The 56,929-nt window shown below is 58.4% G+C and carries 57 protein-coding genes and 2 pseudogenes (1 of these 59 cut by a window edge); 14 read left to right on the top strand and 45 right to left on the bottom strand.

Annotation, left to right across the window (positions count from 1 at the left end):
- Window positions 1-95 (top strand): annotated as a pseudogene (locus AUK77_RS12100) (IS1595 family transposase); the annotation flags it as partial.
- A 24-nt stretch (window positions 96-119) separates the two neighbouring features.
- Here the strand turns inward: AUK77_RS12100 and recJ are convergent.
- Both recJ and AUK77_RS12110 read right to left on the bottom strand, forming a co-directional pair.
- Window positions 120-1,832, bottom strand: coding sequence for a single-stranded-DNA-specific exonuclease RecJ (gene recJ / locus AUK77_RS12105; RefSeq protein ID WP_296130055.1), 1,713 nt, complete (start codon window positions 1,830-1,832; stop codon window positions 120-122).
- Window positions 1,833-1,987: 155 nt separating this feature from the next.
- On the bottom strand, window positions 1,988-2,527 hold the full coding sequence (locus tag AUK77_RS12110) for a YaeQ family protein (RefSeq protein ID WP_296130056.1): 540 nt from the start codon (window positions 2,525-2,527) through the stop codon (window positions 1,988-1,990).
- Between the two features lie 365 nt (window positions 2,528-2,892).
- Here AUK77_RS12110 and AUK77_RS12115 point away from each other — a divergent pair, with 365 nt between their 5' ends.
- Together AUK77_RS12115 and AUK77_RS12120 are read left to right on the top strand one after the other, a co-directional pair.
- Complete coding sequence (locus tag AUK77_RS12115) at window positions 2,893-4,092, top strand: CaiB/BaiF CoA-transferase family protein (protein ID WP_296130059.1); 1,200 nt, start codon at window positions 2,893-2,895, stop codon at window positions 4,090-4,092.
- A gap of 3 nt (window positions 4,093-4,095) precedes the next feature.
- A complete protein-coding gene (locus AUK77_RS12120; protein WP_296130062.1) occupies window positions 4,096-4,734 on the top strand; it encodes a 2'-5' RNA ligase family protein in 639 nt (212 codons plus the stop codon).
- Between the two features lie 61 nt (window positions 4,735-4,795).
- Here the strand turns inward: AUK77_RS12120 and thrC are convergent, their stop codons facing one another.
- The 4 genes from thrC to xerD form a co-directional block, all read right to left on the bottom strand.
- Window positions 4,796-6,220 (bottom strand): threonine synthase, encoded by a 1,425-nt coding sequence (gene thrC, locus AUK77_RS12125; protein WP_296130064.1) that lies wholly within the window; start codon window positions 6,218-6,220, stop codon window positions 4,796-4,798.
- A gap of 64 nt (window positions 6,221-6,284) precedes the next feature.
- Window positions 6,285-7,589, bottom strand: a complete 1,305-nt coding sequence (locus tag AUK77_RS12130; RefSeq protein ID WP_296130066.1) for a homoserine dehydrogenase — start codon at window positions 7,587-7,589, stop codon at window positions 6,285-6,287.
- Between the two features lie 112 nt (window positions 7,590-7,701).
- Window positions 7,702-8,427, bottom strand: coding sequence for a thioredoxin fold domain-containing protein (locus AUK77_RS12135; protein ID WP_296130067.1), 726 nt, complete (start codon window positions 8,425-8,427; stop codon window positions 7,702-7,704).
- 92 nt (window positions 8,428-8,519) lie between these two features.
- Window positions 8,520-9,416 carry a site-specific tyrosine recombinase XerD gene (xerD, locus tag AUK77_RS12140; RefSeq protein WP_296130069.1) on the bottom strand — a complete coding sequence of 299 codons (897 nt, stop codon included), beginning with the start codon at window positions 9,414-9,416 and terminating at the stop codon, window positions 8,520-8,522.
- 208 nt (window positions 9,417-9,624) lie between these two features.
- Between xerD and AUK77_RS12145 the strand changes: the two genes are divergently transcribed.
- Window positions 9,625-10,299 carry a hypothetical protein gene (locus tag AUK77_RS12145; protein ID WP_296130073.1) on the top strand — a complete coding sequence of 225 codons (675 nt, stop codon included), beginning with the start codon at window positions 9,625-9,627 and terminating at the stop codon, window positions 10,297-10,299.
- Between the two features lie 67 nt (window positions 10,300-10,366).
- On the opposite strand, the gene rplS is transcribed toward AUK77_RS12145, so the two are convergent.
- From rplS to ffh, 5 genes are all read right to left on the bottom strand, one after another.
- Window positions 10,367-10,717 (bottom strand): 50S ribosomal protein L19, encoded by a 351-nt coding sequence (gene rplS, locus AUK77_RS12150; protein ID WP_108486694.1) that lies wholly within the window; start codon window positions 10,715-10,717, stop codon window positions 10,367-10,369.
- Window positions 10,718-10,757: 40 nt separating this feature from the next.
- A complete protein-coding gene (gene trmD / locus AUK77_RS12155; protein WP_296130075.1) occupies window positions 10,758-11,510 on the bottom strand; it encodes a tRNA (guanosine(37)-N1)-methyltransferase TrmD in 753 nt (250 codons plus the stop codon).
- Window positions 11,511-11,515: 5 nt separating this feature from the next.
- On the bottom strand, window positions 11,516-12,052 hold the full coding sequence (gene rimM / locus AUK77_RS12160; protein ID WP_296130076.1) for a ribosome maturation factor RimM: 537 nt from the start codon (window positions 12,050-12,052) through the stop codon (window positions 11,516-11,518).
- A 5-nt stretch (window positions 12,053-12,057) separates the two neighbouring features.
- Window positions 12,058-12,309: a 30S ribosomal protein S16 gene (gene rpsP / locus AUK77_RS12165; protein WP_090239277.1), complete on the bottom strand. Its 252-nt coding sequence runs from the start codon at window positions 12,307-12,309 to the stop codon at window positions 12,058-12,060.
- A 251-nt stretch (window positions 12,310-12,560) separates the two neighbouring features.
- Window positions 12,561-13,934, bottom strand: a complete 1,374-nt coding sequence (ffh, locus tag AUK77_RS12170; protein ID WP_296130078.1) for a signal recognition particle protein — start codon at window positions 13,932-13,934, stop codon at window positions 12,561-12,563.
- Window positions 13,935-14,090: 156 nt separating this feature from the next.
- Between ffh and ccsA the strand changes: the two genes are divergently transcribed.
- Window positions 14,091-14,891, top strand: a complete 801-nt coding sequence (gene ccsA, locus AUK77_RS12175) for a cytochrome c biogenesis protein CcsA (RefSeq protein WP_296130081.1) — start codon at window positions 14,091-14,093, stop codon at window positions 14,889-14,891.
- A 16-nt stretch (window positions 14,892-14,907) separates the two neighbouring features.
- Window positions 14,908-16,199 (top strand): annotated as a pseudogene (locus AUK77_RS12180) (HlyC/CorC family transporter).
- Here AUK77_RS12180 and AUK77_RS12185 read toward each other — a convergent pair.
- Genes AUK77_RS12185 through AUK77_RS12205 form a run of 5 tightly spaced genes read right to left on the bottom strand, consistent with a single transcriptional unit; the run spans window position 16,171 to window position 19,452 of the window.
- Entirely contained in the window at window positions 16,171-16,875 is a 705-nt protein-coding gene (locus AUK77_RS12185) for an SGNH/GDSL hydrolase family protein (RefSeq protein ID WP_296130083.1), read from the bottom strand. The pseudogene AUK77_RS12180 and the gene AUK77_RS12185 overlap by 29 nt on opposite strands.
- A 32-nt stretch (window positions 16,876-16,907) precedes the next feature.
- Complete coding sequence (gene purT / locus AUK77_RS12190; protein ID WP_296130086.1) at window positions 16,908-18,089, bottom strand: formate-dependent phosphoribosylglycinamide formyltransferase; 1,182 nt, start codon at window positions 18,087-18,089, stop codon at window positions 16,908-16,910.
- 26 nt (window positions 18,090-18,115) lie between these two features.
- A complete protein-coding gene (locus AUK77_RS12195; protein WP_296130088.1) occupies window positions 18,116-18,304 on the bottom strand; it encodes a DUF1289 domain-containing protein in 189 nt (62 codons plus the stop codon).
- Window positions 18,304-18,828: a gamma carbonic anhydrase family protein gene (locus AUK77_RS12200; protein WP_296130091.1), complete on the bottom strand. Its 525-nt coding sequence runs from the start codon at window positions 18,826-18,828 to the stop codon at window positions 18,304-18,306. The genes AUK77_RS12195 and AUK77_RS12200 overlap by 1 nt, the downstream gene beginning before the upstream one ends.
- A gap of 18 nt (window positions 18,829-18,846) precedes the next feature.
- Complete coding sequence (locus AUK77_RS12205; RefSeq protein WP_296130094.1) at window positions 18,847-19,452, bottom strand: CoA pyrophosphatase; 606 nt, start codon at window positions 19,450-19,452, stop codon at window positions 18,847-18,849.
- A gap of 171 nt (window positions 19,453-19,623) precedes the next feature.
- Between AUK77_RS12205 and AUK77_RS12210 the strand changes: the two genes are divergently transcribed.
- Entirely contained in the window at window positions 19,624-20,181 is a 558-nt protein-coding gene (locus tag AUK77_RS12210) for an NUDIX hydrolase (RefSeq protein ID WP_296130096.1), read from the top strand.
- Window positions 20,182-20,196: 15 nt separating this feature from the next.
- Complete coding sequence (locus AUK77_RS12215) at window positions 20,197-20,700, top strand: L,D-transpeptidase family protein (protein WP_296130099.1); 504 nt, start codon at window positions 20,197-20,199, stop codon at window positions 20,698-20,700.
- Between the two features lie 51 nt (window positions 20,701-20,751).
- On the opposite strand, the gene AUK77_RS12220 is transcribed toward AUK77_RS12215, so the two are convergent.
- The 3 genes from AUK77_RS12220 to purL all read right to left on the bottom strand — a co-directional run bounded on the left by AUK77_RS12220 (window position 20,752) and on the right by purL (window position 25,448).
- Window positions 20,752-21,069: a YqfO family protein gene (locus AUK77_RS12220; RefSeq protein ID WP_296130102.1), complete on the bottom strand. Its 318-nt coding sequence runs from the start codon at window positions 21,067-21,069 to the stop codon at window positions 20,752-20,754.
- Window positions 21,070-21,215: 146 nt separating this feature from the next.
- Complete coding sequence (locus AUK77_RS12225) at window positions 21,216-21,482, bottom strand: CDGSH iron-sulfur domain-containing protein (RefSeq protein ID WP_363079389.1); 267 nt, start codon at window positions 21,480-21,482, stop codon at window positions 21,216-21,218.
- Between the two features lie 69 nt (window positions 21,483-21,551).
- Window positions 21,552-25,448: a phosphoribosylformylglycinamidine synthase gene (gene purL, locus AUK77_RS12230; protein WP_296130104.1), complete on the bottom strand. Its 3,897-nt coding sequence runs from the start codon at window positions 25,446-25,448 to the stop codon at window positions 21,552-21,554.
- A gap of 222 nt (window positions 25,449-25,670) precedes the next feature.
- Between purL and mltF the strand changes: the two genes are divergently transcribed.
- Window positions 25,671-27,131: a membrane-bound lytic murein transglycosylase MltF gene (gene mltF / locus AUK77_RS12235; protein WP_296130107.1), complete on the top strand. Its 1,461-nt coding sequence runs from the start codon at window positions 25,671-25,673 to the stop codon at window positions 27,129-27,131.
- 140 nt (window positions 27,132-27,271) lie between these two features.
- On the opposite strand, the gene tadA is transcribed toward mltF, so the two are convergent.
- The 5 genes from tadA to AUK77_RS12260 all read right to left on the bottom strand — a co-directional run bounded on the left by tadA (window position 27,272) and on the right by AUK77_RS12260 (window position 33,122).
- Window positions 27,272-27,754, bottom strand: a complete 483-nt coding sequence (tadA, locus tag AUK77_RS12240) for a tRNA adenosine(34) deaminase TadA (protein WP_296130112.1) — start codon at window positions 27,752-27,754, stop codon at window positions 27,272-27,274.
- Window positions 27,755-27,756: 2 nt separating this feature from the next.
- A complete protein-coding gene (locus tag AUK77_RS12245; protein ID WP_296130115.1) occupies window positions 27,757-29,127 on the bottom strand; it encodes a multicopper oxidase family protein in 1,371 nt (456 codons plus the stop codon).
- Window positions 29,128-29,312: 185 nt separating this feature from the next.
- Window positions 29,313-30,893, bottom strand: coding sequence for a glutamine-hydrolyzing GMP synthase (gene guaA, locus AUK77_RS12250; protein ID WP_296130118.1), 1,581 nt, complete (start codon window positions 30,891-30,893; stop codon window positions 29,313-29,315).
- 90 nt (window positions 30,894-30,983) lie between these two features.
- The gene (gene guaB / locus AUK77_RS12255; protein ID WP_296130121.1) at window positions 30,984-32,453 is read right to left on the bottom strand and encodes an IMP dehydrogenase; all 1,470 of its coding nucleotides are present in this window, start codon (window positions 32,451-32,453) and stop codon (window positions 30,984-30,986) included.
- Window positions 32,454-32,570: 117 nt separating this feature from the next.
- Window positions 32,571-33,122: a sugar ABC transporter ATPase gene (locus AUK77_RS12260; RefSeq protein WP_296130123.1), complete on the bottom strand. Its 552-nt coding sequence runs from the start codon at window positions 33,120-33,122 to the stop codon at window positions 32,571-32,573.
- 106 nt (window positions 33,123-33,228) lie between these two features.
- On the opposite strand from AUK77_RS12260, the gene xseA reads away from it, so the two are divergent.
- From xseA to leuA, 4 genes are all read left to right on the top strand, one after another.
- On the top strand, window positions 33,229-34,608 hold the full coding sequence (gene xseA, locus AUK77_RS12265; protein ID WP_296130126.1) for an exodeoxyribonuclease VII large subunit: 1,380 nt from the start codon (window positions 33,229-33,231) through the stop codon (window positions 34,606-34,608).
- A gap of 18 nt (window positions 34,609-34,626) precedes the next feature.
- Window positions 34,627-35,451, top strand: coding sequence for a peptidoglycan DD-metalloendopeptidase family protein (locus AUK77_RS12270; RefSeq protein WP_296130129.1), 825 nt, complete (start codon window positions 34,627-34,629; stop codon window positions 35,449-35,451).
- A 16-nt stretch (window positions 35,452-35,467) separates the two neighbouring features.
- Window positions 35,468-36,010 carry a hydrolase gene (locus AUK77_RS12275; RefSeq protein WP_296130130.1) on the top strand — a complete coding sequence of 181 codons (543 nt, stop codon included), beginning with the start codon at window positions 35,468-35,470 and terminating at the stop codon, window positions 36,008-36,010.
- Window positions 36,011-36,359: 349 nt separating this feature from the next.
- On the top strand, window positions 36,360-38,030 hold the full coding sequence (gene leuA / locus AUK77_RS12280; protein ID WP_296130133.1) for a 2-isopropylmalate synthase: 1,671 nt from the start codon (window positions 36,360-36,362) through the stop codon (window positions 38,028-38,030).
- 110 nt (window positions 38,031-38,140) lie between these two features.
- Here the strand turns inward: leuA and AUK77_RS12285 are convergent, their stop codons facing one another.
- From AUK77_RS12285 to trmJ, 21 genes are all read right to left on the bottom strand, one after another.
- Entirely contained in the window at window positions 38,141-38,932 is a 792-nt protein-coding gene (locus AUK77_RS12285) for an amidohydrolase (protein WP_296130136.1), read from the bottom strand.
- Entirely contained in the window at window positions 38,920-40,068 is a 1,149-nt protein-coding gene (locus AUK77_RS12290) for a pyridoxal phosphate-dependent aminotransferase (RefSeq protein ID WP_296130138.1), read from the bottom strand. Before AUK77_RS12290 ends, AUK77_RS12285 begins: the two co-directional genes overlap by 13 nt.
- 105 nt (window positions 40,069-40,173) lie before the next feature.
- A complete protein-coding gene (der, locus tag AUK77_RS12295; RefSeq protein WP_296130139.1) occupies window positions 40,174-41,646 on the bottom strand; it encodes a ribosome biogenesis GTPase Der in 1,473 nt (490 codons plus the stop codon).
- A gap of 127 nt (window positions 41,647-41,773) precedes the next feature.
- Complete coding sequence (bamB, locus tag AUK77_RS12300; RefSeq protein WP_296130196.1) at window positions 41,774-42,925, bottom strand: outer membrane protein assembly factor BamB; 1,152 nt, start codon at window positions 42,923-42,925, stop codon at window positions 41,774-41,776.
- Window positions 42,918-43,499 carry a tetratricopeptide repeat protein gene (locus AUK77_RS12305; RefSeq protein ID WP_296130198.1) on the bottom strand — a complete coding sequence of 194 codons (582 nt, stop codon included), beginning with the start codon at window positions 43,497-43,499 and terminating at the stop codon, window positions 42,918-42,920. The genes bamB and AUK77_RS12305 overlap by 8 nt, the downstream gene beginning before the upstream one ends.
- Before the next feature lie 100 nt (window positions 43,500-43,599).
- A complete protein-coding gene (hisS, locus tag AUK77_RS12310) occupies window positions 43,600-44,889 on the bottom strand; it encodes a histidine--tRNA ligase (protein WP_296130141.1) in 1,290 nt (429 codons plus the stop codon).
- Between the two features lie 19 nt (window positions 44,890-44,908).
- On the bottom strand, window positions 44,909-46,018 hold the full coding sequence (ispG, locus tag AUK77_RS12315) for a flavodoxin-dependent (E)-4-hydroxy-3-methylbut-2-enyl-diphosphate synthase (RefSeq protein ID WP_296130142.1): 1,110 nt from the start codon (window positions 46,016-46,018) through the stop codon (window positions 44,909-44,911).
- A gap of 1 nt (window position 46,019) precedes the next feature.
- Entirely contained in the window at window positions 46,020-47,018 is a 999-nt protein-coding gene (locus AUK77_RS12320) for a RodZ family helix-turn-helix domain-containing protein (RefSeq protein ID WP_296130144.1), read from the bottom strand.
- Window positions 47,018-47,776 (bottom strand): type IV pilus biogenesis/stability protein PilW, encoded by a 759-nt coding sequence (gene pilW, locus AUK77_RS12325; RefSeq protein WP_296130146.1) that lies wholly within the window; start codon window positions 47,774-47,776, stop codon window positions 47,018-47,020. Before pilW ends, AUK77_RS12320 begins: the two co-directional genes overlap by 1 nt.
- Window positions 47,777-47,789: 13 nt before the next feature.
- Window positions 47,790-48,938 carry a 23S rRNA (adenine(2503)-C(2))-methyltransferase RlmN gene (gene rlmN / locus AUK77_RS12330; RefSeq protein ID WP_296130148.1) on the bottom strand — a complete coding sequence of 383 codons (1,149 nt, stop codon included), beginning with the start codon at window positions 48,936-48,938 and terminating at the stop codon, window positions 47,790-47,792.
- Window positions 48,939-48,961: 23 nt separating this feature from the next.
- Window positions 48,962-49,393: a nucleoside-diphosphate kinase gene (gene ndk / locus AUK77_RS12335; RefSeq protein WP_296130150.1), complete on the bottom strand. Its 432-nt coding sequence runs from the start codon at window positions 49,391-49,393 to the stop codon at window positions 48,962-48,964.
- Between the two features lie 94 nt (window positions 49,394-49,487).
- Window positions 49,488-49,688: a Fe-S cluster assembly protein IscX gene (gene iscX / locus AUK77_RS12340; RefSeq protein ID WP_296130154.1), complete on the bottom strand. Its 201-nt coding sequence runs from the start codon at window positions 49,686-49,688 to the stop codon at window positions 49,488-49,490.
- 14 nt (window positions 49,689-49,702) lie between these two features.
- Window positions 49,703-50,044, bottom strand: a complete 342-nt coding sequence (fdx, locus tag AUK77_RS12345; RefSeq protein WP_296130159.1) for an ISC system 2Fe-2S type ferredoxin — start codon at window positions 50,042-50,044, stop codon at window positions 49,703-49,705.
- Window positions 50,045-50,046: 2 nt separating this feature from the next.
- Entirely contained in the window at window positions 50,047-51,912 is a 1,866-nt protein-coding gene (gene hscA, locus AUK77_RS12350; protein WP_296130162.1) for a Fe-S protein assembly chaperone HscA, read from the bottom strand.
- A 47-nt stretch (window positions 51,913-51,959) separates the two neighbouring features.
- Window positions 51,960-52,481 (bottom strand): co-chaperone HscB, encoded by a 522-nt coding sequence (hscB, locus tag AUK77_RS12355; protein WP_296130165.1) that lies wholly within the window; start codon window positions 52,479-52,481, stop codon window positions 51,960-51,962.
- A 7-nt stretch (window positions 52,482-52,488) separates the two neighbouring features.
- Window positions 52,489-52,812 carry an iron-sulfur cluster assembly protein IscA gene (gene iscA, locus AUK77_RS12360; RefSeq protein ID WP_296130167.1) on the bottom strand — a complete coding sequence of 108 codons (324 nt, stop codon included), beginning with the start codon at window positions 52,810-52,812 and terminating at the stop codon, window positions 52,489-52,491.
- Between the two features lie 10 nt (window positions 52,813-52,822).
- Entirely contained in the window at window positions 52,823-53,209 is a 387-nt protein-coding gene (gene iscU / locus AUK77_RS12365; protein ID WP_040261926.1) for a Fe-S cluster assembly scaffold IscU, read from the bottom strand.
- A gap of 47 nt (window positions 53,210-53,256) precedes the next feature.
- Window positions 53,257-54,471 (bottom strand): IscS subfamily cysteine desulfurase, encoded by a 1,215-nt coding sequence (locus AUK77_RS12370; RefSeq protein ID WP_296130168.1) that lies wholly within the window; start codon window positions 54,469-54,471, stop codon window positions 53,257-53,259.
- Window positions 54,472-54,520: 49 nt separating this feature from the next.
- Window positions 54,521-55,015, bottom strand: a complete 495-nt coding sequence (gene iscR / locus AUK77_RS12375; RefSeq protein ID WP_296130171.1) for a Fe-S cluster assembly transcriptional regulator IscR — start codon at window positions 55,013-55,015, stop codon at window positions 54,521-54,523.
- Window positions 55,016-55,154: 139 nt separating this feature from the next.
- Window positions 55,155-55,931: a serine O-acetyltransferase gene (gene cysE, locus AUK77_RS12380; protein ID WP_296130174.1), complete on the bottom strand. Its 777-nt coding sequence runs from the start codon at window positions 55,929-55,931 to the stop codon at window positions 55,155-55,157.
- Entirely contained in the window at window positions 55,924-56,697 is a 774-nt protein-coding gene (trmJ, locus tag AUK77_RS12385; RefSeq protein ID WP_296130175.1) for a tRNA (cytosine(32)/uridine(32)-2'-O)-methyltransferase TrmJ, read from the bottom strand. Before trmJ ends, cysE begins: the two co-directional genes overlap by 8 nt.
- A gap of 142 nt (window positions 56,698-56,839) precedes the next feature.
- Between trmJ and suhB the strand changes: the two genes are divergently transcribed.
- Window positions 56,840-56,929, top strand: the 5' portion of a protein-coding gene (gene suhB / locus AUK77_RS12390) for an inositol-phosphate phosphatase (protein ID WP_296130176.1). 726 nt of this gene lie beyond the right edge of the window; only the first 90 of its 816 coding nucleotides appear in the window; its start codon is at window positions 56,840-56,842; its stop codon lies beyond the right edge, outside the window.

A 56,929-nucleotide genomic window follows, 5' to 3' on the forward strand; every position in this document is an offset into this window, starting at 1 on the left:
CGCCTGCTTGAGCGCTACAAAGCGCAGCTCAACCCATTGATCTGCCTGAGTGAATCGCTGGGTTATACGAGCGGCAACAGTTAACTCAGACATAGCCTAAGTGAATGGCACTTCCGGCGCTAGCGCGGCTGAATATGTGCAATCAGCAACTGTAGACTTTCCTGCCCACGGTATTCATTGACGTCCAGCTTGTAGGCCAGCTCGACCCAGCGCACGGTCGGGTTCGGCCAGACTTCGCGATCCACACCAAAGGCGATGCCATCGAGTTGCACGCTGCCGCATTCGCTTTTCAACACAACCTTGAGGTGGCGCTCGCCGACTACACGCTGCTGCACCAACTGGAACACGCCATGGAACAGCGGCTCCGGGAAGTGCTGCCCCCACGGCCCGGCATTGCGCAATTCCTTGGCCAGCGGCAAGTGGAACTCTTCAATCGAGAGTGCTCCATCGGAGAGCAAACGACCGGTGAGATCGTCCTCGCAGAGCTGGCGACGCACTTCGGCATCGAAAGCAGCAGCAAAGTCGGCGAAATTGGCTTCGGGCAACGACAAGCCCGCAGCCATGGCATGCCCACCGAACTTGCTGATCAGCTGCGGGTGTTTGGCGGCTACAGCATCCAGCGCATCACGGATATGAAAACCCGGCACCGAACGCGCCGAACCTTTCAGCACACCATCGCCCGCATCGGCAAAGGCAATCGTCGGGCGGTGATAACGCTCTTTCATCCGTGAGGCGAGAATGCCGATGACGCCCTGGTGCCAGTCGGGCTCGAACAGGCACAGGCCGAACGGCATATCTTCTAGCGGCAAGTCCTTGAGCTGGGCCAACGCCTCACGCTGCATGCCTTGCTCAATGGCCTTGCGGTCCTGATTGAGCTGATCCAACTGCACGGCCATGTCACGTGCCAGGGCTTCGTCTTCACACAGCAGGCATTCGATGCCCAGCGCCATGTCATCCAACCGCCCGGCCGCATTCAACCGTGGGCCGAGGATAAAGCCCAGGTCGGTGGAGGTGATACGCCGATGATCGCGCCCGGCCACTTCCAGAATCGCGCGCAAACCCGCTCGCGCCCGCCCGGCACGAATGCGCGCCAAACCCTGATGAACCAGAATGCGGTTGTTGGCATCCAACGGCACTACGTCGGCCACGCTGCCCAGCGCGACCAAATCCAGCAGTTCACCGAGGTTCGGCTCCGGGCGCTGCGCGCTAAACCAGCCGATGTCACGCAGCCGTGCGCGCAACGCCAGTAGCACATAAAACATCACACCCACCCCGGCCAATGCCTTGCTGGGGAACTCGCAGCCCGGCTGGTTAGGGTTGACGATGGCATCCGCTGCAGGCAACTCGGCTCCGGGCAGGTGGTGGTCGGTGACCAGCACAGTCAAACCCGCCGCCTTGGCCGCCGCCACACCCTCGACACTGGAAATGCCGTTATCCACGGTGATCAACAACTGCGGCGCACGCTCAAGCGCCACCGCGACAATTTCCGGGGTCAGGCCGTAGCCATATTCGAAGCGATTGGGCACCAGGTAATCGACGTGCGCCGCACCCAGCATGCGCAGACCGAGCACCCCAACTGTGCTGGCGGTGGCACCGTCGGCATCGAAGTCGCCCACGATCAGCATGCGCTGGCCTTGCTGAAGCCCCAGCACCAGCAAATCGACCGCCGCGTCCATACCCTTGAGCTGCTGATACGGAATCAACCGCGCCAGGCCTTTATCCAACTCAGCGGCGGATTGCACACCACGGGCGGCATACAGGCGGGTCAACAGCGGCGGCAAAGCGCCCAGATCAGGCAGGGTGGCGGGTAGCGGACGGGCTTCGATACGCATGGGCATTCTTTTTCGTGTAGGGCGGACGCGAAGCGTCACCGGCTGTATTCCCACGCTGTAGCGTTGGAACAATCATCACGCCACTTGTGTAGGAGCCAGCTTGCCGGCGATCATGATCGATCACAGCGCCAGCAAGCTGGCTCCTACAGGACGGCTTATCGTTCGCCGATCAGCCACTCGATCGGCAGCTCATGCTGGCCGCGCTCATCGGTGACGAACAGCTCGCCGTCGCTGATCATCACGCTCCAGTTCAGCGAACGCGGCATGTCCAGCGCCAGATTGGCCAAGGCGTCTTGGTCGAGAGCCACAACATTGATGTTCTTTAGGCTGCGCACCGGATCAAGCGCTTTGGTCTGCCACACGCGCAGGTTGCCATAGGCCACCAGGCTGAATTTCTCGGTACGCCGCGAACACCAGGTGATGCGGTCACTGTCCGGCTGGCCGACTTCAATCCAATGCAGCACACGGTCATCCAGGCTCTTTTCCCACAGCGCTGGCTCATCCACATCCGACAGACCACGACCGAACGCCAGGTGCTCGTGATAGAACAAGGCATAGGCCACCAGCCGCGCGGCCAGCCGCTCTTCGGTTTCCGACGGGTGCTTGGCCACGGTGAAACGCAGGTTTTCATAGACACTGCGGTCCATGTCGGTGAGGTTTAGCTCGATTTTGTAGGTGGTAGACGGCAGGGCCATGGACGGGGCTTCTTGACTGGTCGAATAAGCCGGCAAGTCTACCCGATGCCGCCCGCTCACGTTAGAGTCGCAGACTAGGGTCTGTTGCCGTTTCGTCGCGAGCCGCGTTGCCGCGCAAAATCTCGCCAGGCTAGGCGGAGGATGCAGGTAATGGTTATTCCCTTGCCAAGTCCTCCAACACCGCATGGCGAGATTTTCCGCGCAACCCGAAGGGCCGGGCCTGTTTTAGCGCGATACTGCGTTTCTCGACACTCATTTGGAACAGCCAAACTTCGTGTCTCGTGCCTTGCCTCGCGCTAAAACAGGCTCCGGCGCGACCGCGAACGAAATGGCAACAGACCCTAAGCCTGATGGATGGAAACCCGATGCAGCTGCCCAACAAACCCCTCACCGGCCTGAAAGTGATCGAACTCGGCACGCTGATCGCCGGCCCCTTTGCCTCGCGCATTTGTGCCGAGTTTGGTGCCGAGGTGATCAAGGTCGAGTCGCCCGACGGCGGCGACCCACTGCGCAAGTGGCGCAAGCTCTATGAAGGCACGTCGCTGTGGTGGTTTGTGCAGGCACGCAACAAGCAGTCGATCAGCCTTAACCTCAAGCATGAGGCCGGGCGCGAGGTGTTGAAAAAGCTGCTTGGCGAAGCGGACATTCTGATTGAGAACTTCCGTCCCGGCGTGCTGGAAAAGCTCGGTTTGGGCTGGGACGTGCTGCACGCACTCAACCCGAAGCTGGTGATGGTGCGCCTGTCTGGCTTTGGCCAAACCGGGCCGATGAAGGATCAACCCGGTTTCGGCGCCGTGGGCGAATCCATGGGTGGACTGCGTTACATCACCGGTTTCGAGGATCGCCCGCCGGTACGCACCGGCATCAGTATTGGCGATTCGATTGCCGCGCTGTGGGGCGTGATTGGCGCGCTGATGGCGCTGCGCCATCGCGAGGTCAACGGCGGCAGCGGCCAAGTGGTGGACGTGGCGCTGTATGAAGCGATCTTCGCGATGATGGAGTCCATGGTGCCGGAGTTCGATGTGTTCGGTTTTATCCGCGAGCGCACCGGCAACATCATGCCCGGCATCACGCCCTCCTCCATCCACACCAGCGCCGACGGCAAACACATCCAGATCGGCGCCAACGGCGACGCGATCTTCAAACGCTTTATGCAGGCCATCGACCGCTCTGACCTGGCCGACGACGTGACCTTGGCCAGCAATGACGGCCGCGATGCGCGACGCGATGAAATTTATGGCGTTATCGACCGCTGGGTTGGCTCGCTACCATTGGAGCAGGTGCTGGCAACGCTGAACCAAGCCGAGGTGCCGGCCAGCCGAATCTTCAGCGCCGAAGACATGTTCCACGACCCGCAATTCCTTGCGCGCGAAATGCTCTTGTCGGCCACGCTGCCAGATGGCAAAGCCTTCAAGATGCCCGGCATCGTACCCAAGCTCAGCGACACACCGGGCGCAGTGGACTCAGTCGGCCCGGCACTTGGCGAGCACAACCAACGCATCCTGCTCGCACTTGGCTACAGCGAGGCGCAAATTGCCGAGCTGAAAAGCCTTGGCGCTATTTGAGCCGTGCTGATTTCCAATCCACTCACCAGCCCAGCCCACAGCCTGGCCTGTGAGCTGCGCGACTACCCTGAGTGGCATCGGGGGCGCAACCGTTACGCCGTGTGGGCGCTGCCTGTGCAATGCCCCACTCTGCTGGCGCACATTGACCGCGTGCAGCAACAGTTGAGCGACGTGTTGCACCCACCCGGACGCCGCCAAGCGCACATCACGCTCTTCGTTTGCGGTTTTATCAGCGGCAACGCGCGTCTTGATGACGACTTCAGCAAGCAACACCTGCAGCAGCAACTCAAGGCTATGGGCCGTCAATCACGGCAGCCATTGGATCTGCTGATTGGTCAGCCCGACAGCTTTGCCAGCGCCGCTTTTCTGCCGGCCCACGACCCCTCCGGGCAGTTGCACAACTGGCGCACACGGCTGAGCGAGCAAAGCACCGAAGTACGACAAAGCCCCTATCACGCGCACATCACCCTCGGCCTTTATCGGCGAAGTGTGGATGCCGCTTTGCTCCGCGCGCGCCTGGCTGAACTGGCTGAAGAGGCACCACGTCAGCTGCGGGTAAAAAGCCTGCAGCTCTGCCACTACCGCGCACGCCAACTGTTTAGCCCACTGCGGGTGCGCCACAGCCTGCAACTCGGGGGCTAACAGCCACCCATAAAAAAACCGGCCTCTTGCGGGGGCCGGTTTTTTTCAACAGCAGCAGCCGTTACAGCGGCTTGCCACGGTTACCGTGCTGCGCCACAAAGGCTTGAACAGTTTTCAGGTCGTTGGCCAGCACCGTGCAACGCTCTTCACGCTCGAACAGATCGGCCAAATGCGCTGGTAATGCTGGCGCTTGACCAACACCTGCCTTCTCCACAGCTTCGGGGAACTTGACCGGATGCGCCGTGCCCAGAATCACCATAGGTGTCGCCAAGCTGCGACGGCACTCACGGGCGGCGCGCACGCCAATCGCCGTGTGCGGATCGAGCAACTCGCCACATTCGTTAAAGACGTCGGTGATGGTTTCGCACGTCTGCGCATCATCCACTGCCAGCGAATCAAACAGTTTGCGCGCTTCAGCCCAACGACCTTCCTCGACGCTAAAGCCGCCACCCTGTTTGAAGTTAGCCATCAATTCAGCAATGGCCGCGCCGTTACGACCGTGCAGATCAAACAGCAGGCGCTCGAAGTTCGACGACACCATGATGTCCATGGACGGCGACAACGTCGGATGCAGGGTTTCCTTAACGTACTGATTGCCGCTCATAAAGCGGTGCAGGATGTCGTTGCGGTTGGTGGCGACGATCAGCTGGCTGATCGGCAAGCCCATGTTGCGCGCCAGGTAGCCGGCGAAGATGTCACCGAAGTTGCCGGTTGGCACCGAGAACGCGATAGAACGCGCCGGGCCGCCGAGCTGCAGAGCCGCGTGAAAGTAGTAAACGATCTGGGCCATGATCCGCGCCCAGTTGATCGAGTTGACTGCCACCAAGCGAGTGCCCTTGAGGAAGCCCTGGTCAGCGAAGCTGTCCTTGACCATTTCCTGGCAGTCATCAAAGTTGCCTTCGATGGCGATATTGTGAATATTGTCGCCGAGGATGGTGGTCATCTGCCGGCGCTGCACCTCGGACACACGGTTGTGTGGGTGCATGATGAAAATATCGACATTCTCACAGGCCTTGCAGCCTTCGATCGCCGCCGAACCGGTATCACCGGAAGTCGCACCCATGATCACCACGCGCTCGTTGCGCTTGGCCAGCACGTAATCGAGCAGACGACCGAGCAGTTGCAGGGCGAAGTCTTTGAAAGCCAGGGTCGGGCCGTGGAACAGTTCCAGCACCCACTCGTTACCGCTCAGCTGACGCAGCGGTGCGACGGCGCTATGGGCGAATACACCCTGCTCCGAGGTCGAGTAGGTTTCTTCAAGAATCTTCTTAAAATCCGCATCCGGAATACTGCCGGTGACGAACGGGCGCATCACGCGGAAGGCCAGTTCGTGATACGGCAGGCCAGCCCAAGAGGCGATTTCTTCCTGAGTAAAGCGCGGCAGGTTTTCCGGGACATACAGGCCGCCATCGCTGGCCAGGCCGGCGAGCAGCACATCTTCGAAATTCAGGGCCGGTGCCTGGCCACGGGTACTGATATAGCGCATAGGGGCAAACCTTCGGTTAAATCTTCAAGAGCCGCCGCAGCTTAGCCACGGCGCCCGAAATGGATTAGTTCAGCTGCTCGACGCGGATACGCACAACGCTGCCGACCACATCGGTCAAGGCTTCAAGGGCGCTGATGGCCTCGTTGATTTGCGCTTCACGCACACGATGGGTAACCAGGATCATCGGCACCAGGCCGTCTTGCTCCTCGGCTTCCTTCTGCATGATCGACTCGATGTTGATGCCACGCGCCGACAGGATGCTCGCCACCTGAGCCAGCACGCCCGGATGGTCCTTGGCCTGAATGCGCAGGTAATAGGCGCTCTCACAGGCTTCGATCGGCAGAATCGGGTGATCAGAAAGCGCGTCGGGCTGGAAGGCCAAATGCGGCACACGGTTGGTCGGATCCGCGGTCAGCGCACGCACCACGTCAACCACGTCGGCGATGACTGAAGAGGCGGTTGGCTCCATGCCTGCGCCAGCGCCGTAGAACAGGGTGCTGCCGGCAGCGTCACCGTTAACCATAACCGCGTTCATCACACCGTTCACGTTGGCGATCAGGCGGTCGGCTGGAATCAGCGTCGGGTGTACACGCAGTTCGATACCGGCTTCAGTGCGACGGGCAACACCGAGGTGCTTGATGCGATAGCCCAAGGCTTCTGCATAGTTCACGTCAGCGGTGGTCAGTTTGGTGATGCCTTCGGTGTAGGCCTTGTCGAACTGCAGAGGAATACCAAAGGCGATGGACGCCAAGATGGTCAGCTTATGAGCAGCATCAATGCCCTCGACATCGAAGGTCGGATCGGCTTCGGCATAACCCAGCGCCTGCGCCTCGGCCAGCACGTCTTCGAAGGTGCGACCCTTCTCGCGCATTTCGCTGAGGATAAAGTTACCGGTGCCGTTGATGATGCCGGCCAGCCAGTTGATGCGGTTGGCCGCCAGGCCCTCACGAATCGCCTTGATCACTGGAATGCCGCCGGCAACAGCCGCTTCAAAGGCGACGATCACACCCTTCTCGCGCGCTTTGGCGAAGATTTCATTGCCGTGCACGGCAATCAGCGCCTTGTTGGCGGTGACCACGTGCTTGCCGTTTTCGATGGCTTTGAGCACCAGGTCCTTGGCTAGGGTGTAACCACCGATCAGCTCGATAACGATATCGATCTCAGGGTTGTTCACCAGCTCGAAAACGTCGCTGGTCAGGCTAATACCGGTCGTATCGTACTGCGGCTTAGGCGAGCGAATGGCAATCTGGGCAACTTCAATACCACGCCCTGCGCGCCGGGTAATTTCCTCGGCATTTCGCTTGAGTACATTCAATGTACCGCCACCAACGGTACCCAGCCCACAGATGCCTACTTTCACCGGTTTCACACTGAACTCCCCATCTGCACTGCGTAAAACGGCCGGAGCAAGCCCCGGCCGTAGAAAAAGAGCCGCACCATACGAAGCGGCTGTTTATTAGTCAATCAGGTGCCGCTTCAGATCACTTGGATTCCAGGGCAATTTTCGCCAACTGCGGGGCTGGCTGGTAACCCGGAATGATCTTACCGTTGGCCAACACGATAGCGGGCGTGCCACTCACACCAATCATTTGGCCCAGCGCATATTGCTTGGCCACCGGATTTTCACACGCAACATCCGCGACAGGCTGGCTGGTTTTGGCGCGATCCATGGCATTCAAAGGATCCTTGGCGCACCACACGTTTGCCAACTCTTTGGCTGCGGCGCTCTCCAAGCCCTGGCGAGGAAACGCCAGGTAGCGCACCTCTACACCCAAGCGATTAAGCTCGGGGACTTCGCTGTGCAATTTCTGGCAGTAACCGCAGTCGGTATCGGTAAAAACAGTGATATGGGTTTTTGGCTGCTTGGGCGCAAACACCACCATCTCAGAGACTGGAATGGCCGCCATCAGTTTGGCCACACCCTGGGTTTCCGCCGCTTCGGTCAGGTTCACCGGCTTACCGTCTTTGACCTGAAACAAATAACCCTGCAGGAGAAACTGGCCATCTTCACTGGCATACAGCTGGCGACCGCCCTGCAGCTGCACCTGATACAAACCATTCATCGGGCTTTCAGCAATCGCTTCAATCGGCAGCTCAGGATCAATCGCTTTGAGGGTGTTGCGAATAGCCTGATCGGGATCGGCAGCCACACCAACAGTGCTAGCCAGACCAAGGGCCAATGCAACGACAACGCGGTTCAAACGCATACAAACTCCTGCTGAAAGACGCTCAAGCGAATAATCGCCACAGCCTACCATAGAAGGCCTATTGACCGACCACGGCAGGCCAGGCGGCGCTCTCAGCCGCGTGGATGGTGCTGGGCATGCAACTCCTGCAACCGAGCTTGGGCAATGTGGGTATAAATCTGCGTGGTCGATAAATCGCTATGCCCCAACAACATCTGCACTACGCGCAAATCTGCACCATGGTTAAGCAGGTGGGTGGCGAATGCATGGCGCAGGGTATGCGGCGACAGACTTTTGCTGACACCCGCGACCTGTGCGTGATGCTTGATGCGATACCAAAACGTCTGCCGCGTCATCTGCTCGCCGCGCAGACTGGGAAAGACCACATCACTGGGCCGACCATCAAGCAAGAATGGTCGCGCCTCTTTGCTGTAGCGCTCAATCCAGGCAATCGCCTCCTCACCCAAGGGCACCAAGCGCTCCTTGCTACCTTTGCCAAACACGCGCAACACGCCTTGACGCAAATTGACCTGTTCAAGGGTCAACGCGATCAGCTCACTGACGCGTAAACCACTGGCATAGAGCACCTCCAGCATCGCCCGGTCACGCAAGCCGATGGGGTCATCCAAATCGGGCGCTCCCAGCAACGCCTCCACATCAGCCTCGGACAATGATTTAGGCAAAGGCCGCCCCAACTGTGGCAACTCAACCTGCAACGTCGGATCACGGTTGATTAACTGGTCACGCAAAAGAAAGCGATAAAACCCGCGCAACCCCGAGAGCAAACGCGCGGTGGAGCGCGCCTTGTAACCCTGATTTAAACGCCATGCCAGATGATCAAGAATCAACTCGCGCCCAACATCGGCGAGTTGCACATCAATCGCCTGCAGCCAGCCGTTGAACAACGCCAAGTCGCTGCGATAGGCCGACTGGGTATGGGCAGACAAGCCTTTTTCCAGCCATAGCGACTCAACAAAACGATCAATCAGTGGATGGTCGACAGCGGGCATTAAGTGACCTCGGTTATTCAAGTGCCTAGTGTCTACGAGACAAGCCGCTCAGGACAGCATCGTCATCGCGCGACAAATCGTGGACTGGTCGACCGGCGGTTGTCATATGCAGCAAAAAGCCAGCGTCACCCTATCTTTGGGCGGGTGACAGATGTTTATTTGCAGACCATGATTGCATGAAGCCACTAGTGAACCACGGGTCATCGCGATGTCCAGCCAACAGCATTCACGCATTGGTCAGATCCTGATCAACAAGGGACTGATCACCCGCAGCCAATTGGATGCGGCGATTCAACTGCAGCTGACCAACCATAAGCGCCTAGGCGAAACCCTGATCGAGCAGGGCTGGATTACTGAGCGGCAGTTGAAAAAAGCGCTCAGCAAACAGACCAATTTGCGCCTGGCTGCCACGCTTGTGGCTGCATTGATGATGCCCTTTCAGCCTTCACTGGCGAACACTCGCCTTGAGCTAGAAACTGTCACCAGTCAGAACATTGACCCGATAGGCATGCAAGAGCTGTCTGAAGTCGAGCTAAGGGACGTTTCAGCCCAGGGTCTTGAAGTCAGCTTGCCTGGCTTGTTCCTTCAGGCCGAAAACGGTAACGGCATCGACACCGTTAAACAGTTATCCCGATTACTGTTGCCTGTGCTCGATAGCCTCCAGGCGGAAACATCGCTGCATGACGTGCACTACGACACCAGCAAACTGACTTCGATTATCAACCCCGACGGCTCGGTGAACGTTCGCCTGCCCAGCTCAATTGGTGAGCTGCGCTTCGACAACATTCGTGTCGCCGGGGCTGCACCCGGACAAAGCTTTGGCAGCCTGAGTCTGCACGACATTGATCTCTCCCAGGCTTCCTTGAAAATCAGCATGCGCTGATTATTTTCCACACTGCCAGAACGAAAAAAGCAGCCCGAAGGCTGCTTTTTTATGGAAAGACCGAGACTTAGCCCAGTTTTTCCTTGATGCGAGCTGCCTTACCAGACAGGTCACGCAGGTAGTACAGCTTGGCTTTACGCACGTCACCGCGACGCTTAACAGCCAGGCTGTCAACCAGCGGGCTGTAGGTCTGGAAAGTACGCTCAACGCCAACACCGTTGGAGATCTTACGAACAGTGAAAGCACTGTTCAGACCACGGTTACGTTTGGCGATTACAACGCCTTCGAATGCCTGCAGACGCTGGCGGTCGCCTTCTTTCACTTTAACCTGGACAACAACAGTGTCACCTGGCGCGAAAGTCGGGATTTCTTTGCCCATCTGCTCAGCTTCAAGCTGCTGAATAATCTTGTTGGTCATGCTGCGCTCCTAAGACAGGCCTTAGCCGGTCATCGATACATTAACTATCGTCCCGCTGGCGGACGTATTCCTCCAGCAGCTTTTTCTCTTCTCCAGAAAGCGAGCGGCTTTCCAGAAGATCGGCACGTCGTTCGTAGGTCCGCGCAAGGGACTGCTGCAAACGCCAGCGCCGGATGTGTTCGTGGTTGCCACTTAGCAACACGTCGGGAACACGTTTATCCGCATACACCTCCGGACGGGTGTAGTGCGGGCAGTCGAGTAAACCATCCGTAAAGGAGTCTTCCTCGGCCGAATCTGCATGACCCAATGCACCAGGCAATAGGCGCGTTACCGCGTCGATCAGCACCATGGCCGGCAGCTCACCGCCAGACAGGACGTAATCCCCAATCGACCATTCTTCATCGACATGCGCCTCAATAAAGCGCTCATCAATGCCTTCGTAGCGACCGGCGATGAGGATTAAAGCCTCAACATTTACCAGTTCGCGTACTGCTGACTGAGTCAGCTGGCGACCCTGCGGCGAGAGGTAAATCACCTTCGCTTTTTCACCTGCGGCGTGCTTGGCATCGAGCAAAGCGTCCTCAAGTGGCTTGATCTTCATCACCATGCCGGGGCCACCACCAAAAGGCCGATCGTCCACAGTGTGGTGGCGGTCAGTGGTGTAGCTTCGCGGATTCCAACAGGTCAGTTGCAACAAGCCCTGTTTCACCGCGCGACTGGTAATGCCGTATTCGCTGATGGCGGTAAACATTTCCGGGAACAGCGTAATAACTTCAACACGCAGATTTGACATCAGGCTTAGAAGTCCGCATCCCAGTCAACCCGCATTTCGCCAGCACTCAGGTCAATCGACAGCACGCATTGCTCTGTATAGGGCAACAAGCGCTCACGACCATCCAGGCTGTCGGTGCAAGGTTTAACCACCATCACATCGTTGGCACCGGTTTCTAACAAGTGATCAATCTTGCCGAGCAATTGCCCTGCCTGATCAATAACTTTGAGACCTTCTAACTGGTACCAGTAGTACTCACCGGCTGTTAATTCAGGGAACAGGTTACGCGGCACACAGATCTCATAACCAGAAAGAAGTCGCGCTTCTTCACGATCATCAAGACCCCTGAGCTTCGCGACCAGGAATTTATCACTCCCGCGTCCGCTGACCAGCTCGACCTGTTTGACACTGCCCTCACGCCTAAGCGTCCAGGACTTGTACTCCAACAGGTTTGCAACAGGATCAGTAAAGGAATAAACCTTCACCTCACCGCGAACGCCATGTACGGAATAGATCTTGCCGACAACGATCAAATCATCGGTAGAAGCAGGCGTCGCGTTCATACTGATCAGGCCGCAGCCTTAGCAGCGTCCTTCAACAGCTGGGCAACACGATCAGACGGCTGCGCGCCGACGCTCAGCCAATGGGCCAGGCGATCTTGCTTCACAGACAGACGAACTTCCTGACCACGAGCAATCGGGTTGAAGAAACCGATCTCTTCTTTGTGCGAACCGTCGCGTGGGTTACGGCTGTCGGTCACGTTGATTTTGTAGAACGGGCGCTTTTTGGAGCCGCCAAGGGCAAGACGAATCGTTAGCATGTGAACATAGTTCCTGTAGTCGGTGCTGCAAATCTAAATGCACGGCGGGCATGGGTGCCCGAAAGGCCGCATATTCTAAGGAATATCCGGATTTTTGCAAATGGCTTTTTCAGGCGCATAGGGCTGTGCGGTCAAGATTTGCCAAAGGCCGCCTTGTAAAGCGACCAATCAGCTCCCGCAAAAGGCGGGCTTACTGAACATCCCCGCTTTTGCGCGGGGCCTGCGCCGACATCGTTGCCGGCGCAAAATCCTTACATTTTAGGCAAGCCGCCCGGCATCATTCCGCCCATGCCACGCATCATCTTGGCCATACCGCCCTTGGAGGTGAATTTCTTCATCATCTTCTGCATCTGCTTGTGCTGCTTGATCAAGCGACCAATATCCTGCACTTGAGTACCGGAGCCCATGGCAATGCGGCGCTTGCGCGAGCCACTGATCACGTCTGGATCGCGGCGTTCCTGAGGCGTCATCGAGTTGATGATCGCTTCCATCTGCTTGAACTGCTTCTCGGCCGCGCCCTGGGCATTGCCCATTTGCGCTAGATTGACACCACCCATCTGCGGCAGTTTATCCATCAGGCCGCCAAGGCCGCCCATGTTCTTCATCTGCTGCAGCTGATCGCGGAAGTCTTCGAGATCGAAGCCCTTGCCCTTCTTCAGCTTCTTGGTGAGCTTCTCGGCCTTCTCGCGATCCAGGGTCTGCTCGGCCTGCTCGATCAGACTGAGTACGTCGCCCATACCGAGAATGCGCGAAGCAATCCGATCAGGGTGGAACGGCTCCAGCGCCTCAGTCTTTTCACCCATACCGATAAACTTGATGGGCTTACCGGTAATTTGACGCACGGACAACGCCGCACCACCACGGGCATCACCGTCGACCTTGGTCAACACAACACCCGTCAGCGGCAACGCATCATTAAAGGCTTTGGCGGTATTGGCGGCGTCCTGACCGGTCATGGCGTCAACCACAAACAGGGTTTCCACCGGCTTGATCGCCGCATGCAGCGCCTGAATCTCCGCCATCATTTCGGCATCGATGGCCAAACGACCGGCGGTATCGACAATCACGACATCAATAAACTTGAGTTTGGCTTCCTTTATAGCCGCTTCGGCAATGGCCACCGGCTTCTGACTGATATCAGAGGGGAAGAACACCACGCCAATGTCATTGGCCAGGGTTTCCAGCTGTTTAATTGCAGCCGGACGGTAAACGTCAGCCGAGACCACCATCACGGTCTTCTTCTTGCGTTCTTTAAGGAAGCGCGCCAGCTTGCCTACCGTCGTGGTCTTACCCGCACCTTGTAAGCCCGCCATCAGCACCACGGCTGGCGGCACTGCATTCAGCGCCAAGTCTTCGTTGGCCGCCCCCATCAGGTCTTCGAGTTCGGCACGCACGATCTTCACGAAGGCCTGACCCGGCGTCAGGCTTTTCGAGACTTCGGTACCGACCGCGCGATCCTTGACCTTATTTACGAAGTCCTTGACCACCGGCAAAGCAACGTCAGCCTCCAGCAAGGCCATGCGCACTTCGCGCAAGGTGTCCTTGATATTGTCTTCGCTTAACTTGGCTTTACCAGTGACGTTACGCAGGGTCTGCGAAAGGCGATCTGTCAGATTTTCGAACATGCACGTTCCTTTCAGGCTCATACGAGCCGAGGGTGGGCTTGCAACAAGTCGCCGATTATAGCGAAGACCGCCAGGCTCCGACACCGCCAGACGCTTTCGTGGCAAACGCTTTCTATGCCACACTGCGCGTCTTTCGGGTTTGCCTGACAAGGATTTATGCAGCCTCTGCTACCCACCCTCATCGCCGCCTGCCTGTATGCAGCAGCCGCTTCTTACCAAGGCCTTCGCCTGCGTCAACGGAGCGCGCTGAACAAGCGCCTTCTGATTGCGCTGGGTGTCTTTGCCCTGCTATTCCACGCCTGCAGTTTGTTTATGCAGATGTATAACCCGGCCGGCCTATCGCTGGACTTTTTCAATGCAGCGAGCCTGATTGCGGCCTCGGTGATTTTGCTGACGCTGCTCGCCTGCGCACGCATCCCGGTTGAAAACCTGCTGATCTTGCTCTTCCCGCTAGGCTTCCTGACTGTTTTGCTTGCGCAGTTTATGCCCAGCGGCACGACGCGACCGATCAATGAAGCGCCCGGCATTCTGGCGCACATTCTGCTGTCGATTACCGCCTACGGCATGCTAACCATCGCCGTATTTCAGTCGCTGTTGTTGTTGCTGCAAGACCATCAACTCAAGCACAAGCACCCAACAGGCCTGATACGCAACTTCCCGCCACTGCAAACCATGGAAAGCCTACTATTTGGTTTTCTCTGGGCCGGCTGGGCGCTGCTGTCACTTTCGCTGTTATCAGGCGCGCTGTTTATCAATGATTTGTTTGCTCAACACCTGGCACACAAGACCTTCTTGTCGTTTTTTGCCTGGGTCGTTTTTGCTGTTCTATTGTGGGGACGGCATCAACTTGGTTGGCGCGGCCACAAAGCCATTCGCTGGACCTTGGCGGGCTTCTGCCTGCTGATGCTGGCCTACTTCGGCAGCAAGCTAGTTCGCGAATTCATCCTGCACATCTAACGCCCAAGGCGATTGCGTGAACAACATACACCCCGGCTTTCTCTTCGGCTTGCTGATTTTTCTGCTGCTTTGCTCCGCCTTCTTTTCAAGTTCAGAGACAGGCATTCTCAGCCTTAATCGATACCGCCTGAAGCACATGGCCAAAGAAGGGCACCGTGGCGCCAAGCGTGTGACCGCATTGCTGAGCCGCCCAGACAGGCTGCTGGGCACGATTTTGATCGGCAACAACTTCGTCAACATCCTCGCTTCATCTATCGCCACAGTCTTGGCACTCCAGCTGTGGGGAGAGGCCGGTATTGCCATTGCAACAATCGGGCTGACTCTTGTGTTGCTGATCGTGGGCGAAATTACGCCTAAAACACTCGCAGCGCTCCACCCGGAACGCGTGGCTTATCCTGTCAGCCTTCCGCTCCAATTTCTGCTCAAACTGTTTTATCCGCTGGTTGTCCTGCTTGGCTGGATCAGCAATGGCCTGCTCAGACTTTTCGGCGTTGACCCGACGAGTAAACGCAATGACAGCCTGACCACCGAAGAACTGCGCAGCGTCGTGCGTGAATCCGGCCACGAATTGCCGAAAAACCGTCAGAACATGCTGCTCGGCATCCTTGACCTTGAGCGCGTGACGGTCGACGACATCATGATCCCGCGCAATGAGGTCACGGGCATCAACCTGGAAGATGACATCGAAACCATCATCAACCAGCTCACCCACACCACGCACACTCGCCTGCCGGTCTTTCGCACCGATATCAATCAGATCGAAGGCATCGTGCACATGCGCCAGATTGCTCGATTGCTCGATTGCTGACGCAGAACGAGCTGAGCAAAGAAGTGATACTGGCGGCCTGCAGCGAACCGTACTTTGTGCCTGAAGGCACGCCCCTGTCGACGCAACTGCTGAATTTCCAAAAGCAGAAACGCCGCATTGGTATCGTGGTTGATGAGTACGGCGATGTGATCGGCATCGTAACGCTGGAAGACATTCTCGAAGAAATCGTCGGTGACTTCAGCAACCAGAACCTGATGCACAACACCGACATTCAACCGCAGGCCGATGGATCACACATCATTGATGGCGCGGCGTACATCCGCGAGATCAACAAAGCACTGGACTGGCACCTGCCAAGCGATGGCCCTAAAACCGTTAACGGCCTGATCACCGAAGCCCTGGAAAGCATCCCTGACAGCGCCGTGTGCCTGCAATTCGGCCCCTACCGCCTGGAAATCCTCCAGGCCTCAGAAAATCGGGTCAAGAGCGTACGCATCTGGCTGACTGACGCTACGACTCAGGGCTCACCAGAGGCATAAGACTGAGCGCCAATCCTTCGGCCCACACCCGGTAACCCAGTGCGGACGGGTGGTAGCCGTCACGGGCCAAATAGTCGGCCGAAAACTCCAATGTCACGGCATGGCGCTCCGCGCCGACCTGCTGCACCAACTGACGCAATCGCCGATCCAATAAAGCCGCCCGCATTCCCAGCAACTGCCGCAACAACCAGGGCAGGGCCGCAAAGTGCTGCAGCGGCGGCACTGCGCTGAACACCACCCGCGCACCTTTTGCTTTGAACGCCCGCGCCATGGCGACGAGCGCTGCCTGCCAACGCGCCAGTGACGTCAGATGCGTGGTGTCATTCACCCCGAACACCAACACGACCAGGTCGAACGGCTGCTCAAGCACGCTTGGTAGAAGCCGGTCTTTGGCCTGCGTCGCGGTGATGCCGTTTTCGCCACAGGCCAGCCACACAACCGGACGTTTCAAGTGGGCGGTCAGCGCCTCAGCCAACTGCGCAGCCAACGCCAGCTGCAGTTGATCCACGCCCACACCGACAACCGGCGACTCACCGAGCACCAGCAGGCGCAACGGTTGCCCGGACAAAGACTCACCAGCAACGCCGCGCGGCTCACCCGCTGCCGGGGCTAAACGCAAGGCGTTACGCCGGGTGTGAAGCGCGAGCGGCAAGGCAATCGGCGATAAAACCGCCAACCCTAACCACCATGCGCAAGACCGCCAAGCACTCACAGCTCGACGTTGACCGCCTGCGCGGCACGACTGGCCTTGGCCCGCGCCGCCGACAATGACTCGTCGCGCGCCAACGCTACACCCATGCGGCGCTGACCACTGACCTCGGGCTTACCAAACAAGCGCAGCGCAGTATCTGGCTCCGCCAGCACAGCCGCCAAGTTACCGAAGCTGACCTGCTGCGACTCGCCCTCCACCAACACCACAGCAGAAGCCGACGGGCCCAATTGGCGGATGGCCGGAATCGGCAAACCGAGAATGGCGCGCGCGTGCAGGGCGAATTCAGACAAGTCCTGAGAAATCAGCGTTACCAGACCGGTGTCATGCGGGCGCGGCGATATTTCGCAGAACCACACCTGATCACCTTTAACGAAAAGTTCCACACCAAACAGCCCGCGACCGCCCAGCGAGCCCGTCACTGCCAAGGCGATGCGCTCGGCTTCAGCCTGAGCCTTGGCGCTCATTGGCTGCGGCTGCCAGGACTCCTGATAATCACCCTTAACCTGGCGGTGACCTACAGGCGCACAGAAGGTGGTGCCGCCACTGTGGCGCACGGTCAGCAGCGCGATTTCATAGTCAAAATCGATAAAGCCTTCGACGATGACGCGCCCTTTACCCGCACGGCCGCCGGCCTGGGCGTAATCCCAGGCAGCTTGCAGATCATCCAGGCTTTTCAGCACGGACTGGCCTTTGCCGGACGAACTCATGATGGGCTTGATCAGGCAGGGGAAACCGATCGTTTCAACCGCAGCACGACACTCATCAAAGGAGTCGGCAAACTGATAAGGCGAGGTCGGCAGACCCAGCTCTTCAGCGGCCAGACGACGAATACCTTCGCGGTTCATGGTCAATTGAGCCGCGCGAGCGCTGGGGATGACGGTAAAGCCTTCATTCTCTAGCTCGACCAGCGTGGCCGTGGCGATAGCTTCGATTTCCGGCACGATGTAATGCGGCTGTTCCAGTTCGATCACCGCGCGCAGTGCGTCGCCATCGAGCATGTTGATCACGTGACTGCGGTGCGCCACCTGCATGGCTGGCGCATTGGCGTAGCGATCCACGGCTATCACTTCCACACCAAGGCGCTGCAGTTCGATCACCACCTCCTTGCCCAGTTCACCTGAGCCGCACAGCAGCACACGGGTCGCACTCGGCGACAAAGGGGTTCCGATACGCGGCATGGATAATCCTCAGAAGGGTTAAAAAGTTAGAGCAGAATGCCCTTGGCTTGAGCTCGTTCGTGGCACAACACCAGCACCGTGCGGCGTTCGTTGTTGTCCATCAGGCCCCAGCGGGTTATCTCGGCGACCGTGCGCTGGCAGCCAATACAGATATCTTCATCATCGAGTGCGCAGACATGCACGCAGGGTGATGCAACAGGACGTTCGCTACTCATTAATCATTCTGCTCGGCTAGATCGCGGGCATAGCGCTGGGCGTTGTGTACGTAATGGGCGGCGCTGGCTTCGAGCATTTTCTTTTGCACGTCGGTCAGTTCGCGCACCACTTTGCCGGGCGAACCCATCACCAGCGAACCATCGGGAATTTCCTTACCTTCGCCAATCAAACTGTTGGCACCGATGATGCAATTTTTGCCGATCTTCGCACCGTTGAGAATCACCGCATTAATGCCGATCAAGCTGTAATCACCCACCGTACAGCCATGCAACATGGCGTTATGGCCGATGGTCACGCCCTTGCCGATATTCAGCGGGAAACCCATGTCGGTGTGCATCACCGTGCCGTCTTGTACGTTGCTGTTCTCACCAATATGAATCAGCTCGTTATCGCCACGCAGCACAGCGTTGAACCACACACTCGCCCCCGACTCCAGTTTCACTTTGCCCACCAGCGTGGCATTTGGGGCAACCCAGCTTTGTGCATGGGCTTCGACGCTGGACGAACCCAGACGGTATTTCATGGATGCTGCCTCACAGGCTCAGGAGAGTTTGATGAAGTGTTCGGGCGGCAGGCTCATGTCGATGTGCACATCGTCGAACACTAGGTTGACCAATTCAACCAGCATGATCGCCGTCAGCCCCCAAATTTTATATTCGCCGTAGCGGTAACTCGGCACGTACCAACTGCGCCCCAGGTAATCGATGCGGTGCGTGGTCTCACGCAGATCATCACGAAAGAACGCCAGCGGCACAGCAAACACAGCGGCAATTTCGCCGTCGTTGGGCTTGTACTCGACAAAGTCCGGAACCACACCGACATAAGGCGTAACCGAAATACCGTGCCGGGAGACCAGCGTAGTCAGCGGCCCGATCACCTCAACCAGCCCTGGCGGCAGGCCAATTTCTTCTTCGGCTTCGCGCAGGGCTGTGGCCACCAGATCGACATCTTCCGGATCACGCCGACCACCCGGAAACGCCACCTCACCACTGTGCGTCGACAAGCCGCTAGCACGCAGAGTCAAGACCACCTCTGGCTCGTCGGTGCGAGTGATCGGCACCAGCACCGCCGCTTGCGGATAGTGCTCATCGATCATCAACGGTTGCGGGCTGTAGCCGCGCATGCGAAGGAGTAACTCGTCCAGCATGGGGGATCTCGTTCTCTTGTTCTGCGCTTGATAATGGCATGAAAGCAGCGCACGCCCCAAGCCCTGCACCCGCCACAGACCCTATTCAGGCGCTCGATAATCCACCTGCCAACAGGCTTGCCGAGCTGGCGTGGTAACGCCAAGATAGCTGACACGCAGCGAGGTTCTGACATGAAGTTCTGTAGCACCTGTGGCGGCTCAATTCAGCACATCATCCCCCTGGGGGATAACCGCCTGCGGCATGTCTGCGCACAGTGCCAGACCGTGCATTATCAAAACCCAAGAATCATTGCCGGCTGCCTGCCCGTGTGGGGCGAGCAGGTACTGATGTGTCGTCGCGCCATTGAGCCGCGCCATGGTTTCTGGACTCTGCCAGCAGGCTTTATGGAAAACGGCGAAACCCTGGAACAAGCCGCCGCCCGCGAAACACATGAGGAAGCCTGCGCCCGTGTGCGCAGCCTGAGCCTCTATACCCTGTTTGATCTGCCGCACATCAATCAGGTGTACATGCTGTTTCGTGCCGAATTGGTCGATCTCGACTTTGCCCCCGGTGAAGAAAGCCTTGATGTGCAGTTATTTCACGAACAGGACATACCTTGGTCAGAGCTGGCTTTCCCGACCATAGGCCGTACCCTAGAATGCTACTTCGCCGATCGCCGCGAGCAGCATTTCCCGGTGCGCAACGAGCCAGTGGAAGCCTTGCTCGCCCATTACAAGAAAACCCTCTGATCCATAGGAACTATGATGCGCTGGTTGTTCGCCCTGCTTTGCCTGACTACCGCGCTCAGCGGCCATGCCAACACCACGCCCAGCCTGTACGGCAAAACCATCGACAAGGTGTTAGTGGTCAAATCCGAGCGCAAACTGCACCTGATCAGCCGAGGCGACACGCTCAAATCCTACCGCGTATCCCTGGGTAAACAGCCGGATGGTGCCAAACAGCGCGAGGGCGACTTGCGCACACCAGAGGGCTTCTATTGGATTGACTGGCGCAAGACCAGTGACAAGTTCAACTTGTCCATGCACATCTCCTACCCCAACGCTCGCGACCAGGCCCAAGCACGCGCCAAAGGCGTGCCGGCTGGCGGCATGATCATGATTCACGGCACGCCGCTGGATGAAGAATACCCCGAGTGGTTCTTCCACACCCTGGACTGGACCGAAGGCTGCATCGCACTGAAGAACACCGACATGCGCGAGGTCTGGAGCCTGGTCAAAGACGGTACCCTGATCGAGATAAGGCCCTAACGCGGCACACAAAAAAAGGCACCTCACGGTGCCTTTTGTATTTCCATCGATTTAAAACTGCAAATCAGACAGCCGCCACACATCAAAGGCCGGGGTTTCATAAGGGTGATGTTTGCGCATGGCTTTGACAGCGTCGTGGATCAACTCGTCAGCGACCACCATTTCAACCTTCCACTCGGCCACCTGCTCAATTTGGCCAGACTGACCAATAAACGGCTGACTGCCCTCCAACGGCCGGTATTGCCCCTGCCCCAATACTTGCCAACAGCAGTGATCATACTGGCCTACACGTCCACCGCCGGCACTGAAAACGGCTGCTTTGACCGCGTCGACGTGTGTTTCAGGCACATAAAAGCAAAACTTATACATCGAAGTCTCCGCCGCAAAGACTGACTAATAGGGCTGGGTGCAATGCTACACAATAATGGCACTTTGCCCCAAGACAGGTTCGCGCGCTTCATCACACTTGAGCGTTGAGACCTTAAACACCCTGACCGGTTCCCAAACGATTACGGCTAAAGGCCACGCCAAAAACGCAACCAGCGCGCCTTAAGACTCATCACTGGTGGGCTATGGCTGCCATCGCAATAGGGTAGACGCTGCGACTGGCCGCAGCGACAAAGCAGCAGAAATTGCTCGCGGGCAACATGTAATTCAAGCTGCTCAGGGCATGCAGAGGCGCAATCGGGAAGCTGGGACGAACGCCCGCAGCGGCACAGCAATAAGGTAGCGCCAGGCTTAACCTGGCGCACCTCAGGCAGAACAGGATGTTGTGTCGTCACACGCTCCCCCTTCCTTATTGCCCCTCTCCCAGCGGAGAGGGTAACCGGAGGAGCGCCTGGCAGCCGCTCTTAGTCCGCCCACACACGAGCGTTACGGAACATGCGCATCCAGCCTGCGTCTTCCTGCCAGTCTTCAGGCTTCCAGGAGTTCTGCACGGCGCGGAAGACCCGCTCCGGGTGCGGCATCATGATGGTCACGCGGCCATCACGGCTGGTCAGACCGGTAATCCCGCGCGGCGAACCGTTGGGATTGGCCGGGTAACTTTCCGTGACCTTGCCGTGGTTGTCGATAAAGCGCATGGCAACGGAACCGGACAGATCGGCCTCCAGCAGCGCCTCCTCATTTTCGAACTCGGCGTGCCCTTCACCATGAGCGATGGCGATTGGCATGCGCGAACCCGCCATGCCTTGCAGGAAGATCGAAGCCGACTCCTGCACCTGCACCATGGCCACGCGCGCCTCAAACTGCTCGGAACGGTTGCGCACAAAATGCGGCCAGAACTCGGTGCCGGGAATCAGCTCGTGCAAGTTGCTCATCATCTGGCAGCCGTTGCACACGCCGAGGGCGAAGCTGTCTTTACGCTCGAAGAAAGCCTGGAAGCCATCACGGGCACGGGCGTTAAACAGGATGGATTTGGCCCAGCCTTCGCCGGCGCCCAGCACGTCACCGTAGGAGAAGCCGCCGCAGGCGACCAGACCCTTGAATTCGTCCAGGCTAACGCGGCCACTGAGGATGTCGCTCATGTGCACGTCGATGGCGCTGAAGCCAGCGCGATCAAAGGCCGCAGCCATTTCCACCTGGCCGTTGACGCCCTGCTCACGCAGCACGGCGATCTGCGGACGTACACCCTTACGGATATACGGCGCGCTGATGTCCTGATTGACGTCGAAGCTAAGCTTGGCCGACAAGCCTGGGTTTTCCTCATCGAGGATGGTGTCGAACTCCTGCTCGGCGCACTGCACGTTGTCGCGCAAGCGCTGGATCTGATAGCTGGTTTGCGCCCACTCGCGCTGCAGCAAACTACGCTGGCCAGCAAACACCGGCTGACCGTTAAAGCTGATCGCCACCTCGTCGCTGTTGACCGGCTGACCGATCACCGCCACGCAGTCGCCCAGACCAGCGGCGCTGAACTGCGACAGCACGTCTGGGGTGGCGTCCTGATGCACCTGAATCACGGCGCCCAGCTCTTCGTTGAACAGCACAGCGGCCAGTTCAGCGCTGTTATCCGCCAACGCATCGAGGAACAGATTAAGGCCGCAATGGCCGGCGAAGGCCATTTCCAGCGTCGTCACCAGCAAACCGCCGTCAGAACGGTCGTGGTAAGCCAGGATGTGACCGTCAGCATTCAAGCCCTGGATCACCGCGAAGAAGGCCTTGAGGTCTTCAGCGTCATCCACATCCGGCGCCTGGGTGCCGAGCTTGCCGTACACCTGACTCAAAATCGAAGCGCCCATGCGGTTCTGACCACGGCCCAGATCGATCAGGATCAGGTCCGTTTCGCCCTTATCCATACGCAGTTGCGGGGTCAGGGTCTTGCGAATATCGCTAACTGGGGCAAAGCCGGTCACCACCAACGACAGCGGCGAGGTCACGCTTTTATCCGTGCCCGCGTCCGTCCACTGGGTTTTCATCGACATCGAGTCTTTGCCCACCGGAATGGTGATGCCCAGCTCGGGGCACAGCTCCATACCGACCGCTTTCACGGTGTCGTACAGGCGTGCGTCTTCACCGGGGTGGCCGGCAGCGGCCATCCAGTTGGCCGACAGTTTGATGTCGGAGATTTTCTCGATGTGCGAGGCGGCCAGGTTGGTCAATGTCTCGCCAATCGCCATGCGCCCGGAGGCTGCTGCGTCGAGCAGGGCCAACGGCGTGCGCTCACCCATGGCCATGGCTTCGCCGGTGTACACATCAAAGCTGGTGGCGGTCACAGCGCAGTCGGCCACAGGCACTTGCCACGGGCCAACCATCTGATCACGCGCCACCAGGCCGGTAATGGTACGGTCGCCGATGGTGATCAAAAAGCTCTTGCTAGCCACGGCCGGGTGATGCAGCACGCGGGTTACGGCTTCGTCGATGGCCAGGCTGCTGGCATCGAAATCATCGCCCAGCTCGGCCTCACGGGTCACCGAACGGTGCATGCGCGGCGGTTTGCCCAGCAGCACTTCCAATGGCATGTCCACCGGAGTGTTGGCGAAATAGCTGTCAGTCACCGTCAGATGGGGTTCTTCGGTGGCTTCACCTACCACGGCAAACGGGCAACGCTCGCGCTCGCAGATCGCTTTGAACCGCTCGAAATCGACGGCGCTGACCGCCAGCACGTAACGTTCCTGCGACTCGTTGCTCCAGATTTCGTGCGGGGCCATGCCCGGCTCGTCGTTGGGCACGTTGCGCAGCTCGAAACGACCACCACGACCACCGTCGTTGACAAGCTCTGGGAAGGCGTTGGAAATACCGCCCGCGCCGACGTCATGGATAAAGGCGATGGGGTTGTCGTCGCCCAACTGCCAGCAACGGTCGATCACTTCCTGGCAACGGCGCTCCATTTCCGGGTTCTCGCGCTGCACCGAGGCAAAGTCCAGATCAGCGGAGCTGGCACCGGTGGCGACCGACGAAGCGGCACCGCCGCCTAGGCCGATCAGCATGGCCGGGCCGCCGAGCACGATCAGCTTGGCCCCTACGGTGATCTCAGCCTTCTGCACATGGTCTGCACGAATGTTGCCCATGCCGCCGGCCAACATGATCGGTTTGTGATAACCGCGCACTTCTTCACCGCGCGGCGTCTGAATCGCCTGCTCGAAGGTGCGGAAGTAGCCGGTCAGGGCCGGACGACCAAATTCGTTGTTAAACGCCGCGCCGCCCAGCGGGCCTTCGAGCATGATGTCCAGTGGCGTAACAATGCGCTCGGGCTTGCCATACGGCACTTCCCAAGGCTGCTCGAAACCCGGGATGTTCAGGTTGGATACGGTGAAACCGGTCAGGCCCGCTTTCGGCTTGGCGCCACGGCCGGTGGCACCTTCATCGCGAATCTCGCCACCGGAACCGGTAGACGCGCCGGAAAACGGCGAAATGGCGGTCGGGTGGTTGTGCGTTTCCACCTTCATCAGAATGTGCACCGGCTCCTGCACCGCGCCGTACTGGCGGGTTTTGGCGTCCGGGAAGAAACGCCCGGCTGTGTGCCCGACGATCACCGAAGCGTTGTCCTTATAAGCGGACAACACGCCTTCGCTGTGCATTTGATAGGTATTTTTGATCATGCCGAACAGGGATTTATCCTGACTTTCGCCGTCGATATCCCAGCTGGCATTGAAAATCTTGTGGCGGCAATGCTCGGAGTTGGCCTGGGCGAACATCATCAATTCGATGTCGTGGGGGTTACGCCCCAAACCGTTGAAACTGGTCACCAGATAGTCGATTTCGTCTTCAGCAAGGGCCAGACCCAGCTCAACGTTGGCCTTCTCCAGCGCTGCGCGACCGCCACCGAGGATGTCCACTGCCGTCAGCGGCTTGGGCTGGGCATGGCTGAACAGTGCCGCCGCGCCTTCCATGTTATCCAGCACCAACTGCGTCATGCGGTCGTGCAGCAACTCAGCAACAGCCTGCGCATCAGCTGCATTGAGCTGACCACTGACGTAGAACGCCAAGCCACGCTCGATGCGCTGAATCTTCGCCAAGCCGCAGTTGCGGGCAATATCGCTGGCCTTGCTCGACCAGGGTGAGATGGTGCCAAAACGCGGAATGGTCAGAAACAGGCGACCGTTTGGCTCCTGCACCGGCACACTCGGGCCGTATTTGAGCAAACGGGCCAACACCTGCTCTTCATCGGCATTCAGAACACCGGTAACTTCGGCAAAATGCGCGAACTCGGCGTAGACGCCGGTGACCGCTGGCACCTTGCTGGTCAGTTGTTCAAGCAATTTGCCGTGACGGAAAGCAGAAAGAGCGGGAGCGCCGCGCAGGATCAACATCGGGGACAGCCTCTGGGAAGGGGTGTACTTTGAGGCCGCGTATTCTAGCCTAAAGCGACGCCAACAGCACCCGTGAAGGCCAGCGCCGATAAAGGCGCCTGACACACCCCAGCGCTCCAGCAAAACCCCGACCGCTCGCTGCTCCAGACAAACCCTTCGCTAGCAGAGACAGCGCAGGCTGTCGATATATGGTGCGCATCCGGCTTTGCGTATACTGCGCCGATGTTTGCCCAATCTGTGCTCCGTACGCGCTGCGCCTGCTGGCTGTCGGTGATCGGAATCCTCTTGCTGCTCGTCGGCTGTGCTGAAGAACCCAGCACGCTTGAACGCGTTCAGTCGGAGGGTACGCTGCGGGTGATTACCCGCAACAGCCCGGCCACCTACTTCCAGGACCGCAACGGCGAAACCGGCTTCGAATATGAGCTGGTGAAACGTTTCGCCGATGATTTGGGTGTTGAGCTGCAGATCGAAACTGCCGACAACCTCGACGAACTGTTTGCCAGCCTAAGCAAACCCGACGGCCCGCACCTGGCCGCTGCTGGTCTTGTAGAAAGTGACGGACGGCAGCAACACGCACGCTTCTCTTCGCCTTACCTGCAAGTCACCCCCCAGGTGATATACCGCAACGGCCAACAACGCCCAACCCGCCCAGAAGACCTCATCGGCAAACGCCTGCTGGTGCTCAAAGGCAGCAGTCACGCCGAACAACTGGCCACCCTCAAACTGCAATTACCCGAGCTGGCATACGAAGAGTCGTCTGCCGTTGAAGTGGTCGACTTGCTGCGCATGGTTGATGAGGGGCAAATCGACCTGACGCTGATCGACTCCAACGAACTGGCGATGAATCAGGTGTATTTCCCCAATGTGCGCGTGGCCTTTGATTTCGGCGATGCACAAAACCTGGCCTGGGCCACCGCCCCCGGCGAAGACCTCAGCCTGTTGAACGAGATGGATGCCTTTATCCAGCGCGCCCAGGCTAATGGCAGCCTGCAACGCCTGAAAGACCGCTATTACGGCCACGTCGATGTGCTTGGTTACGTGGGCGCGTACACCTTCGCCAAGCACCTGCAACAACGCCTGCCGCGCTACGAAAAACACTTCCGTGAATCGGCTCAGACCCATCAGGTTGACTGGCGACTGCTGGCCGCCATTGGTTATCAGGAATCACTCTGGCAACCCACCGCCACCTCGAAAACCGGCGTGCGCGGCCTGATGATGCTGACCCTGCGCACTGCACAGGCCATGGGCGTATCGGATCGACTCAACCCCAAGCAGAGTATTGAAGGCGGCGCCAAATACATTGTGCATGTGAAAAAGCAGCTGCCTGAAAGCATCCAAGAGCCGGACCGCACCTGGTTTGCCCTGGCTGCCTACAACGTCGGCGGCGGCCACCTGGAAGATGCGCGCAAGCTCACCGAAGCCGAAGGCCTGGACCCTAACAAGTGGCTGGATGTGCAGAAAATACTGCCACGCCTGGCGCAAAAGCAGTGGTACAGCAAAACCCGCTACGGATATGCCCGCGGCGGCGAACCGGTGCATTTTGTGCGCAACATTCGCCGCTATTACGACATTCTGACCTGGGTGACTCAGCCACAGTTGGAAGGCTCGCAGATTGCGGACAGCAACCTGCATGTACCCGGAGTGAATAAAACGCCGCCACCGGAAGAACTGTCGCCGCTGTAGCCCAGCCTGCCGCTCTATGTGAAAGGGGCTTTAGCCGCGACTGACTTTAAGGGCGCAGAAGCCTCGCGGCTCAAGCCCCTCCCACAGCCAACTCCCGCGCGCTCAGCATGCATCCAGACTGAATGAAGCGGGGAAGATCTCTAGCGCGCTGCGCGGCGCAGCTTGAAGAACTCGCTAAGCACCGCACCGCACTCCTCGGCCAGCACGCCGCCTTCAACCAACACGCGATGGTTGAGAAAGGCCTGATTGAAAAACTCACCACGACTGGCCACAACGCCCGCCTTCGGCTCACTGGCGCCGTAAACAACCCGCTGCACGCGTGAATGGACAATCAGGCCTGCGCACATGCTGCATGGCTCAAGGGTGACGTACAGGGTACTGCCCGGCAGACGGTAATTACTGACGGCTTGCGCGGCCGCGCGAATAGCCACCATCTCGGCATGGGCGCTGGGGTCGTGGGTGGTGATTGGGCAGTTGAAACCGCGCCCGACAATCTGGCCATCCTGCACCAGCACCGCGCCAACCGGCACCTCACCCAAAGCTGCACCTTCAGTGGCCAGGTTTAGTGCCTCGCGCATAAAGTGCTGATCTTGGCTGCGATCAATAATCAGGGGGTGACGCACGCTTAAACGACCTCGATTGATGCCATCAGACCGGTTTCCATATGGTCGATCACATGACAATGGAACATCCACAGACCGGGATTATCCGCGACCAAGGCCACACGGGCACGTTCATTTTTACCGAGCAGATAAGTGTCGGTGAAATACGGAATGATAGTTTTACGATCGGATGCCAGCACCTTGAACGTCATACCGTGCAAGTGAATGGGATGCTGATACTGACTGAGGTTACGCAGCTCAAAGATATAACTCTTGCCCAACTGCAACCGCGCAATCGGCCGGTCGGCACAGGTTTTATCATTGATATCCCAAGCCTGGCCGTTGATCTGCCAGAAACTGTGCGCCGCGCCTTGCTCAAGCCCCACCGACACCGCACCGGCCCACTCAAAGTTGAACGTAAGACTTTGCGCATTGGCCAAATCCGGCTCGGCTACAGGATTAGCCGGCAAGGCGGCCGGCCACTCCCCCACAGGATCGGCGCTGGCCGTTGCACGCAAGGTAGCCAAGCGCAACGGCCCATTGCGCAATGAAAGCTCCGTACCCGCCACCGGTACTTGCAAGCCCAGCTCGATGCGCATGCCCGGCCCCAGCCAGTATTCCTTGTCCAACGGGCGTGGCTCGACTGGGTTGCCGTCCAGCGCATAAATGCGCGCGTCCGCACCCGGCAGGTTAAGGCGATAGGTCAGGGTGTTATCCAGATTGATCAGGCGCAAACGCACCACCTGTCTGGCCGGTAAATCCAAGGTCGGCACGTGCTGGCCATTGACCGTACTCAAGCGCCCCGGCGTCCCGCCCCGAGCCGCTTCGCGCGGCACACTGAATGCAGTAAATGCGCCCTGCTCGTCGACATGCCAGCTTTTAAGGTTGAGCGTGTGGTCATGCAGGAAACCACTTGGCTCGCGCTCATCGACAATCAGCGCACCGACCAAGCCACGTCCGAGTTGCTCACCGCTGGCTACATGCGGGTGATACCAAAAGCTGCCCGCATCGGGGCAAATAAAGTCGTAATCAAAATACTCGCCCGGCAACACCGGTGCCTGCGACACATAAGGCACACCGTCCATGGCCAGCGGCAGACGAATGCCATGCCAGTGAATGGTGGTCGGCACGTCCAGCTTGTTGATAAAGCGCACGCGCAGCCGCTCACCCTGACGGCAGCGCAACTCCAAACCCGGAGCCTGCCCACCATAGGCCCAGGCCGGGGTGATATGCCCCGGCACCAACTCCAGGTCAAGCGGTGCGGCGATCAGCTCATAATCGTGCGTCGCCACATTTTCCGGGCGAGCCAACCAATAGCGCGCGCCGCCAACACCAAGACCAACGACGCCAAGGCCACTGAGGCCAATAAGGATTTGTCTGCGAGTGAACGACATAGGAATTCCCGTGGCCCGGATGCAACCCGGGAAGATATCCGCCTGAAATTGATCAGACTAACAATTGCACTATCTTCTCATTTACGCAACCGAACTGACGACCCCTGAAAACGGACAAGATGCCGCAGCAGAAACGACAAGGGCAGCTTGCGCTGCCCTTGTCGTGGTTCAACTCTCTAGCGAGATCACTCCCACTCAATGGTCGCTGGCGGCTTGCTCGACACGTCGTAGGTGACACGGGAGATGCCTTCGATTTCATTGATGATGCGGCCGCTGACGGTTTCCAGTAGTTCGTAGGGCAGGTGCGCCCAACGTGCGGTCATAAAGTCCACGGTTTCCACCGCGCGCAGGGCGACGACCCAGGCGTAACGGCGGCCGTCGCCAACCACACCCACCGATTTCACCGGTTGGAACACCACAAACGCCTGGCTGGTTTTGTGGTACCAGTCAGCCTTACGCAGCTCTTCGATGAAGATGTGATCCGCACGGCGCAGCAGGTCGGCGTATTCCTTTTTCACTTCACCGAGGATACGCACGCCCAAGCCCGGGCCAGGGAATGGATGGCGGTAGACCATGTCGAATGGCAAGCCCAGTTCCAGGCCGATCTTGCGCACTTCGTCTTTGAACAGTTCGCGCAGCGGTTCGACCAGTTTGAGGTTCATTTCCTCAGGCAGGCCGCCGACGTTGTGGTGGCTCTTGATCACGTGGGCCTTGCCGCTTTTCGCGCCAGCCGACTCGATCACGTCTGGATAAATGGTGCCTTGGGCGAGGAACTGGATATTGTCCAGTTTGCTGGCCTGGGCATCGAACACATCAATAAAGGTGCGACCGATGATTTTGCGCTTCTTCTCTGGGTCGGCTTCGCCAGCCAGGTTGCCGAGGAACTGCTCTTCGGCGTTAGCGCGGATCACTTTGACGCCCATGTTCTCAGCGAACATGGCCATCACTTGCTCACCTTCGTGCAAACGCAGCAGGCCGTTGTCGACGAACACGCAGGTCAACTGATCGCCAATGGCCTTGTGCAGCAATGCGGCGACCACTGAGGAATCTACGCCACCGGACAAACCGAGCAGCACGTTGGCGCTGCCGACCTGGGCACGCACATTGGCGATGGCATCATCAACGATGTTCGACGGCGTCCAGAGGGCTTCACAACCGGCGATTTCCAGCACAAAACGCGAGAGGATACGGCCGCCTTGCTTGGTGTGCGTCACTTCCGGGTGGAACTGCACGCCGTAGTAGCCGCGCGCATCGTCGCTCATGGCAGCGATTGGGCAGCTGGGCGTGCTGGCCAGGATGCTGAAGCCCTGCGGCATGGCCGTGACTTTGTCACCGTGGCTCATCCACACATCCAGACCCAATACACCGTCCACATCGACATGATCTTCAATGCCAGCCAGCAGGCGGCCTTTGCCAACCACGTCAACACGGGCGTAGCCAAACTCGCGCACGTCCGACCCTTGCACCTTGCCGCCCAACTGCTCGGCCATGGTCTGCATGCCGTAGCAGATACCGAAAACCGGTACACCGAGGTCAAACACCGCTTGCGGCGCACGCGGGCTACCAGCTTCATGCACCGACTCAGGACCACCGGCGAGAATGATGCCGCGCGGGGCGAAGGCGCGGATGTCGTCATCGCTCATGTCGAAAGGATGCAACTCGCAATACACGCCAATCTCACGCACGCGGCGGGCGATCAGCTGGGTGTACTGGGAGCCGAAATCCAGAATCAGGATGCGGTGAGCGTGGATGTCTTGATGAGCCATGGCCGTCTCTCGTAGCGGAATTCACAAATAACGCGGGGCTGCCCTGTAAAAACAGCGGCAGCCCCGTGCTTCATATCAACTGATCAGCAATCAGCCTACCCGGTAATTCGGGGCCTCTTTGGTGATCTGCACATCGTGCACATGCGACTCGGCCATACCCGCGCCGGTGATGCGTACAAACTCCGGCTTGCTGCGCATTTCTTCAATGGTCGCGCAACCGGTGTAGCCCATGGAGGCGCGCAGGCCACCCATCAACTGGTGAACGATGGCACCCATCGCGCCTTTGTACGGCACACGGCCTTCGATACCTTCCGGCACCAGCTTCTCGGCACCGGCCGAAGAATCTTGGAAGTAACGGTCGGAAGAGCCCTGCGCTTGCGCCATGGCACCCAGCGAACCCATGCCGCGATAAGCCTTGTAGGAACGACCCTGGAACAGTTCGACTTCGCCTGGCGCTTCTTCAGTACCGGCCAACATCGAACCGATCATCACAGCGGACGCACCGGCCACGATGGCTTTGGACAGGTCGCCCGAGAAGCGGATGCCGCCGTCAGCAATCAACGGAATACCGGTGCCAGCCAGTGCGGCGGCGACGTTAGCCACTGCAGAAATTTGCGGCACACCTACACCAGCGACGATACGCGTGGTGCAGATTGAGCCTGGGCCAATACCAACCTTGACCGCATCCGCACCGGCTTCAGCTAGGGCCAACGCCGCTGCGCCGGTGGCGATGTTGCCACCGATGACTTGCACCTGCGGGAAGTTCTGCTTAACCCAGCGCACGCGGTCGATCACGCCTTTGGAGTGACCGTGGGCGGTGTCGACGATGATCACATCAACACCGGCATTGACCAGTGCAGCCACGCGGTCTTCGGTGTCTGCACCAGTGCCCACGGCAGCACCCACACGCAGACGACCTTGATCGTCTTTGCTGGCCAGCGGGTAGGCTTTGGCTTTTTCGATGTCGTTAACGGTCATCATGCCTTTGAGGCGGAACTGGTCATCGACGATCAAAACGCGCTCAATGCGGTGCTTGTGCAGCAGCTTGCGCACCACTTGGGTGTCTTCGCCTTCTTTGACCGTAACCAAGCGCTCTTTAGGCGTCATCACGTCGCGCACTTTGGCGCTCATGTTGGTCTCGAAACGCACATCACGGCTGGTGACGATGCCGACCAGATCACCGTGGTGCAGCACCGGCACGCCGGAGATGTTGTTTTGACGGGTCAGGTCAAACAGATCGCCCACAGTGGCATCAGCCTCAATGGTGATCGGGTCTTTGACCACGCCCGACTCATAACGCTTGACCTTGCGTACTTCGGCCGCTTGCTGCTCGGGCGTCATGTTTTTGTGGATGATGCCGATGCCGCCCTCTTGCGCCATGGCAATGGCCAGACGGGCTTCGGTCACAGTGTCCATCGCAGCGGACAACAGCGGGATATTCAGCTCAATGCCACGGGTCAGACGTGTTTTAAGGCTGACATCCTTCGGCAGAACTTCGGAATAACCTGGAATAAGTAGAACGTCGTCGAAGGTAAGAGCTTCTTGACTGATACGCAGCATGGCGGGGGCTCCCGAGCGGGAAAATTGGAAGCGCGCCATTATACTCAGACGCCCCCCCGCACTCAACGCAAACTATTGCTTAACCAGCCAATCCTTTGCCGAGAGCCCGCCGCCCCCCTATAACTCGACTCGCACCACGGAAACCGGATAACCCAAGCGAGCGGCGAACTCATCGAGAAAGCTCTGCTTGAAACCCGCATCCGCCCAGTTATTGAAGATAAAACCCAGATTAGAAAAGCCACAGGGCTGCAAAAAGAGAAAGCCGTTGATGTCGTCTTCATGGCCACACAGCGGGCAGGTGAAGTTATCGGTATGCCCCGGCATCCAGTCTTCCAAACTGTCGAATAACCGCTCACCGACCTCGCGCCGACATTCGGGGCAACCCGCCTCCTCTAAAAAGCCTGCCGTAGGCGTATAAATGCAGCGCTTGTAGATGATCTCCAGGCCATGCACCGCCTGCCCAAACGGCAGTAACTCAGGCCGTTCGACCACCCGTCGCGCGCCTTCGCCGATGCCGTAGCCCATGTGTTTGAAGGTGCGACCACAGGTGGTCAGTTGCTCTTCGATGATGTTCTGCTTGACCAGCCAGCGCACGATCAACCGCGCACGCGCCTCGTGGCCGGGAAAGCTGGAAATTTGCGGCACGATGATGGCCTGCTGCTCACTCATATCAGAACTCGGTTTGCGTTGAAGGCGCGCAGCTTAATGGCCACACGACGATGGTCAAGGCCAATCCACTATGGCCGATCGGGTAAAGCCTTTACTATGCCACCCCATGATTAAAGACCCATTCCAACGCCTGAACCTCGACCGCGAGGTGCTCAGCGTCAGCCAATTGAACAACCGCGCCCGCTTGCTGCTGGAAGATGTATTCGGCGGTATCTGGGTCGAGGGGGAAATTTCCAACCTGGCCAAACCGGCATCCGGGCATCTCTACTTCACCCTTAAAGACAGCCAGGCTCAGGTGCGCTGCGCACTGTTCCGGCAGAACGCGGCCAAGGTGCGGCAGGCACTGCGGGATGGCTTAGCCGTTAAGGTGCGCGGCAAGGTTTCGCTGTTTGAAGGGCGCGGTGACTACCAGCTGATTCTCGATGCCGTAGAGTCGGCCGGTGACGGCGCGCTGCGACTGGCCTTCGAAGCACTGAAGGAAAAACTCAGCGCTGAGGGACTGTTCGCCGCCGACGCCAAAGTCGCCCTGCCCGCTCACCCGAAACGCATCGGCATTATCAGCTCGCCAACTGGTGCAGTGATCCGCGACATCATCAGCGTGTTCCGCCGCCGCGCGCCGCAGGTTGAACTGACCCTGATCCCCACCGCCGTGCAAGGCCGCGAAGCCACCGCACAGATTGTTCGCGCCCTCGCGCTGGCCGACGCCCGGGGCTTCGATGCGCTGATCCTAGCCCGTGGCGGCGGCTCGCTGGAAGACCTCTGGTGCTTTAACGAGGAGCCGGTCGCCCGCGCGATTGCCGCCTGTAAAACCCCTATCGTCAGCGCCGTGGGCCATGAGACCGACGTATCCATCGCCGATTTCGTCGCCGACGTGCGCGCCCCCACGCCTTCGGCTGCTGCTGAACTGCTGGCTCCCGACAGCAGTGAACTGGTGCAGCGCCTGCACAACCTCAAGCGTCGCCTGAACCTGCGCATGCAACATCGGCTGGAGCGCGAACGCATGCGCCTAGACGGTTTGCAGCGGCGCTTGCGTCATCCCGGCGAGCGCCTGCGCCAGCATGCCCAGCGTATCGATGACTTGGAGATGCGCCTCAGCCGGGCCTTCGGACGACAGCTGAACAGTCGCCGCGAGCGCTTGAATCACCTGCAAACCCGCCTGCTGAGCCTGCACCCGGAACGCAACCTGAAACTGCTAGACCAACGCCTACAGGCCCTGGCCGAGCGTCTGCAACGCAGCATGCGCGAGGGCCTTAAGGCGCGCCGCCTGCAAATGCACAGTCAGGTGCAAACGCTGCACGCGGTCAGCCCGCTGGCAACGCTGGGCCGTGGTTACAGCATTCTACTGGATGAGCGCGGACGGGCGATTCGCAACGCTGCCGACACCCAACCCGGCCAACGCCTGAAGGCGCGCCTGGGCAACGGCGAGTTGGATGTGCGGGTCGAAGACAACCATGTGCAGCCGGTTACCCTTTCACTGCTCGATTGATTTCCACACAGGTCTCCCATGCGTTTAGTCACCCTGTTCACCCTGCTCTGCCTTGCCCTGCCCGTCCACGCCGAAGGCTTTATCAGCCGTCTGCTTAACAAGCCCGTACCGGGCGGCGTGGCGGTGGTCGATCTGGGTCCTGCAGCCAGCGCCCCCAGCGTACGTTATCAGAACAAACCGGTGCTGGTGATCCATGAAGATCAGCAGCGCTGGATCGCCATCGTCGGCATCCCGCTCAGCGTCAAGCCTGGCAATCAGCAAATCAGCGTTAACGGCAACCAGACGTTGAGCTTTCAGGTGGGCAGCAAGCATTACATGGAGCAACGCATCACCCTTAAGAACCCGCAGCAGGTCAACCCAAACGCCGCCAACCTCAAGCGCATCGAGCGTGAACTGGCCGAACAAACCCGCGCCTACCAGCAGTTCAGTGCGCGTCAGCCGAGCAACCTGTTGTTTGACCGCCCGGTTAAGGGCCCGTTGTCGAGCCCCTTCGGCCTGCGCCGTTTCTTTAATGGTGAAGAGCGCAACCCGCACTCCGGGCTGGATTTTGCCGCCAACACCGGCACCTCCATCAAAGCGCCAGCCGCTGGCAAGGTGATCCTGATTGGCGACTACTTTTTCAATGGCAAGACCGTGTTTCTCGACCACGGCCAAGGGCTGATCAGCATGTTCTGCCACCTCTCCGCCATCGACGTAAAACTCGGTGATGAGATTCCCCGTGGTGGCCACCTCGGCAAAGTCGGCGCCACCGGCCGAGCCACCGGGCCGCACCTGCACTGGAACGTGAGCCTGAACGACGCCCGCGTCGATCCGGCGATTTTTATTGGCGCGTTTAAACCCTGAGTAAGGACGACTTGCCATGCGTATCCGCGCACAAACCTCTTGCCTACTGATTATCGATATTCAGGAACGCCTGTTTCCCGCCATCGATCAGCATGCCGAACTGGCGGCTAATGCCTTGTGGCTGCAACAGGTGGCGCAGCGTATCGGTGCCCCCGTGCTGCTCACCGAGCAATACAGCAAGGGCCTGGGGCCAACCATTGCCTCGTTGCGCGCCGGGCATGCGCCAGAGGCTATTGTCGAGAAACTGCACTTCTCGGCGGTCAGTGAAGGCGAGTTGTTGCAACGCCCTGGCGCTGAGCGGCAACAGTTCATCGTGTGTGGCAGCGAAGCGCATGTCTGCGTGCTGCAAACCGTACTTGATCTGCTCGAGCAAGGCCGCACGGTGTTTGTCGTGGCCGAAGCAGTCGGCTCGCGTCAACCCTCGGACAAGCTCCTGGCCCTGCAACGCATGCAACAGGCCGGAGCCGTGATAGTTTCGCGCGAGATGGTCGCCTTCGAATGGCTGGGGCAAGCCGGGAGTGAGTTGTTTCGCAGCATCAGCCGGGAATTTATCCGTTAACGCGCTACACCCCTGCGCAATCCAAGCTAAACAGCACACGCAAAAGCGCCATAAAATCGCAAGCACACATAGATGGCGCGATTTATCACCAATTTTTCCAGCATGCTTGCACGCTTTAGCCTCTCTGGTTAGGGTTGACGGCATGCACATAAATCACACGCTTATTCTGCTGCGCCAACACGCCAAGCCCCACAGGGATGTGGGAAATGCCGCTAGCCCGCCGGGAGCGGGCACGGCACTTTGTTTGGTCAGCCAACGACTGCGTGGCTAACTCTTAAGCCCCGCCCAGTCTTATTTTTTCAAATTCCGCCCGGCTCGCCGATTGCAGCCGCGCTAAAAGGATTACCCCATGAGCATGCTTAAAGACCCATCCAACAAGTACCGCCCATTCACCCAAATCCAGATTCCAGACCGCACCTGGCCGGACAAAATCATCGATAAGGCCCCCATCTGGCTGTCCACCGACTTGCGCGACGGTAACCAATCGCTGATCGAACCGATGGATGCCGAGAAGAAGATGCGCTTCTTCAAGTGCCTGCTGGCCGTGGGTTTGAAAGAAATCGAAGTGGGCTTCCCGTCCGCCTCGCAGACCGACTTTGACTTTGTCCGCGAGCTGATCGAAGGCGGGCATATTCCGGATGACGTGACCATCCAGGTGCTGACCCAGGCGCGCGAAGACCTGATCACCCGCACCTTCGAGTCACTCAAAGGGGCCAAAAAGGCCATCGTTCACTACTACAACGCCACCGCGCCGAGCTTTCGCAAGATCGTCTTTAACCAGGACAAAGCCGGCGTGGTTGAGATCGCCACCCACGCGGCGAAAATCATCACCCGCCTGGCCGCCGCCCAGCCGGACACCCAGTGGGGCTTCGAGTATTCACCGGAAGTGTTTAGCAGCACCGAAGTCGACTTCGCCGTTGAAGTGTGTAACGCCGTTATTGGCGTATTCCAGCCGACCCCAGCCAACAAGTTGATCCTCAACCTGCCAGCGACCATCGAGTGCGCCACGCCGAACAATTACGCCGACCAGGTCGAGTGGTTCGGCCGCCATGTTGACCGTCGCGACAGCGTGTTGCTCAGCGTACACACCCACAACGACCGCGGCACCGGCGTCGCGGCCACCGAACTGGCCGTCATGGCGGGCGCGGATCGCGTCGAAGGCTGCCTTTTCGGCAACGGCGAGCGCACCGGTAACGTCTGCTTAGTAACAGTCGCGTTGAACCTCTACACCCAGGGCATCAACCCCGGGTTGGACTTCTCCGACATCGACGCGGTGCGCAAGGTGGTCGAAGACTGCAACCAGATTCCGGTCCACCCGCGCCATCCCTATGTCGGCGATTTGGTGCACACCGCGTTCTCCGGCTCGCACCAGGATGCGATCCGCAAAGGCTTCGCTCAGCAGAAGGCCGACGCGGTTTGGGAAGTGCCGTACCTGCCGATTGACCCTGCCGATATCGGCCGCGATTACGAGGCGGTGATTCGCGTTAACAGCCAGTCCGGCAAGGGCGGCATCACCTTCCTGCTCGAGCAGGAATACGGCATCAATCTGCCGCGCCGCATGCAGATCGAGTTCAGCCAAGTGGTACAGAAGGAAACCGACCGCCTCGGCCTGGAAATGAGCGCCGCGCAGATTTATCAACTGCTCGAAACCGAGTACCTGCAAGCCACCGCACCCTACGCCCTGAAAGGCCATCGCCTGCAGGAAGAAAACGGCACCAGCGCGGTCGACGTTGAGGTCAACCATGCTGGGGAAACCCAGCACTGGCGTGGTATTGGCAAAGGCCCACTGGAGGCGCTGGTCGCCGGCTTGCCAGTGGCCGTGGAAATCATGGACTACAGCGAGCACGCCATCGGTGCCGGCACCCACGCCAAAGCAGCCGCCTACATCGAACTGCGCGTGGCCGGCGGCCGTGCTCTGCATGGCGTGGGCATCGACGAAAACATCACCACCGCCAGCTTCCGCGCGCTGTTTAGTGCGCTGAACCGGGCGCTGGCACAGGCCGATGCACAAGCGGCTTAAGCCTTAGTCCGAAATCCACAACGCCGGGCAATGCCCGGCGTTTGCGTATGTGCAGTTCCAATGTTGCTTCTGCAAACGGCTAAGAAATAACCAAGCCGATACGGGCCGGGCTACTTCAAGAAAAAATCATCCGCATCCAAATAAGCCGGGAAACGCTCGCGGTAAGCGGCCAACTCAGCGGCGCTGAGCGTGACGCGAAACACACCATCGGCATCACCCGGCTCAAGCAGCGCTTCACCCTGGAAATCCAGCACCTGACTGTCGCCGCTGTAGGCGTAGCCCTTGCCGTCCTCACCGATGCGGTTCACCGCGGCGACATAGCAGAGGTTTTCGATGGCTCGTGCTGGCAACAGGCGGTTCCAGTGATGGCGGCGCGCGGCGGGCCAGTTGGCGGTGTAGAGCAGCAAGTCAGTGTTTTCTGCATCACGGCTCCACACCGGAAAGCGCAGGTCGTAGCAGATCAGCGGACGCACCTGCCAACCCTTTACCTCTAGCAGCACCTGCTGTTCGCCAGCGCTGTAGTGCTTGTGCTCGCCCGCCATGCGGAACAGATGGCGCTTATCGTAGTGCGCCACCGAACCATCCGGACGCGCCCAAAGCAGGCGGTTGCGGTACGAACCGTCAGCGGCTTGGATAATCAGGCTACCGTTCACGACGGCTTGCAGCGCCTGAGCCTGCTCACGCAGCCACTGACTGGTCGGGCCGTCTTCGGGCTCGGCTAGGGCGGCGGAATCCATGGAAAAGCCGGTGCTGAACATCTCCGGCAGTACGATCAGATCGGCACCGCGCGCCTCCTCAAGCAGGGATGCGAAATGCGCGCGATTGGCGGCGGGGTCCTGCCAAGCCAGTGTGGTCTGGATCAAGGCCAACTCAAGATCGGGCAATTGCTTTAAATCGCGCATAGTTTCTCCGCCGCCTGACGCAGGGTTTCTTCGCGCTTGGCGAAGCAGAAGCGCACCAGACGCAGGTCCTTGGGCGGCTGCTGGTAGAACACCGATACCGGAATCGCTGCCACGCCATGTTCTCGGGTCAGCCATTCAGCCATGACTACATCGCCTAAGTCGGGACGAATGGCCGAATAATCGACCAGCTGGAAATAGGTACCGGGGGCGCGGGTAAAGCTAAATCGCGAATCCTTCAGCAGATCAGCGAACAGATCGCGCTTGGCCTGGTAGAACATCGGCAGCTCTTCGACATGCTCGGGATACTCAGCCATGTAATCAGCCAGCGCCCATTGCAGCGGCGTCACACCGCAGAAACTGACGTACTGATGGACCTTGCGCAGTTCAGCGCTCAAGGCCGGCGGTGCCACTACATAGCCGGTCTTCCAGCCGGTGACGTGGTAGGTTTTGCCAAAGGAGCTGACCACAAAGGCACGCTGATACAGTTCTTCATGGGCCAACACGCTGGCGTGGCGAAGGCCATCAAACACCAGATGCTCGTAAACCTCGTCGCTGATCAGGTAGATATCGCGCTCGCGGATCAGCGCGGCCAGCTGATCCAGCTCAGCGCGGCTGATCAATGCACCACTGGGGTTGTGCGGGCTGTTGAGGATGATCAAGCGCGTCTTGTCGCTCAACGCATCCTGCAGACGCTGCCAGTCGATGGCGAAGTCCGGCAGGGCCAACGGCACGTGCACACAGCGTCCGCCAGCCAGTTCGACCGAGGGCTCGTAGCTGTCATAGCTGGGATCAAAAACGATGACCTCATCGCCCGGACGGATGAGCGCCTGCACCGCACAGAAGATGCCTTGGGTGGCACCTGGCACGATGGTGACCTCTGTCTCAGCACTGACTGCACGGCCATAACTGCGAGCTATCTTCGCCGCCACCTGCTCGCGCAGTGCAGGCAAGCCAGTCATCGGCGCGTATTGGTTATGCCCGGCGGCAATATGCCGTCCGACCGCATCGCGCAGTGCTTGCGGCCCATCAAAATCGGGGAAGCCCTGGGACAAATTCAGCGCACCCGTCTCCAAGGCGAGCTGCGACATGCGGGTAAAAATCGTAGTGCCAACATTCGGCAACTTGCTGATGATCATCGAGGCAGCATCCGGCTTAAAAGCGAGTGGTGCGGCAGAATAATCGATTCCCAATAAACGCAAAAGGCACCCGGAGGTGCCTTTATAGAGCGCTTAAAGCCAAGCTTAGCGCTTGTCTTTGCGCTTCTTCTCGGCCTTTTTGTGGTGGCTCATCAAGCGGCGTTTCTTGTTCACCTGACGGTCCGTGAGGGTGTTTTTATTGCCCTCGTACGGGTTGTCGCCACCTTTGAACTCAATGCGGATCGGCGTACCCACCAGCTTAAGCACGCGGCGGTAGGTGTTTTCCAGGTAGCGGATATAGGACTTAGGCACCGCCTCGACCTGATTGCCGTGAATCACGATCAGCGGCGGGTTGGCACCGCCCAAGTGCGCGTAACGCAGCTTGATACGGCGGTTGTTGACCATGGGCGGCGCGTGATCGCTGACGGCGTCTTCCAGAATCGAGGTCAGACGATTGGTCGGCCAGCGGGTGATCGCCGACTTGAACGAGGCCTGCACCGACTTGTACAGGTTGCCCACGCCAGTGCCGTGCAGCGCTGAGATAAAGTGAATGTCGGCAAAGTCGACGAAGAACAGTCGGCGTTGCAATTCGACCTTAACGTAGTCGCGCTCGCTGGGCTCCATGCCGTCCCATTTGTTCAGCGCGATAACCAGTGCACGGCCGCTTTCCAGCACGAACCCCAGCAGATTGAGGTCATGGTCGACCACGCCTTCGCGGGCATCCATGACGAACACCACGACGTTGGAGTCCTGAATCGCCTGCAGGGTTTTCACCACCGAGAACTTTTCCACCGCCTCAAAGATCTTGCCGCGACGACGCACGCCAGCGGTGTCGATCAGGGTGTACTTCTCGTCATCACGCTCAAACGGGATATAGATGCTGTCGCGCGTCGTGCCGGCTTGGTCGTAGACGATAACCCGCTCTTCGCCGAGCATGCGGTTAACCAACGTCGACTTACCAACGTTGGGTCGACCAATGATCGCCAGCTTGATGCCGTCTTTTTCGCTCGGGCCGGGAATGCGCTTGGCCTCCTGACCTTCGAGGACTTCTTCCTCTTCCTCGCCCTCTTCCGGCTCGCTGGCATCCTTGGGGAAGGAGCCCAACACCGCCTCGAGCATCTGGGTGATGCCACGACCGTGCGCGCCGGCAATCGGCAGGGACTCGCCCATGCCCATGCTGGAAAATTCGGCGCGGGCCAGGTCAGTGTCGATGTTGTCGACCTTGTTGATGACCAGGAAGCTGCGCTTATTACGGCGACGCAAGTGCTCGCCAATCATCTGATCGGAGGCCGACAGGCCGGCACGGGCGTCAACCAGGAACAGCACGGCATCAGCCTCTTCGATGGCCTGCAGCGACTGCTCGGCCATTTTTGCATCAATGCCTTCCTCGTCCCCGGAGATACCACCGGTGTCGATGACGATATAGGTTCGCCCCTGCCACTTGGCCTCACCGTACTGGCGATCACGGGTCAGACCAGACAGGTCGCCGACAATCGCGTCACGGGACTTGGTCAAGCGGTTAAACAGGGTGGACTTGCCGACATTAGGGCGGCCCACCAGGGCAATTACGGGAACCATTAGGCTCTCCACTTCGTTATTTCAGAAAATACAAAAGCCGCTGCAGGGGCAGCGGCCAGAATTCAACGCGTTGGCGTTACCTCACACCCTTAACAGGTGTGCGATAACGCCAGCACTGGACGAGCAATTACTTGATGGTTAACGCCACCAGATTGCCGCCATTACCAAAGGCATACAGCCAGTCACCCACTACCAGCGGACGGGCACGCAGGCCATCACTGTCGATGCGCGTGCGACCGACGAAACGGCCGTCTACTTGGCTAACCAGGTGCAGGTAACCTTCATAGTCACCAAACACCACATAGCTGGAAAACACCTCAGGAGCCGACAGTTGGCGACGCGCCAACGCATCATTGCTCCACAAGGCAGAAGCCGAACGCTCGTCAATCCCTTCCACGGTGCCGCTGGCCTGGTTCACATAAACGCTGCCATAACCTTGGGCTACGCCCACCGAACTTGAGGCTTCGCGCTGCCAGAGGATACGACCGCTTTCCAGATCCATTGCCGCTACACGACCTTGATAGCTGACAGCGTATAGGGTACCAGCCGAAAGCAGCAGACCGCCGTCGATGTCAACCACGCGATCCAGCTCCGAGCGACCTTGCGGAACAGCCACACGCTGCTCCCAAACCGGAATGCCACGCTGCGCGTCCAGGGCAATGACTTTGCCGGTGGACAAACCTGCAATGGCCAGACGGTTGGTCAGTACCGGGCTGCCTGTGCCCCGCAAAGTCAAGACGGCCGGGGTGTTTTCGAAAATCCAGCGTTGCGAGCCGGTTTCCATATCAAAGGCGATCAGACGATCGTCCTGAGTCTGTACCAGCACCACGTCACCGTTGAGCGCCGGCGCAGCCAACACCTCACTGGTCACACGGGCACGCCATTTCTCTTCACCTGAGGTGCTGTCGAGAGCGATGATTTCGCCTTTCAACGTGCCCACCACAACCACGCCGTAGCCAGCAGCTACAGCACCCGAGACTGGCAATTCCAGATCAGCTTTCCAGATGACCTTGCCGTTCATGCGGTCCATGGCCACAACCAGGCCTTCAACATCGGCGGCATAGATCTGCTCGCCATCAATCGCCGGCACCAGCATGTTGAAGGTTTCGCCCTGGCCTTCACCAATCGAGCGGCTCCATTCCTTCTGCAAGCTCACTTCTTCTTCAAACTTGGGCAGATCGGCCGGCGGCAGTTCCTTCTTGCTATTGCTGCTGCAACCTACAGCCAAAACGGCCAGGGCCAGCAGTGCGGCATTCTTCCAGCGCATCACGTCATGCATCCCCTTTAGCCAGGTCATCCAGCTTCATTTGTAAACCACCGACTGCGGCGTCTTCAGCCAGCGCAGCCTTAGCTTTTTCGTAGGCCACATGGGCATCATCAGCACGGCCGAGTTGCACCAGCACATCACCTTTGAGTTCTTCGCGGCTGGCGGTGAACGCCGGCTCAACCTTGGCTTCGAGCAGCTTCAACGCATCCTCGGCCTTGCTCTGCGCAGCCAACACGCGCGCCAATCGCTGGCGTGCCAGTTCACCCACGCTGTCATCAGCAGGTTTATTGACGATGGACTGCAACTCAGCCGCAGCATCATCAAGCTTGCCCGCTTCCACGGCGACCTTGGCGACAAACAGGCTGCCGTATTGGGCGTAATGGGTGCCGGCATAATCATTTTTCAGGGTATTGGCCAACTCAGCCACTTTACCAGCGTCAGGCTTGCCGCTTGGATCGAGGGCTGCTTCCAACAGTTGCTGATAAACAATCGACGCGCCATGCGCCTGATTGCTCTGGTACTGCTGCCAGCCCTGCCAGCCGAGTACGACCACCAATGCCAGCACCACGCCTGTCAGCAACGGCATGCCGTTGCGCTGCCACCAATCCTTGATTACTGCCAGTTCTTCATCATCAGTACGCGAAACCACACCAACACTCCTATTCGCTAAATCACTTAACAGACGCTCAGGCCTGATTGGCGCAGTTCGCCAGGTGATCGGCCAATGCCGACCAGGCAATATCTTGTTGCTCGCCCTGACCGCGCAGCGGCTTGCAACCTACCATTTGCTGGGCCAGTTCGTCTTCACCGAGAATCAAGGCATACAAGGCACCGCTTTTATCGGCCTTCTTGAATTGGCTCTTGAAGCTGCCTGCGCCGGCATTCACCTGCAAACGCAGCCAAGGCAACTCATCGCGCAAACGTTCGCTAAGCGCCAAAGCGGCCAATTCTGCTGGTTCACCAAACGCGCAGAGGTATACATCGACGCTGCGGCCAATTTCAGCCGGTACTTTACCTAGAGTTTCGAGCAACAGCACCAAACGTTCGATGCCCATGGCAAAACCAACGCCCGGTGTTGGCTTGCCGCCCATCTGCTCAACCAGGCCATCATAACGACCACCGGCACACACGGTGCCTTGGGAGCCGAGTTGGTCGGTGACCCACTCGAACACGGTTTTGCTGTAGTAATCGAGCCCACGGACCAATTTGGGGTTGATCACGTAGGGCACACCGGCGGCATCCAGACGCGCTTTCAGACCGTCGAAATGCACACGCGACTCTTCGTCGAGGTAGTCGGCCAGCTTCGGCGCATTAACAAGCAAGGCTTGAGTTTCCGGTACTTTGCTGTCGAGCACACGCAGGGGGTTTGTGCCCATGCGGCGACGGCTGTCTTCGTCCAGTTGGTCTGCGTGCGCGGTCAGGAACTCCACCAGGGCATCACGGTATACCGCACGGGCAGCGCTGGTGCCGAGGCTATTGAGCTCAAGCTTGACCACATCGCGAATACCCAGCAGCCCCCACAGACGCCAAGTCAGTGCGATCAGTTCGGCGTCGATGTCCGGGCCATCGATGTTGAAGACCTCGACACCAATCTGGTGAAACTGACGGTAACGGCCTTTTTGCGGACGCTCGTGACGGAACATCGGGCCAATGTACCAGAGCTTCTGCGTTTGCCCGCCACCGGACAAGCCATGCTCCAACACCGCACGAACACAGGCCGCAGTGCCTTCAGGGCGCAGCGTCAGCGAATCACCGTTGCGGTCTTCGAAGGTGTACATCTCTTTTTCAACGATGTCGGTGACTTCACCAATCGAGCGCTTGAACAGCTCGGTGAACTCGACAATCGGCATGCGGATCTGGCGATAGCCGTAACCGTCCAGCAGACCGGCAACAGCACCTTCAAAGTAACGCCAGAGCGGCGTTTGCTCGGGCAAAATATCGTTCATGCCACGAATGGCTTGCAGGGGCTTGCTCAATTGTTTTCCTTAGCGCGTATCAGCTGCGCACGATAACCGCAGCGTCGGCCGCGACCTTGTCGGCCGCTTTCTGGCGGATCAGTTTTTCCAGTTCATCGACCAGGTTTTCATTGCTCAGTTTGAGTGCAGGCTTACCGTCGATGTAAATAAGATTGGGCGAACCACCCGTCAGGCCGATATGGGCCTCTTTGGCTTCACCGGGGCCGTTGACCACGCAACCGATCACGGCGACATCCAGCGGCACCAGCAGGTCCTCAACGCGCTGTTCTAGCTCGTTCATGGTTTTGACCACATCAAAGTTCTGCCGCGAACAGCTTGGGCAGGCAATGAAGTTGATGCCACGCGAGCGCAGACGCAGGGACTTGAGAATGTCGTAACCGACCTTGATCTCTTCAACCGGGTCCGCGGCCAAAGAAATACGGATGGTGTCGCCAATGCCCTCGGCCAACAGCATGCCAATACCCACGGCCGACTTGACCGTACCGGAGCGCAATCCGCCGGCTTCGGTGATGCCCAAATGCAGCGGCTGTTCAATTTGTTTGGCCAACAAGCGATAGGCGGCGACGGCCATAAACACGTCGGAAGCTTTAACGCTGACTTTGAAGTCCGGGAAATTCAACCGGTCCAAATGCTCAACGTGACGCAAGGCCGACTCAACCAGCGCCTCAGGCGTTGGCTCGCCATATTTTTTCTGCAGGTCTTTTTCCAGCGAACCGGCATTAACGCCGATGCGAATAGGGATACCCTTGTCGCGAGCTGCCTCTACCACGGCCCGAACACGGTCTTCGCGGCCAATGTTGCCCGGGTTTATGCGCAGGCAATCGACACCCAGTTCAGCCACACGCAGGGCGATCTGGTAATCAAAATGGATATCGGCAACGAGCGGCACGCGAACCTGCTGCTTGATGCGGCCAAAAGCTTCGGCGGCATCCATATCTGGCACCGATACACGGACGATATCGGCACCGGCATCTTCCAGGCGGCGAATCTGTGCAACGGTGGCGGCGACATCATTGGTGTCACTGTTGGTCATGCTTTGCACAGCAATCGGTGCATCACCACCCACTGGCACCGAACCTACCCAGATCTTGCGCGAAACGCGGCGCTTGATTGGCGATTCACACTGCATATTACTGCCCACCCAACTTGAGACGTGCGGTTTCACCGGAAATAAAAGGCGCTACATCAACCGAGTTGCCGTTGAGGCTCACCTGCGCGCCACGGGCGAAGCCCAAGCGCAGCTCCAATGGTGCCTTACCTGTCAGTTGCAGGCTCTCACCCTTGCGCTTGAGTGCACTGAACAGCACTTTGCCGTTGGCATCTGTCAGTTGCGTCCAGCAATCGGCAATGAAATTCACAGTAACCTGTGCTTCACCGGCGGCAAGTGGTGCGGCAGGCTCAGCTGCAACAGGCGTCGCAACTGGCGTCGGCACAGCAGGAGTAGCAGCAGCCAAAGCAGCCGTAGGCGCGATTACATCGGCCGCACTCACTACAGGCGTTGATTCAGCAGGTGATGGCAGCGATTCGGCAACCGCCGCCGTATCACCCGCGACCGGCACAGGGTCAGCGAGTACTGGCAATTCTGAGTTGGCAGCCTGAGCCGCATCTACGGCCTGATCTTCCGGCTCATCGAGAGAATGGATCTGCGTTGTACCGTCAGCACCCTCCACCTCAACATGCTCGATGCTGGTGGCGGCCAAATCTTCTGCGCGGCGCTCGGCTTGCTCCTGCCACCAGAAAAAACTCAACCCCGCCAAGGCCAACAACACCAAAAAGCTAACGGCGCGCAGGATCTTCTGCGAGTAACTGACGGGTTCTTCAATACGCCCCAAACTGTGCACATTGCTGCCGGCGGCATCACTGCCGGTGAACTGATCGAATTCAAGCACCAATCGGCTTTGGTCGATATCCAGCAACTTGGCATAGGCGCGTACATAGCCGCGGGCGAAGGTATGTCCCGGCAACTTGTCGAAGGCACCCTGCTCAATTTGTGAGAGCCGCTGAGGAGTCAAATTTAGCTGACCGGCAACATCAGCAATGGTCCAACCACGGCTCTCACGAGCCTTACGCAAAGTCTCGCCCGGATTGACACGGGGAACCGCTAGCACTTCTGGGGCTGCCGCTTTCATCATTGCTCCGACAGGAATTGCTGGTATTCCGGGGTGCCCGGATAGAGACGCTTGAGCTGCAAGGCAAGACTTGCCGCGTTATCACGCTCTTCAAAAATTTTTGCTAAGCGCACGCCTAGCAGCAGACTGCGGGCGTCATGTGGCGCAAGGGCAACGTAGCTGTCGTAATAACCGCGAGCAGGCACGTACTGCTTATCTTCATAAGAGAGCTGCGCCATCTCCATCAGCGCACGAGGCTGACGACTGTTAAGCCGTAGTGAGCGCTGAAAATAAGTCTTGGCTTCTTCACGCTGCTTCAACTGCAATGCGGTTAGCCCCAAGTTCTCAAACACGCGGGAACGTTCAGGGTAAAGCGTGTCCTGCGCAGCCTCGGTGTAGCGTTCCATGGCCTCTTGATAGCGCCCTTGCTCAAACAAAAAGCTTCCATAATTGTTCAGTAAACGTGCATCACCACGGCGCTCTGCCATCGCTTTACGAAAATGGCTGTCTGCCAGCTTTGGCTCCATTTCGATCTGGAAGACCAGAGCCAGCGCGGCATGTGCATCCGCATCTTTGTCATCAAGCTCCAACGCTTGACGCAGCGGCACTTTGGCGCGCTCTGTCTGGCCCTGCTGAAGGTATCCGATAGCCAATTGCACATAGGCATCACGGGCAGCGTCACGCCCTTTATCAGTTTTCATTGGATCAACATTACCGGTCGTGACACAGCCGGCTAAAACACTGGCAGCCAACAGCATTAATGCAAGGCGCAAGGTCATCGTAATCCTCCCATCAGGTTCGATTAGCGGCGGAACTCGGCGTTTCGGCCTCGCTACTCAATTCACGCACGGCAATGTAGCGTTCACTGCGACGGGTACGGTCCATAACCTGCCCAACCAACTGACCACATGCCGCATCAATATCTTCACCACGCGTTGTGCGCACAGTGACATTGTGACCAGCCTGGTGCAGCAGATCCTGAAAACGACGGATAGCGTTGTTGCTCGGCCGCTCGTACCCCGAGTGGGGGAATGGATTAAACGGAATGAGGTTGATCTTGCAAGGCACATCTTTGAGAAGTGCGATCATTTCCTCAGCGTGCTCAGTCTTATCGTTAACATCCTTGAGCAGGGTGTATTCGATTGTAAGAACGCGTTTCTCGCCAAGGCGCGAGACATAACGCTTACATGCTGCCAAGAGCATTTCCAGCGGGTACTTCTTGTTGATCGGCACCAATACGTTGCGCAGCGCATCATTAGGCGCGTGCAGCGAGAGGGCGAGCGATACATCGATCACTTCACCCAACTTGTCGATCATCGGTACAACGCCCGAGGTCGACAACGTCACCTTACGTTTGGAAATGCCATAACCCAGGTCATCCATCATGATTTTCATGGCGGCGACCACATTGTCGAAATTCAGCAGCGGCTCACCCATGCCCATCATCACCACATTGGTGATGGCACGGTCGATTTTTGCCGGAATACTGCCGAACGACTTATTGGCAATCCACACCTGACCGATCACTTCGGCGGCGCTCAGATCGCTGTTAAAGCCTTGTTTGCCTGTTGAGCAGAAACTGCAATCCAGCGCGCAACCGGCCTGCGACGACACACACAAGGTGCCCCGCGTGCCTTGGGGGATGTACACGGTTTCCACACAACTGCCCGACGCCACTCGCACAACCCACTTGCGCGTGCCATCGGTAGAAATATCTTCGCTGACCACTTCCGGGCCGCGGATTTCAGCACAGGCCTTGAGCTTTTCGCGCAAGACCTTGCTGACATTGCTCATGGCATCGAAATCATCGACGCCAAAGTGGTGAATCCACTTCATCATCTGACCGGCACGGAAACGCTTTTCCCCGATGCTTTCGAAGAATTGTTCCATCTCTGCCAGGGTCAGACCCAGCAGGTTGATTTTACCGGTAGCTTCAGTCATGGCTTCACCCTCACCCGATTCGCTTAGCGAATACGTGCGCAAACTTCGGTGGCAGCGAAGAAGTAAGCGATTTCGCGAGCAGCAGAGGCTTCCGAATCGGAACCGTGAACAGCGTTTTCGTCGATGGAAACAGCGAAATCAGCGCGGATGGTGCCAGCAGCTGCTTCTTTAGGGTTGGTAGCACCCATCAGATCGCGGTTTGCCAGAACAGCGTTTTCGCCTTCCAGAACCTGAACGATAACCGGACCGGAGGTCATGAAAGCAACCAGGTCCTTGAAGAAGCCGCGCTCGCTGTGCTCAGCGTAGAAGCCAGCAGCTTCGCGCTCGGACAGCTGAACCATTTTCGAAGCAACGACGCGCAGGCCGGCTTTTTCGAAACGAGTGGTGATCTCGCCAACAACGTTTTTAGCAACGGCATCAGGCTTGATGATGGAGAAAGTACGTTGAACAGCCATGTGAAACTCCAGAAACAATGATTAAAGCGAAAAATTAAACCCGCGAATTATACGCGGGTTCCGGTTAAATGCGTAGGGCACTACACAGCTCGTATTAGTCGGCCTCTTCGATCCAGGCGGCCTGAATGGCTTCAAGCACCTTCTCGCCGCCGCGCTGCGGGTCATCGCTGAACTCCGGCAACGCCAGAACCCACTTGTGCAGATCGACGAAGTTCACATAACGCGCGTCCACTTCAGGCTTACTTTCGGCAAGCTGGATGGCAATTTCCAGAACATCAACCCACTTCAGACTCATAACAACTCCTGATCTCAGTGCGGCGCTTCGGCGGCGTGATTGAGCGAGTACTTAGGGATCTCGATAGTTAAATCCTCATTCCCCACGATCACCTGACACGACAGGCGCGACTGCGGCTCCAAGCCCCAGGCTTTGTCGAGCATGTCCTCTTCCAGCTCATCAGGCTCATCCAGCGTGTCGAAGCCTTCACGGATAATGCAGTGACAGGTGGTGCAGGCACACACGCCGCCGCAGGCGCTTTCAATGTCGATGTGGTGCTCATGCGCCACCTCAAGCACTGATGTGCCGGGTGCCGCGTCAACCACCAAACCTTCCGGACACAGTACCGCGTGAGGCAGAAAAATGATCTGCGGCATGTTTATTCCTCAATCTCATCAAGACTACGGCCGGCCAATGCGGCCTTGACCGTGGCATCCAGGCGACGCGCCGCAAAGGCATCGGTCACCTGGGTCAAACGTTTGGTTTGCTGCTCGATTGCCAAGCCATCGTTACCCGCCATCAAATCACGCAATTGCTGCATCTGCGCGTCGATAGCCAGTCGTTCGTCAGCCTCCAGCAAGCGCTCACCATCGACCAACAGAGCCGCCTCAACCGCCTCCAGCAAACGCTGGGCATCGACCTGCTGCTCGCGCAACACGCGGGCAACTTTATCGTCGCCAGCGTTTTTGAAAGAGTCCTGCAACATGCGTGCGATTTCGCCGTCCGTCAGCCCATAGGACGGCTTGACCTGAATACTGGCCTCAACACCAGAGGCCAACTCACGCGCTGCCACGCTCAGCAGACCATCCGCATCCACCTGGAAGGTCACGCGAATCTTTGCCGCACCGGCCACCATCGGCGGAATACCGCGCAGCTCAAACCGCGCCAGGGAGCGGCAATCGCTGATCAGCTCACGCTCACCCTGCAGCACATGAATCATCATGGCCGTTTGGCCATCTTTATAAGTAGTGAAGTCCTGCGCACGTGCTACCGGGATGGTGGTGTTACGCGGGATGACTTTTTCCATCAGCCCACCCATGGTCTCCAGGCCCAACGACAGCGGAATCACATCCAGCAACAGCAACTCTTCGCCGTCACCACGCTTGTTACCCGCCAAGGCATCAGCCTGGATCGCTGCACCGATAGCAACCACCTGGTCCGGATCGATGTCCGCCAAGGGTTCACGGGCAAACAATTCCGCCACGGCCTGACGCACACGCGGCACGCGCGTAGAGCCGCCGACCATCACCACCGCCTCAACGTCTTCCAACTCGATGCCCGCATCACGCACCGCGCGGCGACAAGCTTTTAGGCTACGCGCAAGCAGCGGCTCTATCAGCGCATCAAATTGTTCACGGCTCAGCTCACCCTGCCAGCCGGCGTAATTGATGGACACCAGATCGCAATCGGTCAGCGCTTCTTTCGCCGCACAAGCCGCCTCAAGCAACAGGCGCTGCTCGCCCGGATCAAGGTCGGCAGACACACCGGCCTGCTGCACCACCCAGCTTGCAATGGCATGATCAAAGTCATCACCACCCAGAGCACTGTCGCCACCGGTGGCCAACACTTCAAACACACCACCGGTCAGGCGCAGCACCGAGATATCGAAGGTGCCGCCGCCCAAATCGTAAATCGCCACCACCCCTTCCGCATGCTGATCCAAGCCATAGGCAACAGCGGCGGCGGTTGGCTCATTGAGCAGGCGCAGCACGTTCAAACCCGCTAAGCGGGCAGCATCTTTAGTGGCCTGGCGTTGTGCGTCGTCAAAATATGCAGGCACGGTAATCACCGCGCCCACCAGTTCGCCACCCAAGGTTGCCTCAGCACGCAGCCGCAGCACCTTTAGAATTTCTGCTGAAACCTCAACGGGGCTCTTAGCCCCCTGCACCGTTTCGATAAACGGCATGTGCGACTCGCCTTCGGTAAAGCGATATGGCAGTTGCTCACCGAGCTGCTTAACGTCGGCTAAACCACGCCCCATTAAGCGCTTGACGGACAGAACAGTATTGAGTGGATCTGCCGAAGCGGCGGTCTTGGCCGATTCACCCACCTCAACCGAGCCCGCGTGATAGCGCACCGCCGACGGCAGAATGACCTGCCCAAGAGCATCGGCCAGTGGTTCCGAAAGGCCGCTGCGCACAGCAGCAACGAGCGAATTGGTGGTGCCCAAATCAATCCCCACTGCCAGCCTGCGCTGGTGTGGCTGGGGGCTTTGTCCGGGCTCAGCGATCTGCAGTAAGGCCATGGGTAATCAATGCTTAGGTGTCAGGCACGCATCAGAGCGCACCAGCGTTAATCGTCGAGGCGCTCTTCCAGCTGGCGAACCTCGTGAGAAAGCTTGTCGAGAAACTGCATGCGGCGCATCAGGCGCTCGGCCTGCTCACGCTGCTGCGGATCATCCCAACAAACCGCAAAACTTTCGTTGAGCTCATCCTGAGCCACTTTCAAGCGGCGCTTAAAGGATGCCACACCCGCCAGATCAGCGCTTTCGTGCAAATCTTCAAGCTCTTCGCGCAGCTGCATTTGCCGCAGCAGAAAACCCGGATCTTGCACCGTAACTTCCAGCGGCAACTCAGGGCCACGCAGCGCCAGTAAATAGCGCGCCCGCTGCGAAGGGCTTTTCAGGGTGCTGTAAGCCTCATTTAGGCTTGCGGACTGCTCAAGAGCCAAGCGCTGCTCACGCTCGGATGCATCAGCAAAGCGGTCTGGATGCACCTGACGCGCCAGTTCGCGGTAGCGATTGGCCAACAGGTCGGCATCCAGACGGAAGCTCGGCTGCAAATCAAATAAAGCAAAGTGACAAGGACTGCCCACGCGCGCCTCAGATATTGAAGCTTTCGCCGCAGCCACATTCGCCGCGTACGTTTGGGTTGTTGAACTTGAAGCCCTCGTTCAAGCCTTCTTTGACGAAGTCGAGCTCGGTGCCATCCAGGTAAACCAGACTCTTGGGATCGATGATGACCTTAACCCCATGACTCTCGAAAACCTGATCTTCGCCGGCAGCTTCATCGACGAACTCCAGCACATAGGCCAAACCCGAGCAGCCTGTGGTGCGCACACCCAGGCGAATGCCCTCGCCCTTACCACGCCCATCAATGGAACGCTGCACGTGCTGGGCGGCCGCTTCGGTCATGCTGATAGCCATCGAAACCTCCTTAGAGCAAACCTTTCTTCTGCTTGTAGTCGCGAACGGCGGCCTTGATGGCGTCTTCGGCAAGTACGGAGCAGTGAATTTTCACGGGCGGCAGGGCCAATTCTTCAGCCAGCTGAGTGTTCTTGATGGTTTCTGCTTCATCCAGGGTCTTACCCTTCATCCACTCAGTGGCGAGGGAGCTGGAAGCAATGGCCGAACCGCAGCCATAAGTCTTGAACTTGGCGTCTTCAATAACACCTTGTTCGTTAACCTTGATCTGCAAGCGCATTACGTCGCCACAGGCCGGAGCACCCACCATGCCAGTACCGACATCCGGATCTTCCGCATCCATCTTGCCGACGTTGCGCGGGTTTTCGTAGTGGTCAATGACCTTTTCACTGTATGCCATGTTGGTATTCCTTCCTCATCAGAGAGCCGCTCTTGCTCGGCGACTACTTAGTGCGCCGCCCACTCAATCTTGGAGATGTCGACACCGTCTTTGTACATATCCCACAGCGGCGACAACTCGCGCAGCTTGGTAACGGCCTCGCAGACTTTCTGCGCGGCGTAATCAATTTCTTCTTCGGTGGTGAAGCGGCCGAAGGTAAAGCGGATGGAGCTGTGCGCCAACTCGTCGTTACGACCCAACGCTCGCAATACGTAGGAAGGCTCCAAAGAGGCCGAGGTGCAGGCAGAACCAGACGAAACGGCCAGATCCTTGAGCGCCATGATCAGCGACTCGCCTTCCACATAGTTGAAACTGAGGTTCAGGTTGTGCGGTACGCGGGCAGTCATGCTGCCGTTTATGTACAGCTCTTCGAGACCGTCCACCTGCTTGTAGAAGCGATCGCGCAGCGCGGCAATACGCTGGCTTTCCTGCACCATCTCTTCTTTGGCGATACGGAACGCTTCACCCATGCCCACGCATTGGTGCGTAGCCAAGGTACCGGAACGCATGCCGCGCTCGTGACCGCCACCGTGAGTCTGAGCCTCCAGACGCACACGTGGCTTACGGCGCACATACAGCGCACCGACACCCTTAGGACCGTAGGTTTTGTGCGCGCAAAACGACATCAGATCAACTTTGAGCGATTCGAGATCGATGGCCACTTTACCGGTCGATTGCGCCGCATCGACATGCAAGAACACACCACGCGAGCGGGTGAGCTCACCAATCGCGGCGATATCGTTGATGGTGCCGATTTCGTTATTGACGTGCATCACAGACACCAGAATGGTGTCTTCGCGCAGCGCCGCTTCAATCATGGCCGGCGTGATCAAGCCATCTTCACCGGGCTCGATGTAAGTCACTTCAAACCCTTCGCGCTCCAGCTGGCGCATGGTGTCAAGCACCGCTTTGTGCTCGATCTTCGAGGTAATCAGGTGCTTACCTTTACTTTTGTAAAAGTCCGCGATGCCCTTGATGGCGAGGTTGTTGGATTCGGTCGCACCGGACGTCCAGACAATTTCTCGCGGGTCAGCGTTGACCAACTCAGCCACCTGACGGCGCGCATGCTCAACGGCTTCTTCAGCTTTCCAGCCAAATACGTGGGAGCGCGACGCTGGGTTTCCGAAGTTGCCGTCAACCAGCAGACACTCACTCATTTTTTGCGCAACACGCGGATCAACCGGCGTGGTGGCGGAATAATCGAGATAAATCGGCAATTTCATGAACACTTCTCCTAATCAGGTATCAGACCAGTCGGCCTACGCCCTTCCATCAATCGACGGCTGACGCTTCGATCTTATCTAGAAACAGCATCCTGCTGCCGTTGCAACGGCGCTGATCCTGGCGCTGGGCCACTTCCTGCACTTCTCGACGCGTGACCAAGTCGGCCAGACTGATGCCACTAAGAAACTCGTGAATCTGCTGACTGAGGTCACACCACAAATGATGGGTTAGGCAGGTATCGCCGGCATGGCAATCGCCTTGCCCCTGACAACGCGTGGCGTCAACAGACTCATTGACCGCATCAATGACTTCGGCAACCTGGATCCCGTGCATGTCACGCGAGAGCTGATAGCCACCACCCGGCCCGCGCACACTGGAGACCAGATTACCGCGGCGCAACTTGGCAAACAGCTGCTCAAGGTAAGAGAGGGAAATACCCTGGCGCTCAGAAATGTCAGCCAGAGATACCGGACCACGCTGCGCATGCAGCGCCAAGTCAAGCATGGCGGTGACGGCATAACGGCCTTTGGTGGTTAATCGCATAATGGGGTTACCGCGTGATCGCAATATGGGGCGATTATGCAATTCCCGAGTATTTAAGTCAACTATAAGACCTAGCGATTTAGTAGGAGATGCTCAGAGTGAAGGCCGGCATCATACCAAACCGACCACCCCCACACCATCAAACCGCCGGCTTGTCAGCTTCCTTGACCATCCCGGCGAAGTCCTCATTGCGCAACTGCGGCAGGTCCTTGGCGCAGTAATCACTGCCGAGGGATTTCAGCGCACCGCACATACCCTCAAGCCGACTGTCGACGGCATGCAAATGATCGAGCAATTGGCCAATTGCACGCGCCACAGGATCGGGCATGTCCTGACTCACGCCATAAGCATCGAAACCCAGCTTTTCGGCGATCGCCTGACGCTTGGCCTCCAGCTCATCATCCGCCTTGACGATGATACGACCCGGAATACCAACGGCCGTAGCGCCCGCTGGAACCGCCTTGGTCACCACCGCATTGGAGCCGATTTTCGCACCCGCACCAACAGTGAAAGGCCCCAGCACTTTGGCACCCGCCCCAACCACCACACCATCTTCCAGCGTGGGGTGACGCTTGCCTTTATTCCAACTGGTGCCGCCCAGGGTCACACCCTGATAAAGCGTCACGTCATTACCAATCTCGGCGGTTTCACCAATAACGATGCCCATACCGTGATCGATAAAAAATCTGCGGCCAATTTTCGCACCCGGATGAATCTCAATCCCCGTCAACCAGCGCCCGAAATTTGAAACAACACGCGCCAGCCATTTCCAACCGGACAACCACAAAGCATGAGCCAAGCGATGCAGCCATACCGCATGCAGGCCTGGATAGCAGGTCACCACCTCAAAGGCATTGCGCGCAGCTGGATCGCGATGAAAAACACTCTGGATATCCTCTCGCATGCGCTCAAACATCTGTACTTCCTCGCTTATGGGGCTCGCCACGCGCCGCCTTAATGGTTTCGGTCAAAATGCCGCGCAGGATATTCACTTCCAACTTGGTTACCCCGCTGCGTCCGTACAAACGCCGCAGGCGACTCATCAAATGCCGTGGCTTCAGCGGGTCAAGAAAGCCAATCTGCACCAATGCCTGCTCCAAGTGAACAAAATAAGATTCCAGCTCATCCGCCGTAACCGGCTCGTCACCAGCCTCGACTACCGCTTCGAACTTAAGCGGTAAGCCTTCCGCAGCCAGCCAGCCCAGTCGCACCTCATAAGCCAAGACCTGCACCGCAGCCGCCAGGTTCAACGAACTGAAGGCTGGATCAGAAGGAATATGCACATGAAAGTGGCAACGCTGCAGTTCATCGTTTGTCAGGCCGGCATATTCACGACCAAACACCAAGGCAACCTGAGCGCCCTGCCCCGCCTGCTCGCACGCTGCAACCCCACACTCGCGCGGTTCAAGCATCGGCCATGGGATATGACGGTTACGGGCACTAGTACCCATTACCAACCGGCACCCAACCAAGGCCTCCTCAAGTGTTGCAACTACCTGCGCGGACTCAAGAATATCGCTAGCCCCCGAAGCCCTGGCCACCGCCTCCTCGCTCGGAAAATCCTGCGGATCGACCAGAACTAGACGCGACAAACCCATATTTTTCATAGCACGGGCTGCACCGCCGATATTTCCCGGATGACTGGTACCCACCAACACAACGCGAATATTTTCCAGCACCACAAACGCTCTCAAGGCAAGGCATTAAGCGGCAAATCTTACAGAATCGACCACACTTACGCCACGCAAGGCGTAGGTTGCACTTCAACCGCGAAACTTTTCTGCTAGAATGGCCGGCTTTCTTTAACGACCCAGGTGAACATCCATGCAGCCCATGCTGAATATCGCGCTGCGCGCAGCCCGTAGCGCCGGCGAAATGATCTTCCGCTCGACCGAACGCTTGGACGTCATCTCG

The sequence above is a fragment of the Pseudomonas sp. Ga0074129 genome, assembly GCA_001465025.1.
GTDB lineage: Bacteria > Pseudomonadota > Gammaproteobacteria > Pseudomonadales > Pseudomonadaceae > Aquipseudomonas.

Bases quoted from the DNA above. Each gene is read 5' to 3' on its own strand.
- pilW (WP_296130146.1), bottom strand. From the start codon at position 47,776: ATGACCTTGCGCCTTGCATTAATGCTGTTGGCTGCCAGTGTTTTAGCC.
- ndk (WP_296130150.1), bottom strand. From the start codon at position 49,393: ATGGCTGTTCAACGTACTTTCTCCATCATCAAGCCTGATGCCGTTGCT.
- AUK77_RS12305 (WP_296130198.1), bottom strand. From the start codon at position 43,499: ATGCCGTTGCTGACAGGCGTGGTGCTGGCATTGGTGGTCGTACTCGGC.
- trmD (WP_296130075.1), bottom strand. From the start codon at position 11,510: ATGTCAAATCTGCGTGTTGAAGTTATTACGCTGTTCCCGGAAATGTTT.
- leuA (WP_296130133.1), top strand. From the start codon at position 36,360: ATGAGCATGCTTAAAGACCCATCCAACAAGTACCGCCCATTCACCCAA.
- guaA (WP_296130118.1), bottom strand. From the start codon at position 30,893: ATGGCTCATCAAGACATCCACGCTCACCGCATCCTGATTCTGGATTTC.
- der (WP_296130139.1), bottom strand. From the start codon at position 41,646: ATGGTTCCCGTAATTGCCCTGGTGGGCCGCCCTAATGTCGGCAAGTCC.
- xseA (WP_296130126.1), top strand. From the start codon at position 33,229: ATGATTAAAGACCCATTCCAACGCCTGAACCTCGACCGCGAGGTGCTC.
- AUK77_RS12320 (WP_296130144.1), bottom strand. From the start codon at position 47,018: ATGAAAGCGGCAGCCCCAGAAGTGCTAGCGGTTCCCCGTGTCAATCCG.
- AUK77_RS12145 (WP_296130073.1), top strand. From the start codon at position 9,625: ATGTCCAGCCAACAGCATTCACGCATTGGTCAGATCCTGATCAACAAG.
- AUK77_RS12275 (WP_296130130.1), top strand. From the start codon at position 35,468: ATGCGTATCCGCGCACAAACCTCTTGCCTACTGATTATCGATATTCAG.
- recJ (WP_296130055.1), bottom strand. From the start codon at position 1,832: ATGCGTATCGAAGCCCGTCCGCTACCCGCCACCCTGCCTGATCTGGGC.
- iscA (WP_296130167.1), bottom strand. From the start codon at position 52,812: ATGGCTATCAGCATGACCGAAGCGGCCGCCCAGCACGTGCAGCGTTCC.
- thrC (WP_296130064.1), bottom strand. From the start codon at position 6,220: ATGCGCTATATCAGTACCCGTGGCCAGGCACCGGCCCTGAATTTCGAA.
- AUK77_RS12270 (WP_296130129.1), top strand. From the start codon at position 34,627: ATGCGTTTAGTCACCCTGTTCACCCTGCTCTGCCTTGCCCTGCCCGTC.
- iscX (WP_296130154.1), bottom strand. From the start codon at position 49,688: ATGAGTCTGAAGTGGGTTGATGTTCTGGAAATTGCCATCCAGCTTGCC.
- mltF (WP_296130107.1), top strand. From the start codon at position 25,671: ATGTTTGCCCAATCTGTGCTCCGTACGCGCTGCGCCTGCTGGCTGTCG.
- rlmN (WP_296130148.1), bottom strand. From the start codon at position 48,938: ATGACTGAAGCTACCGGTAAAATCAACCTGCTGGGTCTGACCCTGGCA.
- guaB (WP_296130121.1), bottom strand. From the start codon at position 32,453: ATGCTGCGTATCAGTCAAGAAGCTCTTACCTTCGACGACGTTCTACTT.
- iscU (WP_040261926.1), bottom strand. From the start codon at position 53,209: ATGGCATACAGTGAAAAGGTCATTGACCACTACGAAAACCCGCGCAAC.
- rplS (WP_108486694.1), bottom strand. From the start codon at position 10,717: ATGACCAACAAGATTATTCAGCAGCTTGAAGCTGAGCAGATGGGCAAA.
- AUK77_RS12195 (WP_296130088.1), bottom strand. From the start codon at position 18,304: ATGAGTAGCGAACGTCCTGTTGCATCACCCTGCGTGCATGTCTGCGCA.
- hscA (WP_296130162.1), bottom strand. From the start codon at position 51,912: ATGGCCTTACTGCAGATCGCTGAGCCCGGACAAAGCCCCCAGCCACAC.
- AUK77_RS12135 (WP_296130067.1), bottom strand. From the start codon at position 8,427: ATGCGTTTGAACCGCGTTGTCGTTGCATTGGCCCTTGGTCTGGCTAGC.
- bamB (WP_296130196.1), bottom strand. From the start codon at position 42,925: ATGCATGACGTGATGCGCTGGAAGAATGCCGCACTGCTGGCCCTGGCC.
- ccsA (WP_296130081.1), top strand. From the start codon at position 14,091: ATGCAGCCTCTGCTACCCACCCTCATCGCCGCCTGCCTGTATGCAGCA.
- AUK77_RS12370 (WP_296130168.1), bottom strand. From the start codon at position 54,471: ATGAAATTGCCGATTTATCTCGATTATTCCGCCACCACGCCGGTTGAT.
- AUK77_RS12115 (WP_296130059.1), top strand. From the start codon at position 2,893: ATGCAGCTGCCCAACAAACCCCTCACCGGCCTGAAAGTGATCGAACTC.
- purL (WP_296130104.1), bottom strand. From the start codon at position 25,448: ATGTTGATCCTGCGCGGCGCTCCCGCTCTTTCTGCTTTCCGTCACGGC.
- fdx (WP_296130159.1), bottom strand. From the start codon at position 50,044: ATGCCGCAGATCATTTTTCTGCCTCACGCGGTACTGTGTCCGGAAGGT.
- AUK77_RS12210 (WP_296130096.1), top strand. From the start codon at position 19,624: ATGAAGTTCTGTAGCACCTGTGGCGGCTCAATTCAGCACATCATCCCC.
- purT (WP_296130086.1), bottom strand. From the start codon at position 18,089: ATGCCGCGTATCGGAACCCCTTTGTCGCCGAGTGCGACCCGTGTGCTG.
- xerD (WP_296130069.1), bottom strand. From the start codon at position 9,416: ATGCCCGCTGTCGACCATCCACTGATTGATCGTTTTGTTGAGTCGCTA.
- AUK77_RS12110 (WP_296130056.1), bottom strand. From the start codon at position 2,527: ATGGCCCTGCCGTCTACCACCTACAAAATCGAGCTAAACCTCACCGAC.
- AUK77_RS12205 (WP_296130094.1), bottom strand. From the start codon at position 19,452: ATGCTGGACGAGTTACTCCTTCGCATGCGCGGCTACAGCCCGCAACCG.
- AUK77_RS12215 (WP_296130099.1), top strand. From the start codon at position 20,197: ATGCGCTGGTTGTTCGCCCTGCTTTGCCTGACTACCGCGCTCAGCGGC.
- ffh (WP_296130078.1), bottom strand. From the start codon at position 13,934: ATGTTCGAAAATCTGACAGATCGCCTTTCGCAGACCCTGCGTAACGTC.
- AUK77_RS12260 (WP_296130123.1), bottom strand. From the start codon at position 33,122: ATGAGTGAGCAGCAGGCCATCATCGTGCCGCAAATTTCCAGCTTTCCC.
- AUK77_RS12245 (WP_296130115.1), bottom strand. From the start codon at position 29,127: ATGTCGTTCACTCGCAGACAAATCCTTATTGGCCTCAGTGGCCTTGGC.
- AUK77_RS12285 (WP_296130136.1), bottom strand. From the start codon at position 38,932: ATGCGCGATTTAAAGCAATTGCCCGATCTTGAGTTGGCCTTGATCCAG.
- rimM (WP_296130076.1), bottom strand. From the start codon at position 12,052: ATGAACGCGACGCCTGCTTCTACCGATGATTTGATCGTTGTCGGCAAG.
- AUK77_RS12200 (WP_296130091.1), bottom strand. From the start codon at position 18,828: ATGAAATACCGTCTGGGTTCGTCCAGCGTCGAAGCCCATGCACAAAGC.
- ispG (WP_296130142.1), bottom strand. From the start codon at position 46,018: ATGCAGTGTGAATCGCCAATCAAGCGCCGCGTTTCGCGCAAGATCTGG.
- rpsP (WP_090239277.1), bottom strand. From the start codon at position 12,309: ATGCTAACGATTCGTCTTGCCCTTGGCGGCTCCAAAAAGCGCCCGTTC.
- cysE (WP_296130174.1), bottom strand. From the start codon at position 55,931: ATGTTTGAGCGCATGCGAGAGGATATCCAGAGTGTTTTTCATCGCGAT.
- iscR (WP_296130171.1), bottom strand. From the start codon at position 55,015: ATGCGATTAACCACCAAAGGCCGTTATGCCGTCACCGCCATGCTTGAC.
- AUK77_RS12290 (WP_296130138.1), bottom strand. From the start codon at position 40,068: ATGATCATCAGCAAGTTGCCGAATGTTGGCACTACGATTTTTACCCGC.
- AUK77_RS12220 (WP_296130102.1), bottom strand. From the start codon at position 21,069: ATGTATAAGTTTTGCTTTTATGTGCCTGAAACACACGTCGACGCGGTC.